The sequence below is a fragment of the Arthrobacter sp. CDRTa11 genome (assembly GCF_026427775.1).
GTDB lineage: Bacteria > Actinomycetota > Actinomycetes > Actinomycetales > Micrococcaceae > Arthrobacter.
In genome coordinates this window covers 4,971,863-5,028,843 of the sequence record NZ_CP044532.1, presented here as the reverse complement: position 1 = coordinate 5,028,843, position 56,981 = coordinate 4,971,863, and the positions used below count along the sequence as shown (strand labels likewise).

Here is a 56,981-nt window from a genome sequence, read left to right as displayed (position 1 = left end):
ACGTTGAGATCCGGCTGGTGCTCCGCGAACATGTGGAGGTACCACTCCCCGGTGGCCTCGTCCTTGGTCCACAGCGACGTTTGCTCGCCGGGAAACACCACTTCGGACGAGGTGTCCGGCGGAGTGTCCTTCCGCCAGACGTAATAGTCCCGGTAGGGGTTGTCCGTGGATTTCCGGGCTTCCTTGAACCAGGGATGCTGGATGGAGGTGTGGTTGACCACAAAGTCGGCGATGACCCGCATGCCCCGGTCCTTGGCCGCGCGGATGAACTCCACGAGATCCCCCATGGTGCCCAGCCGGGGATCCACGGTGAAGAAGTCAGTGACGTCATAGCCGTCGTCCCGGTCCGGGGACGGGTAGAACGGCATCAACCAGATGCACGTGACGCCCAGCGCTGCGAGGTAGTCCACCCGCTGGGTCAGGCCCGCGAAGTCGCCGGTGCCGTCGCCGTCGTCGTCAAAAAAGGTCTCCACGTCCAGGCAGTAGATGACCGAGTTCTTCCACCAGAGATCTGAAGTTTCCGCGATCCTCATGGTGTGGCCGCCTTTGCCATGGTCTCGTTTGCCGGCGTCACTCTGCCCGGAATCCCCCTTGAGACAGTCCCACGGAGTCGGGGCAGGACATCGGCCGCGAAAGCGTCAATGAAAGATCCCTGCTCCTGGCCCACGAAATGCAGGTAGAGCTCCTCGAAGCCGAGTTCTCCGTACCCGGCAAGCCACTCCGCGTGACGGTCCAAGCTGGCCGAGACGTTGACGGCTTTCCGCACCTGGTCCTCGCCCACGTGGGCGCTGACGCCGTCGAAATGCCCGGCCGTGGGGAGGTCCCAGGGGATGGGCGGAGCGAAAGTATTGCTCCGCCACTGGTCAAGCGCTACCGCCGTTGCTTCTCTTTCAGTGGGCGCCCAGGACAAATGCACCTGCAGGACTGCCTTTCCGCGGCCGCCGTTGTCCCGGTACGCGGCCAGCATGTCCTTCAGCTTCGCGGGCGGCTGGTTGACTGTCACCAGGCCGTCGGCCCAAGAGGCGGCGCGGCGTGCGGTGTCCACACTGATCGCCGGCGCGATCAGCGGAGGCGGAGGCTCGGGAACGTCCCAGATTCTTGCCTGTTCAACGGTCACCAGTCCATGGTGCGTCACTTCCTCGCCGCGGTGAAGGCGCCGGATCACGTCCACGCATTCCTCGAGCCGGCGCTGACGGGTCTCCTTCGGCGGCCAGGCATCACCGGTGACGTGCTCGTTCATGTTCTCCCCACTTCCGGGGGCCATCCAGAACCTGCCGGGAAACATGCTGGCAAGCGTGGCTGAGGCGTGCGCGATGATGGCCGGGTGGTAGCGCTGCCCCGGTGCCGTCACCACGCCGAAGCTCAGGTTGGTGGTGGCCAGTGCCGCTCCAAGCCAGGACCAGGCAAAGCCGGAGTGTCCCTGCCTGGCTGACCAGGGCTCGATGTGGTCCGAGCACATGGCGGCGTCAAAACCGGCCTGCTCTGCGTGCTGGACGTCCCTGAGCAGCTGGGCGGGACTGATCTGTTCATGTGAGGCGTGAAAGCCGACGGTGACCATCGTTAAGGTCTACCGTCCGGCAGGGTGCTGTGTCGAGGGCCCGGTTTGAGGTGCCTTAGGCCTACCGCCGGCGCGGTCGGCGGGCAAGAATGGGCACTATGCAACTTCCCGTGATGCCGCCTGTCCCGCCCATGCTCGCCAAATCCGTCAGCGGAATTGGTGGTATCCCGGCGGGGCGTGCCCTGAGTTACGAGCCCAAATGGGACGGTTTCCGGTCCATTATTTTCCGCGACGGGGACGACGTGGAGATCGGCAGCCGGAATGAGAAACCCATGACCCGGTACTTCCCCGAGCTGGTTGAAGCTTTGAAGGAGAACCTTCCGCCGCGGTGTGTGCTGGACGGCGAGATCGTGCTCGTGGGCGCTTCCGGGGACCGGCTGGATTTTGACGCCCTCCAGCAGCGCATCCACCCGGCGGCCAGCCGCGTCAAGCTCCTGGCGGCACAGACCCCGGCCAAGTTCGTGGCGTTCGACCTGCTGGCCCTCGGCGACGACGATTACATGGACCGGCCCTTCGCTGAGCGGCGCACTGCTTTGGAGAAGGCGCTCGCGGCCAGCCGGGCTCCTGTCCATCTCACCGCCGCCACGCAGGACAAAGACCTGGCGGAACAGTGGTTCCGGCAGTTTGAGGGCGCAGGCCTGGACGGGATCGTGGCCAAGCCTCTGGACGGCCGGTACCAGCCGGACAAGCGCGTGATGTTCAAGGTCAAGCATGAACGCACGGCGGACTGTGTGGTGGCTGGCTACCGGGTCCACAAGAATGGGGAGGACGCGATCGGTTCACTCCTGCTGGGCCTGTACAAGGACGACGGCGCCCTGGCCAGTGTGGGCGTTATTGGCGCCTTTCCGATGAAGCGCCGCCAGGAACTGTTCAAGGAGCTTCAGCCGCTGGTGACCGATTTCGACGGGCACCCCTGGGCGTGGGCCAAGCAGGCGGAAGGCGAACGCACGCCGCGGAACGCCGAGGGCAGCCGCTGGAGCGCAGGCAAGGATCTGTCCTTTGTGCCGCTCCGCCCCGAGCTGGTGGTGGAGGTCAGGTACGACCATATGGAGGGCGACCGGTTCCGCCACACCGCGCAGTTCAACCGTTGGCGCCCGGACCGGAATCCCGAGTCATGCACTTACGAGCAGCTTGAAGAGCCGGTCAACTTCGATCTGGAGTCCGTCTTGGAGACCGGCCGGCCATAAGAGTACTGGCCATATTCCACTCAGGCACGGGCGTGCAGGAACCGCTCCAAGCCGTTCTCTCCCAGGGACAGATCGGTGTGGTGGAAGTCCGGGGAGTGACAGGAAGCATTACCCGGAGCTGCGTGCGGCCGGTGCGTGTGTAATTGCAGCTGGGGCCTTAGTTCTTGAGGCCAATGTGGTGCTTCCCAGTCCTGGTGTTCACTTTTGTAGTGGCGCCCGGAGGGTGAGATCCAGCCCGGCGGTTCATTCTTTGTGGCCGGTGTGGGTTTCCAGCCGCTGGTGTGTCTGAGTCGATGGTGTTTGGGACAGGGTTGGCCGAGGTTGCTGATCCCGGTGGTTCCGCCGTGATGCCAGGCGAGGAGGTGGTCTGCTTCATTGTCCAGCGAGTGGTTGCTGCAGCCGGGGAACGGACACTTGCCGTCCCTCATCCGCCGCCAGTTCCGCATCGCTTTGGTGAGCCGGTAACTCGTGCGGCCGATCTCCAGAGGTGCTCCATCCCGCGGATCCACCAGCACACGGTAGAAGGAGTCGGCACCATTTGCGACCAGGTCCCTGGCCATCGAGGCGGGGATGGGGCCATATCCGTCCAGCATGGCCGGCTCGTCCGTGACCCCCAGCAGGGAAAACACCGGCACAGTGACCAACACCTGCGCCCGGGGCGTCGGGACGTGTCCGGGGGCCATTTCTTGGTCATTCCCGCTGCTCTCGCCGTCCCCGCTGCTCCCGCGGTTTCCGCTGCTGAGGAGTGCGGATGCGAGCACGTCGGCCCGCATCTGGGTGAGGGTTCGGGTTTCGGCTGGCCCCTGCAGGCTGCGGGAAATGGCTGTGATCCGGTTCCAGATTCCGCTGGCCTCGGTTGCCGGAAGGTAGGCGGAGAGCCAGGCCATGCCGTTTCTCGATGCTCTCCTTGTGGTGGCGTTAGCGCCAGGTTCGCGCCTTGGCGCGGAACCGGGAGGCGGGCATTTCGCCCACGGGGCAGCCGCGGGCCGCGTCTAGGGCGTCCGGATCCAGGAAGTGCGCTTCCAGCGAGGCGGCGCCGGCGGGATCAAGACAGGCAGATTCATCGACCATTGCCCTGGCGTGCTGCCAGGAAATGGTTCCGAGCTGCAACGCTGTGAGGGTGAGCGGCAACGCCGTAATGAGTTGCTCGGCTTGGGACAACAATGCACCAGCGGCACGGGAACCAACGGTCAGCACGCAGGCGATCTCGGCGGTCACAGCCATCTCCTGCGCTGTGGCATCCTGTGGCGACTCCGCCGGCCCAGCGATCGCCTTGGTGGTATCAGCGAATGTCGCAGCAGCGTGGGCCTTTAGAGCCGCCATTTGCGCCTCTGTCCGCCTCGCCCCGTCAAGGATGTCCAGGCATCCATCGGCCATCAGGCGGAGCGGATCGGCACCCGAGGAAGCAGCGGGATCAGCATCCATTACTAACGCAGTCAGCGTGGCAATGGCGGCGTCGATTGCCGCAAACGCCTTCACCACTGCTCCACTTTCCATGTCTCTATCATCTTGCGAGGGTCTGACATTTTAGGATTTGGGCAAGTGCGGCGCCCGCAGCGGCGTCCCAGCCAGCCGATGGCCGTCGAACGTTCGTGCCCCCTACTGGCCACGCCCCGCCGTTGGGCGCCTGCGCCCTCTTGGCCAGCGACGGGGCCGGACGTTCCAGGCCCGAACCCCTAACGCGCCGAAAGCCCGGCGCGTCATCGGGACACGCCGGGCTTTCGAATACCAAGCGGGCAGCAGCCGTAAAAGCGCCGACGCCGGATGCCTTACTTCAGGCCGAGCTGCTTCGTGGGGACCCTGAAGGTTTCCCTGGCCGTGAGGGCTGAGGTGGCCGCCACCACGCAGATGACTGCGGTGAAGATGCTGATCTGGACCCAGCCGCCGGGCTTGATCCCGCCCATTGCTGCCACGATTGCCGGCGCAAAACCTGCCATCAGGAAGCCAAGCTGGGTGCCGATGGCCAGGCCCGAGAAGCGGACTTTGGTGCTGAACATCTCGGCGTAGAAAGACGGCCAGACAGCGTTGGAAGCAGCATAGCCGCAGGAGAAGAACCCGATGGCAGCGAGGAACATCAGGGGAACGCTGCCGGATTCCAGGCTGAGCAGGAAAACGGGCGTCAGTACGGCACTGGAAAGGGCGCCGTAGATGAAGATTGGCTTGCGGCCAATCCGGTCGGCGAGCATTCCGAACACCGGCTGGGTTCCCAGGGCCACCAGGTTGGCGCCCACCACCAGCCAGAGCGTGGTGGTCCCGTCAACACCGGCGACGGTTTTTGCGTAGCTGATGGCGAGGGTGCCGAACACGGTGGAAACGGCAGCGATGAAGGCGCAGCAGACAACGCGCAGCACGTCGCGCCAGTGGGATTTGAGGAGATCGGCCACAGGAAGCTTGGAGATTTGGGCGGTCTTCTGGGCCTCTTCGAAGGCGGGCGGTTCGTGCAGGGTGCGGCGGATGAAGAATGCCACCAGAACCACCACGGCGCTCAGCCAGAACGGGACGCGCCAGCCGATGCCGTACTTGATCTCATCAGGAAGGGCCAGGACCGGGATAAAGACGAGGGCGGCGAGGATCTGGCCGCCCTGGGTGCCGGTAAGGGTCCAGGAGGTAAAGAACGAGCGGCGGTTGTCCGGCGCGTGTTCCAAGGTCATGGACGAGGCGCCTGCCTGCTCGCCGGCTGCCGAGAGGCCCTGGCAGAGCCGCGCCAGCACCAGCAGCGCCGGTGCCCACCAGCCAACGGTGTTGAAGTCGGGCAGGCAGCCGATCAGGAAAGTGGAGGCGCCCATCAGCACCAGGGTGAACATCAGCACTTTCTGCCGGCCCACCCTGTCACCGAAGTGCCCCAGGATCACCGCGCCCACGGGACGCGCCACGTAGGCAAACCCGAAGGTGGCGAAGGACATGATGGCTGCGTTGGCATCGGCGCTGGGGAAGAAGACCGTGGGAAAAATCAGGGCGGCCGCCGAGCCGAAGATGAAGAAGTCGTAATACTCGACGGCGCTGCCCAGGAAGCTGGCGACGGCGGCCTTCTTCGGTGTCCCGGCCGGGGCGACGGTGCCCGGCTCCGCGGACGGAAGTGTCTGGCTCATGGAGTTCCTTTTGTGTGACGACATTGTCTGGGATGGACCTGGAGGGTCGCAGCCGCCGCTGCCTGGGTGATGGCGCGAGTGCGGGGTGTGGCTGGATCCACTGAAGGACCCGGACTAGTAGCCACATGGTGGGAGCTACTTGTGCGATACAGCAATGATGGCTGTGAGGGTGGTCACCTGTCAAGAAAATAATCACCATCTAGAAATAGTTGCCACGATGTGGGAGCATCGACTTATGAGTGTGAACCAAACCACAGCTGCCTACGGCTCCTCCGCTAATGCCCAGCCCGCTGGCGCGCAACCCGCCGGCGCACAGTCCGCTGATGCACAGTCCGCTGACGCCCAAGCCACTGACGCCAAGGGAGCGGCAGCCAAGGGGCCAGACCGGACAGACATGGTGGGCAAAGCGCTGGGCCTGCTGGTGCTCCTGGGGGATGAGCCCCGCGGGGCCAGTGCCGCAGAGATCTCGCGCCGTGCCGAGCTGCCCTTCAGCACCACGTACCGGTTGCTGGGTTCGTTGACCCGGGACGGTTTTGTGGATTATGAACCGGATGGCCGCCGCTACCACCTGGGCCTGCGGATCTTCCAGCTGGGCCAGCGGGTGTCCAACCACCATGGCTTCGCCGGCACCGCCCTGCCTGTCCTGCGCCGCGTGACGGAACAGACCGGCGAGGCCACCATCCTCAGTGTCAGGGACGGCCACCACCACCTGACCGTCAACAAGGTGGACGGCCCGCAGATGTTCCGCGTTACCAGCGATCCTGGCCACCTCGGTGCCCTGCATACCACCGCTGTGGGCAAGGCGCTGGTGGCTTTTGCCGAAGACTCCGAGCGCGAAAAGCTGCTGCAGGAGCTGGAACTCGAGCCACTCACCGAGCATTCCATTACCGACCGTGCAGCCTTCCGTGCCGAAATCGAGCAGGTCCGGCGCCAGGGCTACGCGGTCATGGATGAGGAGAATGAAATCGGCATGCGGGCTGTGGCTGTTCCCCTCCTGAACGGACAGGGCCATGCTTTCGCATCCCTGGCCACCGCCGTGCCGGTTTTCCGCCTTGAGCTCGGTGCCTTGCTCGCCCACGTGCAGCTGTTACAGGATGCGGCAGCTGAGCTCTCGGCCCGGTTGCCCCAAAGATGAGCGGCAATTCGGCAAGGCCGGAATGCCCGACGACGGACCGCCGCCACAAGCCTTTGTTCGTATGTAGAACAAGCGTGCGAGAAGTGAACAAGTGCTGTACTGTAATCCCTACCTGGTCCGTAGCGTCCGCCTTGAGCCACGCTGCCCGCCCGGTGCCGTATCGAAGGAGCTGCCCGGATGAGTAATCGAACTGAGTCCTACCTTGTGGGACTGGTCGGCGATGGCGTGATGCCATCACTCACTCCCCACATGCACGAACGCGAAGGTGACGTGCAGGGCCTGCGCTACCTTTACCGGCCCATCGATCTCCTCGAAATCAAGGAGCCGGCAGAATCCGTCGGTGACCTGCTGAAGAGCGCCCGCAGCCTGGGTTTCAACGGATTGAACATCACCCACCCATGCAAGCAGCTGGTCCTGCAGCACCTGGACGAGGTTTCCCAGGATGCCCGCAGGCTGGGCGCCGTCAACACCGTGGTGATTGAGGACGGCCGGTTCGTTGGCCACAACACGGACTTCTCCGGCTTCGCCGCCGCCCTTGCCTCCGGCCTGCCCGGCGCCGGGCTGGACCGCGTGGTCCAGCTCGGAGCAGGCGGCGCCGGTTCCGCCGTCGCCTATGCCCTGCTCACCGCCGGAGTGCGGCAGCTGGACCTGGTGGACATGGACCCTGCCCGGGGCGCGGCCCGCGCCGCCCAGCTGGCCGGCTTCTTCCCCGACCGCACCGTGACAGCACGGACGACGGCGGAGCTGCCGCAGCTGATGTTGCTGGCCGACGGCCTGGTGCACTGCACCCCCGTGGGGATGGCAGCCCACCCGGGAGTGCCCCTGGACCTTGACCTGCTGGAACCCCGGCACTGGGTGGCGGACATCGTCTACCGTCCCATCGACACGGAGCTGGTGCTGGCTGCCCGGGCCAAGGGCTGCGAGGTCCTGGACGGCGGGCGCATGGCCGTGGGGCAGGCAGCTGACGCCTTCCGGATCTTCACCGGCCTGGAACCTGACGCCGGGCGGATGCGTTCGCACTTCCTGGAGCTTGTTGCCGCCGAAGAGGTGGCCGCCTGATGCGCACCGGAATTGCCACCGTCTGCCTCTCCGGCACCCTGAAGGAAAAGATGCAGGCCTGCGCCATCGCCGGCTTCGACGGGATCGAAGTCTTTGAGCAGGACCTCGTCACGTCTTCCCTTCCGCCCGAGGACATCCACAAGATGGCAGCGGACCTTGGTCTCACGCTGGACCTCTATCAGCCGTTCCGGGACTTCGACAGCGTTCCTGACGAGCTGCTGGCCGCCAACCTCCGCCGCGCCGAAGCCAAATTCAGGCTCATGTCCAGGCTGGGTATGGACACTATCCTGGTCTGCTCCAACGTGGCCACCGCCAGCATCGACAGCGACGAGCTCCGCGCAGAGCAGCTGGGCCGGCTGGCTGAACTCGCCGGGGAGTACGGGGTCAATGTTGCCTACGAAGCGCTCGCCTGGGGCAAGTACGTCAACGACTACGAGCACGCCCACCGGCTCGTGGAGGCCGTGGACCACCCCAACCTGGGCACGTGCCTGGACTCCTTCCACATCCTGTCCCGCAGCTGGGACACCGCTCCCATCGAGGCCTTCAACCCCGAGAAGATTTTCTTCGTTCAGGTGGCCGATGCCCCCAAGCTGTCCCTGGACGTGCTTTCCTGGAGCCGGCACTACCGCGTGTTCCCCGGTGAAGGCCAGTTCGAGCTCGCCAAGTTCATGGGCCACGTGGTCCGTGCCGGGTACGCGGGCCCGGTTTCCCTGGAAGTCTTTAACGACGTCTTCCGCCAGTCCAGCGTTGACCGCACAGCCGTGGACGCCATGCGCTCGCTGATCTGGCTGGAGGAGCAGAGCGCCACGTGGCTTGCCGGCACCTCCGCCGAAGGCGCGGCGGGCAGTGCTCCTGGCTCCCGCCGTCGTTATCCCATGGAACTGGCCACGCTGCCCAAGGTGAGCGAACCGGCCGGATTCAACTTCGCCGAGGTCAAGGCCGAGGACACCGTCCAGCTGGAGAAGCTCCTGGGGCAGCTCGGCTTCGAATTCAACGGACGGCACCGCACCAAGGACGTCCAGCTCTGGACCATGGGCCAGGCCCGCGTGATCATTAACGAGCAGGCGGCGGCGCACTCGGAACCGGCTATCGCCGCGTTGGGGTTCGACGTCGATTCGCCCCTGATTGCCTCCGCCCGGGCACAGCAACTCAAGGCGCCGGTGGTGGCCCGGAAGGTGCAGGCCGACGAGGAAGTCTTCCAGGGCATCTCCGCGCCGGACTCCACCGAGATCTTCCTCTGCCAGGGCAGCCCGGACGGCACAGCAGCCTGGACTGCTGAATTTGGCCAGGCGAACGAATTTGGCCAGGCGCCCGAGTCTGGAGGCGGCCTGGAACACCCTTCCCTGCCGGACGGCGCCACCGCTCATGCCGTCATTGACCACGTGAACCTTGCCCAGCCGTGGCAGCACTTCGACGAAGCCGTTCTCTTCTACACCAGCGCACTGGCCCTGGAACCGCAGCCCTTCGCCGAAGTTCCGAGCCCCAGCGGGCTGGTCCGCTCGCAGGTCATGCAGACTTCCGACGGCGCCGTGCGGCTCGTGCTGAATCTCGCACCCGTGCAGCAAACCCAGAGCGGGATCCGAAAAACGTACCAGGAACACATCGCCTTCGCCGTGGACGACCTCGTGGCAGCGGCGCGGTCCGCCCGGGACCGGGGCCTTGAGTTCCTGCAGATTCCGGCCAACTATTACGAGGACCTGGACGCCCGGTTCGGCCTTGAACCGACATTCCTGGCCACTCTTCAGGAACTCAACCTCCTGTATGACCGGGACGCCGACGGGGAATTCCTCCATTTCTACACCGCCACCGTAGGCAGTGTGTTCTTCGAAATGGTGGAACGCCGGGGCAACTACGGCGGCTACGGGGCGCCCAACGCTCCGGTGCGGCACGCCGTCCAGTACGACTCACTCCAACGCTTTTGAACCCTCCGCAAGAACCACCCACCCGAAAGGAGCCAGCCGTGCCGCAAGAAGCCAACCAGCTTGGGACCGACGAGCTCGTACCGCACGCAGAACCCCATGCCGCGCACCTGCCCCTGGACCGCGCCATCGAAACCCAGGCCGACCTCAGTGCGGAGATCAACGCCATCAGCGACGCATACGCGCGGAAGCTGAAAGAGGGCACCCCGGCCGAAACGCAGCCACGGCTGGACTACCCGCCGTACCGCAGCAGTATCCTGCGCCATCCCACCAAAAGCCTGCACCACGCGGACCCGGAGACCATCGAGCTGTACTCGCCGGCCTTCGGGCACCAGGACGTACACCAGCTCGAATCGGACCTGACCATCCAGCACAATGGCGAACCCCAGGGCGAGCGGATCATTGTGCAGGGGAAAGTGCTGGACGGCGACGGCCGCCCCGTGGCGGGCCAGCTCGTGGAAATCTGGCAGGCCAACGCATCCGGCCGCTATATCCACAAGCGGGACCAGCACCCCGCGCCCCTGGACCCCAACTTCACCGGCATTGGCCGCTGCATCACGGGTCCGGATGGTTCCTACCGGTTCATCACCATCAAGCCCGGTGCCTATCCCTGGAAGAACCACCTCAACGCGTGGCGCCCGGCCCACATCCACTTCTCGATGTTCGGCACAGAGTTCACCCAGCGCATTGTCACCCAGATGTACTTCCCGGGCGACCAGCTGTTCCCGCTGGACCCCATCTATCAGTCGATTGTGGACCAGGACGCCCGGGACCGCCTGGTGGCCAGCTACGACCACAGCCTCACCGAGCCCGAATGGGCGCTGGGCTACAACTGGGACATCGTCCTGACAGGATCCAAACGGACCTGGACTGAAAACGAGGCGTTCGGCGCGGCCGGAGATGAGGAATAACGTGAACACGACTCCCAAGCTTGTGGCCACCCCCGGCCAGACCGTCGGGCCCTTCTACGGCTACGCCCTGCCCTACGAGAAGGACAACGAACTCCTTGCCCCGGGCTCCCCTGGTTCCATCCGGCTCCAAGGCACGGTGTACGACGGCGCCGGGGAGACTGTCCCGGACGCCATCCTGGAGATCTGGCAACCCGACGCCGACGGCAAAATCGTGCAGCGCACCGGCTCGCTGGTCCGCGACGGCTACACCTTCACCGGCTGGGGCCGCGCTGCCGTGGGCTACTCCGGCGTGTACACCTTCACCACCGTCAACCCCGGTCCCACCGAGGCGGGCGCCGCACCGTTCATCGCGGTGGCAGTTTTCGCCCGCGGCCTGATGAACCGTCTTTTCACGCGCATCTACCTTCCGGAAAACGAGGAAGCCCTGGCCGCCGACCCGCTGCTCAGCTCCCTTGAGCCGCACCGCCGCAAGACCCTCATCGCCCGCCGGGACCCCGACGGCGGGCTCACCTGGGACGTCCGCCTGCAGGGTGAGGGCGAAACAGTGTTCCTGGACTTCCAGTGACAGACCTCCCGGCGACTCACGTTCCAGTGGCCAATTCTCCAGTGGTTAATACTCCGGTGACCGGAGCTGGCCACTTCAGCACCGCTGACGGCGACGTCGGCCTGCTGAGTCCTGTTTCGGCATCGCCACTGGTGGCGGCGCTGACCGGGGACAGGGCGGTGCTGGGCGCCATCCTCGCCGTCGAAGCCGGCTGGGCCGCCGTGCTGGAAAAGGCGGGCCTGGCGCCGGCCGGTTCCGCCGCCGTCGTGGTTTCCGCTGCGGACGCTCGACGGTACGACGTGGCGGACATCGCCCGCCGTGCCCAGGGCGGCGGCAACCCGGTGATCCCGCTGCTGGCAGACCTCCGGAAGAATGTTCAGGCGCTGGACAGCGCCGGTATCGGCGCCACAACGGCAGTGCATACGTCACTGACCAGCCAGGACGTGCTGGACACCGCCCTCATGCTGGTGGCCCGGCACACCGTGCAGGCGGTGCTCGGCGACCTGAAACGCACGGCGGCGGCGCTCGCCGCCCTGGCGGAACAGCATGCGGAAACGCTGTGCGTGGGCAGGAGCCTGACGCAGCACTCCCTTCCTTTTACCTTTGGGCTGCGGGCAGCCCAGTGGTTCCACGGTGTGGCCGCCGCGGGCCGGCACCTGGAGAGCCTGGAGCTGCCTGTGCAGTTCGGGGGAGCGGCGGGAACGCTCGCCGCTGGCACAGCCCTCACCTCCGGTACGGTTTCCACCCCCTTCACGCTGGCGGATCGCCTGGCCACCCAGCTGGGTCTGGCGGCAGCACCCGCGCCCTGGCACACCAACCGGCTGGCCGTCACGTCACTGGGCAACGCACTGGCCTCAGTACTGGACGCGTGCGGCAAGATCGCCGCGGACGTCCTGTTCCTGAGCCGTCCGGAGGTTGCCGAGCTCGCCGAGCCTGTGGCGGCCGGTCGCGGGGTTTCTTCGGCGATGCCGCACAAGCAGAACCCGGTCCTCTCGGTCCTGGTCCGCAGCGCCGCACTCCAGGCTCCCGGTCTCGCCGCTCAACTGCACGTGGCCGCGGCCAACTTCAACGACGAACGCCCTGACGGCGCATGGCACAGCGAATGGCCCGCACTCCGCCAGCTGTTGGCCCTTTCCCTTGGCGCGGCCGGGCAAATCGGCGAGCTGGTCGAAGGCCTCCGCACCTACCCCGACGCCATGCGCCGCAACCTTGACCTCGCCGGCCCCTTGGTGCTGGCCGAAGGAGTGGCCGCCGCCGTGGCACCGCTGCTCAAGGACGCGGACGGGCAGGAGGGCGGCCGTTCCGGCAAGCAGCAACTGCAGACCCTGGTGGACCGCACGCTTGAGGTGCCCGCTGCGGAACAGGGTGCCACCTACCGACGGCTCCTTCGTGAAGCCGTCCCGGCTAACCTGCTCCCGGATGACAAGCTGGCGGAGCTCCTGGATCCTGCGAACTACCTGGGGCAGGCCAGCACGATCTCCGGCCGAATCCTCGCCGCCTTCCCGGACTTTGCTGGCCGGGACAACTCCTTTCTGAAGACCACGTCATCCGCTCACATCGACGCGAACGGAGCCAACCATGGCTAAACCGACTCTGAAAGCAGTCCTGCTTTCACCTCAGCGCCCCCTCGGCGGCCACCCCCTCCTGGTGCTGGGGCCTTCCCTCGGCACCTCCACCGTCCTCTGGAATGAGGCCGCGTCGATCCTGGGTAAAGACTTCGACGTGGTGGCCTGGGACCTGCCCGGCCATGGGGTGTCACCGGCAGTTACGGAAGGGTTCGACATCGCGGGCCTTGCCGATGCCGTGGTGGAGCTCGTTGACTCGATCGCCCCGGGTGAAGCCTTCCACTACGCCGGTGTTTCCCTCGGCGGAGCCACCGGGCTGCAGCTCGGCATCAAACACGGCGAGCGGCTTAAGAGCCTGTCCGTCCTGTGTACCGGTGCCAAGCTGGGCACACCCGACGGGTGGCTGGAACGCGCCGAGACCGTGCGGAAGCAGGGCACGCCCGTCATGATCCAGGGATCCGCGGAACGCTGGTTTGCGCCGGGCTTTATGGATCGCGAACCGGAGCGCAGCAGCAGGCTCCTGCACGCCCTCCGGGATGCCGACCGTTTCAGTTACGCCTTCTGCTGTGAGGCCTTGGCAGAGTACGACGTCCGGGCAGAACTGGGCAGTATTTCCGTCCCCACGCAGGCCGTCGCCGGTGCCCTGGACGGTGTGGCCCCGCCGTCGTTGGTTCAGGAGATCGCCGATGGCATCACCGCCGGCGGCGGAACGGCAAGCGCGGTGACCCTGGAGGGTGTGGCGCACCTGGCCCCCGCCGAGGCGCCCGCCCATGTTGCGGAACTGCTGCGCGGCCTCATGGCCTGGGCCGAAGCCCGCGGAGCAGCAAAATGAGCGGCACGGAAATGAACGGCGTGGAAGTGAACGGCACGGAAAAGGGTGTCCCCGAGCGAAACGGGGCCGTACAACCCGGTGCAACCAGCCAGGAGATTTACGACGCCGGCATGGTAGTCCGGCGCGAAGTCTTAGGTTCCGCGCATGTGGACCGGGCCAACGCGACAAAAGACGAGTTCACCGAAGACTTCCAGGACATGATCACGCGGATCGCGTGGGGTGGCATCTGGACCCGGCCGGGCCTCACCAGGCAGATGCGCTCCGCGGTGACTATCACCGCCATGGTGGCGCACGGGCACTGGGACGAGCTGGCCATGCATATCTGCGCAGCCATCACCAACGGCCTGAGCCGGGATGAGATCAAGGAAATCCTGCTCCAGACCGCGATCTACTGCGGGGTCCCTTCTGCCAACACGGCGTTCAAGACAGCCCAGCAGGTCTTCCATGAAATGGACAGCACCGCAATGGACAGCACCGAAATGGACGCAAAAGAGTCCGACCAACCCACCACCCCCACCCCACCCAACTAGGTCGCGCTAACTGTCGTTTTGAGCCCTCATAACGACACTTAGTGCTACCCAGTTGGGAACCCCAGACAGAATCAGAGGAACATCATGAATCAGGCCTTTGTGTACGACGCCGTGCGCACGCCGTTCGGGAAGTTCGGCTCCGGCCTCGCCGCCGTCCGCCCGGATGACCTTGCTGCCCACGTCATCACCGAATCCGTGAAGCGGGCGCCGAAGCTGGATCCCGAGCGGATCGACGAGGTGGTGTTCGGCAACGCCAACGGCGCCGGCGAGGAAAACCGCAACATCGCGCGGATGGGCACGCTTTTGGCCGGGCTGCCGGTGTCCATCCCCGGCACCACCGTCAACCGGCTCTGCGGGTCCTCCCTGGATGCCGCGATCATCGCCTCCCGCCAGATCAATGCAGGCGACGCGGAACTGATGCTGGTGGGCGGTGCCGAGTCGATGTCCCGGGCGCCCTGGGTGCTGCCCAAGACGGACAAGCCCTACCCGGCCGGCGACATGACCCTGGCCTCCACCACCCTGGGCTGGCGCCTGGTCAACAAGGCGATGCCCAAGGACTGGACCATCTCGCTGGGCGAGGCCACCGAGCGGCTGCGTGAAAAGTACGGTGTGACCCGTGAGCAGCAGGACGAATTTGCCGCGGACTCGCACAACCTCTCCGCCGCGGCCTGGGATGAAGGCTTTTACGACAACCTGGTGGCTCCGGTTCCCGGGACGGACCTGGTCCGGGACGAAGGCATCCGCGCGGGCTCTTCGGCGGAGAAACTTGCCGGGCTGAAGACGGTCTTCCGGGCCGAAAACGGCACCGTCACCGCCGGGAACGCGTCCCCACTGTCCGACGGCGCCTCCGCGGCGTGGATCGGCTCCGAAAGTGCCGCCGGGCTGCTCGGGCTGGAACCGCTGTCCCGGATCGCCGGCCGCGGCGCGCACGCCAACGATCCCCAGTTCTTTGGCTACGCCCCGGTGGAGGCGGCGAACAAGGCCCTCGCGAAGGCGGGCATCGGCTGGGACCAGGTGGGCGCCGTCGAACTTAACGAAGCGTTTGCCGCGCAGTCCCTGGCATGCCTGAACGCCTGGGGGATTGACCACTCAATCGTGAACCGGCACGGCGGCGCGATTGCGATGGGCCACCCGCTGGGAGCCTCGGGCACGCGCATCCTGGGCACGCTCGCGCGCAGCCTGCAGGCCTCGGGGGAGCGCTGGGGTGTGGCGGCCATCTGCATCGGCGTCGGCCAGGGCCTGGCAGTGGTGCTGGAGAACGTGTCAGCCGGAGTGAAGGGTTAGGACAATGCTGAATTTTGTTGATTCCGTGGCCGAGGCCGTTGCCGGCGTCAAGGACGGTTCCACCGTCATGATCGGCGGCTTCGGCAACGCCGGGCAGCCGTTTGAGCTGATCGATGCGCTGCTGGACTGCGGCGCCAAGGACTTGACCGTGGTGAACAACAACGCCGGCCAAGGCGACCAGGGTTTGGCGCTGCTGATCAAGGAAGGCCGGGTGAAAAAGATGATCTGCTCCTTCCCGCGGCAATCCGACTCCTGGCATTTCGACGCCAAGTACAAGGCCGGGGAGATCGAGCTGGAGCTGGTACCGCAGGGCAACCTCGCCGAACGCATCCGCGCCGCCGGCGCGGGCATCGGCGGGTTCTTCACCCCCACCGGATACGGCACCATGCTGGCCGAGGGCAAGGAAACCCGGATCATCGACGGCCGCGGCCAGGTCTTCGAGACACCCATCCACGCCGACGTCGCACTGATCAAGGCGCTCAAGGCCGACGGCAAGGGCAACCTCGTGTACCGCAAGACGGCCCGGAACTTCGGCCCCATCATGGCCGCCGCGGCGAAGCACACCATCGTCCAGGTCGCCGAGATCGTCCCCACCGGAGGATTGGACCCGGAGAACGTGGTGACCCCGGGAATCTACGTCAACACCGTCGTCCGCGTGGCCACAGGCACAACATCCGGCGGCACTTCAGAGAAGGCGGCCTGACATGAGCACCGCAACGTCCCTCCAGACCTCGGCAACGCCCCTGGGCCGTGACGACCTCGCACGGCTCGTGGCCAAGGACATCAAGCCCGGCTCGTTCGTGAACCTTGGCATCGGCCAGCCCACGCTGGTGTCCAACTACCTCACCGAGGACCAGGACATCACCCTGCACACGGAGAACGGCATGCTGGGCATGGGCCCCGAAGCCACAGGGGACCAGATCGACGGCGACCTCATCAACGCCGGCAAGATCCCCGTCACCGAGCTCCCGGGTGCGTCCTACTTCCACCATGCCGACTCGTTCGCGATCATGCGCGGCGGGCACCTGGACATCTGCGTCCTGGGAGCGTTTCAGGTTTCCGCTACCGGGGACCTCGCGAACTGGCACACGGGTGCACCGGACGCCATTCCTGCCGTGGGCGGAGCGATGGACCTGGCCACAGGCGCAAAGGACGTCTTTGTGATGATGACGCTCCTGACCCGCGAGGGGGCATCCAAGATCGTGGAAGCGTGCACCTACCCGCTCACAGGGGTGGGCTGCGTGACCCGTGTCTACACCGACAAGGCCGTATTCCTGACCGGCCCCGAAGGAGTCACCGTCCGCGAAACCTTCGGCTGCACCCTCGAAGAACTCCAGGAACTGGTGCCTGTCCCGCTCAAAGCAGCCCCCGCCGTCGCACCCTAACCCCCCACCCCTGCGCGAACTGGCAGCAGATCCCCTCAAATCCGGCTTTTGAGGGCATTAGCTGCCAGTTCGCGCCAATAGGATTGGTAACCATGACCGAAGCACCAGCCGCCACGCAGGCCGCTCCGCAGGCGAGTGACCAGTACGTGCAGTCGCTGGCGCGCGGGCTGGCCGTGATCCGGGCGTTCGACGGGGACCACCCGGTCATGACCCTCACCGAGGTGGCTGCCCGTACCGACCTCACCAGGGCCACCGCCCGGCGGTTCCTGCACACGCTCGTGGAGCTCGGCTACGTCAGGACCGACGGCAAGACGTTCGCCCTCACGGCCAAGGTCCTCCAGCTCGGCTACGCGTATCTTTCGGGGTTGTCCCTGCCGCAGCTGGCCCAGCCGCACCTGGAGGAGCTGTCGCTCAAGCTGGGGGAGTCCACGTCCGCCGCTGTGCTGGACGGAACGGACATCGCGTACATCGCCCGGGTGACCACACGCCGGATCATGAATGTGGGCATCACCGTTGGCACCCGCTTCCCCGCTTACGCCACGTCAATGGGCAGGGTACTGCTGGCCGCGCTGCCGCCGGCTGAACTGAAGGCCTACCTGGCCGCAGCGGACATTAGGCCGCTCACCCCGCGCGCGCTGGGCACGGCCCGGGAACTCCTGGCTGAGCTGGAAACCGTCCGGGCCCAGGGCTGGTGCCTGCTGGACGAGGAGCTGGAACTGGGGCTCATGTCCGTGGCCGCGCCTGTCTATGACGGCCCCAGCAAGGTAGTAGCGGCGGTCAACGTGTCCCTGCAGGCCCAGTCGGTCGCGGCCAAACCGGACCGGGAGGCGTACCTGGCATCGGTGGCGCAGGAGATTGTGGCCACGGCCAAGCTGATCTCGGCGGACCTGTCAGCGAGGCAGTAGCCTGCCGCGAACTGGCAGCACACGCCCCCAAACGCCGAAACTGAGGGAATTAGCTGCCAGTTCGCGCGGGGGGCCATAGACTCTAGCCAACTACGTGCAGCAGTGCAGCTACGCGGAGCCCGCCTTGAATCACCCGACTCAGCGGCGGGACCAGCCACGCCGCACTGCGCACTCGTCAGTGAGGGGAGTCGGCGGTTGAAACTCGGCATACCGCGGGAAAGCCGCGAAGGTGAGCGGCGGGTGGCCGCCACCCCGGAAACAGTCAAGCAGCTGGCCGGGCTCGGCCTTGAGGTGCTGGTCGAATCGATGGCAGGCGCTTTGGCCGGCTATAGCGACCAGGAGTACCAGCAGGCCGGGGCCCGGATCGTGGATCGCCTCGAAACCCCCGGCTTGGACGTCCTCGCCCACGTCCGCCCGCTGGAGACCGGAACAGCCAAGTCCCTGAAAAGGGGAGCAGTCACCATCGGCCTGGCAGCGCCGTCGTCCGAATTGGCCACGGTCCAGGCACTGGCTGCGGCGGGCGTGACGTCCTTTGCACTGGAACTGGTGCCCCGCATCTCCCGCGCCCAGTCCATGGATGCCCTCAGTTCCCAGGCCCTGGTGGCCGGATACCGCTGCGTGCTGGAGGCCGCCATCCGCCTGCCGCGGTTCTTCCCGCTGTACATGACCGCCGCCGGCACGGTCCCGCCGGCCCGAGTCCTGGTGCTCGGCGCCGGCGTGGCCGGGCTGCAGGCCATCGGCACCGCGAAAAGGCTCGGCGCCCGCGTCTCTGCCAATGACATCCGCCCCGCCTCGGCGGACGAAGTCGCCTCGATGGGCGGCACTTTCATCAAACTGGACCTGGAAACCGCGGAGACCTCAGGCGGCTATGCCCGGGAATTGAGCGCGGACCGGGGTGCGCTCCAGCGCGAACTCCTCGCCCCGCACGTCGCCCAGGCGGACGTCCTGATTACGACGGCGGCCGTCCCCGGCAGGCGCGCGCCCCTCCTGGTCAGCCGCGGGATGGTGCAGGGGATGCGCGCCGGCTCTGTGGTGGTGGACCTCGCCGCGGAATCCGGCGGCAACGTGGAGGGATGCGTTCCCGGCGAGGACATCCTGGTGCCCACCGCGGACGGGCAGGGCCACGTCACCCTGGTGGGACTGAAGGACGCGCCGTCCACCATGGCGTTCGACGCGTCCCGGCTTTACGCCAAGAACGTGGCCAACCTGCTCGCCCTGATGACGCGGGACGGCACAGTCGTACCAGATTTCGACGACGACGTGGTGGCGGGCGCCTGCCTCACGCACGACGGCGTGGTGGTCCACCCGCCGACGGCGGAAGCGCTCGCCGCGCCGGCAGCCGGATCCCAGCCACGCCAGGAAGGACGGCTCTAATGGACGGAATGAGCCTGCTGACGATTACCGTGCTGGCGGTGTTTGTCGGCTTCGAAGTGGTCTCCAAGGTCTCCAGCACCCTGCACACACCACTGATGTCCGGCGCCAACGCCATCCACGGCATCATCCTGGTGGGCGCCATCATCGTCGCCGGGCAGGCGACCGACGGCTGGGTGCTCGCGGTGGCGCTGCTCGCCGTGGTGCTGGCCACCGCCAACCTGGTGGGCGGCTTCGTGGTGACCGACCGGATGCTCCACATGTTCCACGGCAAAAAAGAGGTTGCCCGGACCGCGGCGAAGGCGGACAACAAGTGAACATCCTCGATCCGGTCTGGACCTCGCTCCTGTATCTCGTCGCCGCTGTTTTCTTTATCCTGGCGCTGCGGGGACTCAGTTCTCCGCGCACAGCCCGCCGGGGCAACCTGATCGGCGCGCTGGGTGCCCTGATCGGCGTCATCACGGTGTTCCTGTCCATGCGGCTGGACAACATCCCCTGGATTCTTGGATCCATTGCCGTTGGGACGGTGGTGGCTGCGCCGGTGGCCCGTGGCGTCAAGATGACGCAGATGCCGCAGCTGGTGGCCGCCTTCAACGGTGTGGGCGGCGGCGCCGCTGCGCTGGTTGCCCTGCTGGAACTCAGCCACTCAGAGGACCCGTGGGTACGGCTTGCCATTGTCTTTACGCTGCTGGTCGGGGCGGTCTCCTTTGCCGGGTCCGGAGTCACCTTCGCAAAGCTGCAGGAACTCATGACCACCCGGCCCGTGGTCTTTCCTGGCCTGCCCGTGGTCATGGCGGCGGTGCTGCTCGCCGCGGTGGGCGCCGCCGTCGCCATCGTCCTGACGGGATCGCTGGTGCTTGCCGTGCTGCTTATGCTCCTGGGACTGGTGGCCGGCGTGCTCCTGGTGCTGCCGGTGGGCGGCGCTGACGTGCCGATCGTCATCTCGCTGCTGAACGCCTTCACCGGCCTGGCGGTTGCGGCCTCCGGCATTGTGCTGGGCAACGTGCTCCTGGTAGTGGCGGGCACCCTGGTGGGCGCTTCCGGTACCATCCTGACCCGTGCCATGGCGGCGGCGATGGGCCGCAGCGTGGCCGGAATCCTGTTCGGGGCCTTCAAAGGAGGTTCGACGGCGGGGTCCACCGCCGTGAGCGAACGTCCCGTTCGGTCCTCCAGCCCGGAGGACGTGGCGGTGCTGCTGGGCTACGCACAGCGGGTGATCATTGTTCCGGGTTATGGCCTGGCGGTGGCGCAGGGCCAGCACACGGCCGCCGAACTGGCAACTGCCCTCGAAGCCCGCGGCATTGAAGTGGACTTCGCCATCCACCCCGTGGCCGGCCGGATGCCGGGGCATATGAATGTGCTCCTGGCCGAGGCCAACGTCCCGTACGAGTCGCTCAAGGAGATGGGCGAGATCAATTCCGAGTTCAGGACGGCGGACGTTGCCCTGGTGGTGGGCGCCAACGATGTGGTGAACCCGGCCGCGAAGACTTCCTCCGGCTCGCCCATCTACGGGATGCCCATTTTGGAGGTGGCCGACGCGCGGCAGGTGATTTTCCTGAAGCGTTCCATGCGGCCTGGGTTCGCCGGGATTGAAAACGAGCTGCTGTACGAGCCTCAGACCTCCCTGTTGTTCGGCGACGCCAAGGATTCCCTGGCCAAGGTGCTGGGCGCGGTGAAGGCGCTGTAGCCCGCTGACCGTAGGATCGACCCTGAGACTTGATGCCTTGGGACTTTAGTCCTGGGACTTCATACGCCCACACCTCAGAAGGAGACGTATCCATGAGCGAGCCGCAGGCAGCCCCTGACACTTCCACCACACCCTCTTCCACCACACCCTCTTCCACCACACCCTCGTCCGCCACAGCCCGGCAGGCCCGTCCCGTTTGGCTCTTGCCTGTCATCATGACAATCGCCACCGGGGTGGTGGGCATGATCCTTGTGGCCGGCCAGGGTTTGTACTGGATGATCGCCGTCATCGCGCTGGTTGATGCCCTCGGCGTCTTCACGATTATCCGATCGGCCCGGATCAACGCCCGCCACCAGGAAGCGCGGAAATTGGCTTCGCAGAACCAGGAAATCCAGAACCCGGCAATCCACAACACGGGAGTCCGGAACCAGGAAAACCGCCCGTAGCGGGTTTCCGCAGAGGGATACAGCGGCCTCGATCCCGAAATGGCAAGTATGCTTACTTTCAAGGCGCACATTCCCACGTTCACGGAGGACTTCATGACAGCCAACAGCTCCCCAGCCCTCAAGCGCGCGGCGATCATCGTCAATCCTGCCAAGCCGGTGGACGTTGATGTGCGTGCCCTCGCTGCCAAGCACTGCTCTGGGAACGGCTGGGGCGAGCCCATTTGGCTGGAGACCACCAAGGAGGACCCGGGTGTCGGCCAGGCGCAAGAAGCGCTTGAGCAGGGTGCCGACGTCGTTATTGCCGCCGGCGGCGACGGAACCGTGCGGTGCGTGGCTGAGGTCCTTGCCGGAGGTGACGTGCCCATGGGGTTGCTCCCGTTCGGCACGGGAAACCTCCTGGCCCGCAACCTGGGCATGGACGTAACCGATTTTGACGGTGCCATGGCCGGGGCCCTGGCGGGAACCGAGCGGAAGATCGACGTCGTCCGCGCCCGCCGGAACAACCCCGACAAGGAGCAGCTGTTCCTGGTGATGGCGGGAGTGGGTTACGACGCCACCATCATGGCCGACACCAACGAGGACCTCAAGGACAAGGTGGGCTGGCTGGCCTATGTGGACGCCGGCATTCGGAACCTGCCGGGCAAGCCGGTCAAGGCCACCATCATTGTTGACGGCAAGGACGTGGTGCACCGCCGGGTCCGCAGCGTGATGGTGGGCAACTGTGGCAAGGTCCAGGGCGGTTTGGAGATTTTCCCCGACGCCAAGGTAGACGATGGCCTCCTGGACGTCGTGGTTCTGGCGCCGAGGGGGAGGTTCGGCTGGTTCTCCGTGATCGCCGGCATGATCGTCAAGGGTAAGGGCCGGGACACGTCCGTTGAATATTTCCAGGGCACGTCAGTGGAAATCACGCTGGAACACAACGACGATTACCAGCTTGACGGCGACCACGAGGGGGAGGGCAAGCACGTCCTGATGACCCTGGAGCCGTCCGCCATCACCCTCCGGATGTAATCCAACCAGGTGTAGCAGCAAGTGTCGTTTTGAGGCGGCCTCACAACGACACTGGCTGCTACTTAGACGCGGGGGGCGACTACCGGCCGGTGCGAGAGGATCTCGGCCAGTTCCGCCAGCCGGTGGGCGCGGGCTGACTCCGCCGGCGTAAATGGTTCATCGGGACGGGCGAACGTGATGGGTCCGTGCCACGCTGTGGGGATCTTCAGCCGGGTGCCGCCGTCGTCCGTTTCCTGCAGGGCGGCCTCCGCCGCCGGGACGATCCGTGCCCGCAGCAGCTCGGCCACGGCAAGAGGCAGTTCGTCAGGGGCGTCGGCTATCCTGGCGGCCAGGCTCAATGCCCTGGTCTGCCCGTCCGCCATGGCCAGCGCCGTGGTGGGCCACACGTGGGACCGGGAGCCGCCGCCGTCGTGCAGTGCCTCCAGAAGCTTGCGTTCGCTGAGGTTGCCCGGCGCGGAGAGAACAAACTCATCCAGGACTCCGCCGGGAACGGGGTGCACATGAATGCTCAGGATGTTGGTATCCAGGCGGGCCAGCGCCTGGGTGATTTTCTGCAGCGAACCGGGCTGGTCCCGCAGCACGGTGCGGGCTCGCCAGAGCGCCGGCGCAGCACCCAGCCGCCTCCGGTGCCGCAGTGCGGGGGCGTGCAGCCAGCCCTTCAGAACCCGGGCGGCGGAGGGTTCCGCCACCCAGATCACCAGGACGGTGGCGGTGAGGGTGAGCACCAGAACCTTGGCCAGGTAGGGCAGGTGCGTCTGGACCACCAGGGCGTGGACCAGGAGTTCAATTGGGAGCATAACGGCCACATTGGCCACGGTCAGGCGGGTCTTGGTGGGTTCCGGCATCAGGCCGCAGACTTCGCAGCTCAAATCAGCCGTGGCAGGTTTCCTTGCAGTGGGCTTCATGCCTCCAGCATCACGTGGGGCTGTTTCCGCAGTGTTGCCCCGCCGTTCCGATCGTGGGAACGCTGCGGAGGCAAGACTCGAGGCAAGCTAAGAGCCCGTGGCAGGGCCCTTCCTGAGGACCGTACCTGCAGAAGTCCACCGGCAAGAAGCCTCTTGCAGAAGGCGTGCCGCTCCAGGAGTAATCTGGGCACAAAGACCCATTCAATGGAAGCAGGTGCGGTGGCCAACTCAGTCTCTGGAGACTCGGTGGTGGACCGGGTGGTCCGTGTTATCTCGGCTTTCCCGGAAGGTGCCGGAAGCCTGCAGTTGTCGGATTTGGCAACCCGGGCGGGGCTTCCCCTCACCACTGCCCACCGGCTGGTCCGGCAGCTCGCGGCGCACGGACTGCTGGAGCCCGGGCCGGGCGGGACCGTGCGGTTGGGGCTGCGGCTGTGGGAGCTCGTGAACCGCAATTCCCCCACCCTGGCGCTGCGGCAGGCGGCGCTGCCCTTTATGGAGGACATCCAGGCCGTCCTCAACCAGAACGTCAACCTTGCCGTGCTGGAAGGTTGGGAGGTGCTGTTTGTGGAGCGGCTCTCGCGCAGGGGTTCCGTTGCCAACAGGGCGCGGGTGGCCGGCAGGATGCCGGTCCACGTCTCGTCCGTGGGACTGGCCCTCATGGCCCACCAGCCCAAGGCCCTGCAGCGGGAGTATCTGGACCAGTTCTCGGATCCGGCCGAAAAGATGACACCCCAAGCCCTGCGCGCCCTCCTCAGCGAAACCGCCCGCCAAGGTTTCGCTCAGCTGGCCGGCGCCGTGGATCCGGACACCTGGGGCATTGCCGTTCCCGTGCTCGACGGCAGGCAGCGGGCAGTGGCTGCGCTCGGCGTCGTGGTTCCCCTGCGTGAGATGCGGCTGCAGTCGCTGGTTCCCGCGCTGCAAACAGCAGCGCGCGGCATAGCCCGCCGTCTGAGCGAAGGGTAAGAAATATTCCGTTCAATGGAATTGCCGTGCCGTCAGTAGGGTCTTCCGCCGCACACTGGAAGTCACAAGCACCAACCGGCCCGTCAGCCCCGGGCCCGCAATGAAGCGAGAAGACTCATGGCAGCACGCAAGGTCATCACCACCCAAGTAGCCATCGTTGGCGCCGGTCCGGCGGGACTGATGCTGTCCCACCTCCTGGCTTCGTCAGGCATCAATTCCACAGTGATCGAGGCCCGCAGCCACCAAACGATCTCCGAGACAGTCCGCGCCGGCATCCTGGAGCATGGCACGGTTAACCTGCTTGTGGAGAGCGGGGTTTCGGACCGCGTGCTGCGCGACGGCGACCGGCACGACGGCATTGAGCTCAGGTTCCATGGCGAAAGCCACCGCATTGACTTCAAGGGGCTGGTAGGCGAATCCGTCTGGCTCTACCCCCAAACGGATGTGTTCCTTGACCTCGCCGCCGCAAGGAAGGCCGACGGCGGGGACGTCCGTTACAGCGTCACTGACACCATGGTGCACGACCTGGAGGGCAGGCCGAAGGTCTGGTTCACCGACTCTGACGGGGTGGAGTATGAGATCCAGGCCGAGTTTGTGGTGGGCGCGGACGGTTCACGCAGCCACTGCCGGCTCCAGATCCCGGAGGCCAGCCGGAAATGGTACTTCCACGAGTACCCGTTCGCCTGGTTCGGAATTCTGGCCGAAGCGCCGCGCAGTTCCGATGAACTCATCTACGCAAACTCTGCGAACGGCTTCGCCCTGATCAGCCAGCGGACCGAAACTGTCCAGCGCATGTACTTCCAGTGCGATCCGAAGGAGAGCGTTGCCGACTGGGACGATGACAGGATCTGGGCCGAATTCCGCAGCCGCGTCAACGGTAACGGCTTTGAACTCAAGGAAGGGCCGGTCATCGACAAGATGGTCCTGCCGTTCCGCAGCTTCGTCCACACCCCCATGCGCCACGGGAACCTCTTCCTTGCCGGTGACGCCGCCCACACGGTCCCACCCACCGGTGCCAAGGGCCTGAACCTGGCCATTCAGGATGTCAAAGTGCTCTTCGAGGGACTGGACAGCTACTACCGCTCCGGCTCCAGCCAGCTCCTGGACTCGTTCAGTGACCGCGCCCTGGAGAGGGTCTGGAAGGCCCAGCAGTTCTCCTACTGGATGACCACCATGCTCCACACGTCGGCCGATGCCGACGAGTTCTCCCGTGCCCGCCAGCTCGGCGAACTCAACTCGGTGGTCTCCTCCAAGCACGGCATGGCGTACCTGGCTGAGGCGTACACAGGCTGGCCAGCTTCGTAGAAGGTCCCGTTGAGCCCCGCGGCCACGCAAAACCGGCTAACGTTTTCCGCTCAAGGCAGGAGCCTCCGGCCCTGCCGCCCCGGCGAGCGGTGGGTCCGGGGCTTCAGAGGTCCCCCGATAAGCGCCGGGCCGCTTCCCGCCCGGACGCTTGCCCGCACCGGCACCACTGCTCGAGCCCGAGCCGGCCACGCGCCTGCTGGAGCGGCCGTAGACGAGGTACATGGTCAGCCCCGTGATGACCATCAGCAGCACTGTGTAGACGAACGTGTTGGCCACGCCCTCCACCCCTTCGGCGCCGTCGGTGTTCGCCTTAATCACCAGCCCCAGCGGCTGGACCAGCGGATGCGCCAGGAAGATCGCGGTGTCGTAGTCGTCCAGCAGGTTGTTGAAGTTCAGCGCGGCAATGGCTGCGGCGGCCGGCAGCACCAGCGGCAGCAGGATCCGCCGGAACACGTACAGCGTCTTGGCACCCATGATGGCGGCGGCTTCCTCCATCGAGGTGTTGACCGATGCGAATGATGCCTTGAGCATCCGGAGGGTGAACGGGATCTTGACCGTCACAAACGCGATCAGCAGGATCACTGTGGTTCCGGTCAGGACGGCGCCGCCCACCATCGGATTAGGGTGGTCGTAGCTGATGATGAGCCCCAGGGCGAGCAGGGCCGAGGGCAGGATCCAGGGAATGTGGAGCAGGTATTCGAAGACAGAGGCAACCCAGTTTTTGTACTTCTGAAGCAGCCGGGCCACAAACAGCAGCCCGCCCACCGCAATCACCGTCGCCAACCCGCTGTAGACCACACTGACAATAAAAGGCCGCAGGCCTGAAGGCTGGGTCAGGATCCGCACGTAGTTGTCCAGTGTCAGGCTGCCCGGGGAGAGCTGGCCGGTTTGGATGGCGGCGCCGTCGGCGAACGAGTACAGCACAATCAGCACCACGGGCAGTGTGTACAACGCGAACAGCAGGTAGGCGATGATGTGCACGGCAGCATTGGCGACGGGACTGGTAATTTGCTGTTTCTGCATCGCCGTGGACACTTTGGACAGCGAGTAATAGGTGCCGCGCTTCTCCAGCCGGGACATGACAGCGAGCATCAGGATGGTGGAAACGCCCAGGATGACAGCCAGCAGCGCAGCCAGATCCCGTGAAGTGGGGCTGTTGGCAAAGGTCAGGATCATCGGCGTGATGGTCTGGAATTCCCGGCCGCCCAGCACCTGCGGGGCGCTCAGGGCCCCCAGGCCGGTCAGGAAGGACAGGATGGTGACCGCGAAGAGAGTGGGTTTGAGCATGGGCAGCACCACCCGGCGCAGGATGGTCCAAGTGGATGCGCCCAGGTTCCGGGCCGCCTCAATCGTCTGGTAGTCAACGCCCTTGAGCGCATTGCCCACAAACAGCATGTGGTTGGTGGTGGTGGCAAAGGTCATCACCACCAGCACGGCGAAGAAGCCGGAGAACCACGCCGGATCCATGCCGGGGAACACCGTGAGCAGCCAGGACGTGACAATCCCTTTGTCGCCATAGATGAATTTGTAGCCGGCGGCCAGCACAATGCCGCCGTAGATGAAGGTGGAGGCGTAGCCCAGAAACAGGATCCGGGAGCCGCGGATCCTGAAGTACTGCGTAACCAGCACAATGAAGATGCCTACGACGTTCACCGTGACGGACAGGGCAAGCGCCAGCAGGAAGCTGTTGCCCAGGGATTTCATGGCGCGCTGGGAGGAGAACAGTTTCTCGGCCGCCCGCCCCGAGAAGCTGCCGTCCGGAAAGAACGTTGCTATCAGGACGTTCAGGTTGGGCCAGACCAGGAACGCAGCGATGAACCAGGTGAGCACCGCGCCCACCATCAGGACGAAGGGCGAGCGGAGCATGCTCCTGGCGTCGCCACCATTCCTGCCGCTGTACCTGCCGCTGTTCTGGGCTCTGTTCTTCACAGAGACGGAGACTCTGCTCATGGCAGGGCCACTGCCCGGGGCTTCCTGGCCAGGGCTGCGCCGGTATCGGCGTGGTACTGAAGCACGTGGCCCGGCTGGACATAGAGGGTCGTTTGCGCACCGGCGTCGGGGTGCACGCCGCCGTCTTCCCTGACCAACAGCCGGATATCCGCGCCGTGACTCCGCACCACATAGCGGCTGTGGAGGCCGTGATAGGTGCGTGACACCACCGTTCCGGCCAGCCCGACGGCGGTGCCCCCATGGGCGGGGGCGGTCAGTGACGCCTTTTCCACCCGCAGGTAGGAGTTGGCGTCAGGGCTGAGGCCGGCACCGGAGAGCCGGTTCAGTTCCGTGATGAAGTCAGCGGACAACGGGGAACTGTCCCCAATGAAGGTGCAGACAAACTCAGTGGCCGCCTCATCATAGATCGCCTGCGGAGAGCCCACCTGCTCGATCACGCCCTTGTTGAAAACGGCCACGCGGTCGCTCATGGCCAGTGCCTCATCCTGGTCGTGGGTGACGTACACGGTGGTGATGCCGAACTCGCTCTGCAGGTCCTTGAGCTGCTGCCTCAGCTGATGCCGCAGCTTGGCGTCCAGATTGGAGAGCGGCTCGTCCAGGAGCAGGATCTTGGGCCGCAGCACCAAGGCGCGCGCCACCGCCACACGCTGCTGTTGCCCACCGGAAAGCTCCGCCACATTTTTGTGCAGCTGCTCATCGCTGAGCTCCACCCGGCGCGCAATGTCGCGAACCAGGCGGTCGCTGTCGGCGTGCTTCTCCTTCCGCACACGGAGTCCGAAGGCGATGTTCTCCCACACACTCATGCTGGGGAACAGCGCATAGTTCTGGAACACCATGCCCACCTGCCGCTTGTCGCCGGGAAGCCGGGTCACGTTCTTGCCGTCCACGTGAACACTTCCCGCTGACGGTTCAATGAACCCTGCCAGGGTGCGCAACGCCGTCGTTTTCCCGCAGCCGGACGGACCCAGCAGCGTGAAGAACTCCCCGGGTTTAACGTGAAGGTCCAAGTGGGGGATGGCGACGAAATCGCCGAAGGAAACTTCGATGTTGTCCAAGCGAATCATTGGCAAACCTGTCTGGATGGGTTGGCGGAGCTGGTGAACCTCAAAGCGGACGGCTGCTACGTCATGTATTCGAGCTCGATCTTCTCCACCCATGCGCCCATGTTTTCCTGCACGAAGTTCCAGTCGATGTCCTGCTGCTTGACGTCAGCGAAGAAGTCCACCACCTCCGGATTGGCCTGAGCCGCGGCGCCCTTGTTTACAGGCATCGAGTTGAACTGCTTGGCCCACGCGCCCTGCACATCTGCGCTGCCGAACCAGTCAATGAACTTCTGTGCCTCTTCCTTCTTGTCCGTCCCTTTGACCAGGGCCACCTGTTCCACGGCCAGCGGAACCCCAACGGACGGCGCTACCGTCTCCACGTTGACCTTGAAGGACTTCTCACGTTCGGCGATGATCGAGGACGGCATCTGGCCCATGTCCACGTCGCCGGAGGCGATCCGGGCGAAAAGGTCAGTCTTTGCAACAGCCGGGCTGCCATTCTGGAAGTACTGCTCCACCTGCTTCCAGCCCTCATCCGAGATGCCCAGATCTCCGGAGTCGTCCCTATACCGTGTCAGCAGGCTGGCGAACACCAGCTGGGCGGTGGCGGTGCCCAGCCCCGTCACGCGCTCATACCGTGACTTGAATTCATCCTTGGTCCACAGGTCCGTCCAGTCCTTGGGTGCGGCGTCCGCAGTGATTTTGTCGGAGTTGTAGCCCAGGAGAATAGCCTGCTGGACCAGCGGCCAATAGGCCTTATCGTCTCCGGCATCGCCCAGTGCGCCGTCCACCTCACCAGCCCAGGCGGGTTCGTAGGGCTCGATCGCCTCCGCAGCCTTGATCTGCGCGAAGTACATGTTGTTCAGGCCGAACGCGACATCGGCAATGGGGTTGTTCTTTTCGGCGATAAGTTTGTTCGTGGCATCGGCACCGCCGGCCCCCACTACCTCCACTTTGAAACCGGCCTCGGCCGCCTTGGCCGTCAGCCATTCACCGCGGCCTTCACCGTTGGAATTTGTGTAGATGACCAGTGTTTCGCCCGATCCGCCCGCCGCGGATGACGAGGAATCACCGGACGCTGCGGGGGTGGCGGCACTCCCTCCACAGCCCGAAAGAAGGGTAACGGCGACGGCAGCGGCAACCAAAGTCTGAAATTTTCGCACGGGCAGGACTCATTTCTGGACTGGAATCGAGCATGTCCGGCAAGCCTATAGCGGGGCTCGCCAGTTGTGGACGTTTATAGCTATCGATTCGATAAACGATCAACGCCAGTCGAGTCTGGTCCAGATATGGGAACAGTCAGGGCCTTGTGCCTTAACGCGCCGTGAACGTTCGGCGGGCCCGCGAGGAGTAGGTGCCGACGCGCTCCCGGCTATTTTCCGCCGTCGTCCGCTGGTGACCTATGCCATGGCGGTGTTGGCGGCGCTGTGCGAGTTGATGTTTTTGGCGTAGCAGTAAGAGTGCTCCACCCCGATGTACGGGCCAAAGTTGGGCACGGGCTCGAACCCTGAGTTCTGGTAGAAGTTCCGGCCGTCCGGCTGCGCAGACCCGGCCTCCGCCTTGATCCGGCTGATTCCCTGCCGGAACGCCTCTGCTTCAAGTGCCGCCAGGATGGAGCTGGCAACGCCGGATCCCCGGGTGTACGGGAGGACATACAGCCGCTTGATTTCCGCCGTTGAATCATCCAGCAGCCGCAGGCCGCCGCACCCCACCGGCTGCCCGGAGCCTTTGTCGTAGGCCACCAGGAAAACCGCACAGTCCGCGCCCGACGGCGGGGTCCCGGGTTCGTGGTTCGGCGTACCAAAGCGGGCGTCCAGTTCAGCCTGCTGGGCCCTGCGAAGGTCGGCGCCCACGGGGTTGGACCAGGTGACCTGCCTGATGTTGAGACGGGGATTGGTCTGCATGACTGCCTCGATTCGCCGAAGGGTTATGCCTGATAAGCCTAAGGCGGCACCGTTACCGCGGTGTTTCCTGTGCGTAAGCGCCCAGAGAACTGTCAGAAAACGGCAGCGGGCGGAGGTAGGAGTTCCGGTCAGGCTACTGGGCGCGTCCGCCCATGGGGTCCTCCGCCGTCGGGTCGGCCAGGGCCAACCCGCCCACGGGGCTGCCGTCCCAATGGAGGAGCGTCCAGCCGGCGTCGGGATCACCCTCCAGGGCGACAATGCCAGTGTTGGATAAGACATGGCGGGCGGCGAACTCGTGATCCGTATCCGCGGCCCGCCGCCCGGCCCACGTGCGGATGGCGGCACCGTGGCTGACAGCTGCGGCGGTAGCGTTGTCCCCGTCCTTCATGGCGCGTTCGGCAATCCGGGTGATGGCGGCGTCATACCGTTCAAAAAATGCGTGGCCGTCCGTGCCGGCAGGCATGCGACGGTCAAGGTCTCCTGCGGCCCACGCGAAAACCGTTCCCATGTAGCGCTTATGGGACTCGTGGTCGGTCAGTTTCTCCAGGGCGCCGGCTTCGATTTCGTGCAGGCCGTCCAGCACTTCAACCTCCAGTCCATGTACGCGGGCAAGGGGAGCGGCGGTTACCTGCGTGCGGACCAGGGTGGAGGCATACAGGGCTGCAATGGGCTCATTGGCCAGCGATCGTGCCATGGCTTCCGCTTGCCGCTCACCAAGTTCGGTGAGTCCTGGTCCCGGGTGGGCCGTGTCCAGCTGGCCGAGTACGTTTCCGGGGGTCTGTCCATGGCGGATGAGCAGCAGCTTCATGCTCCCAGTTTCCCACTTACAGTGAACCGGCAGCGGACAATAGCAGTCCACGAGTCCCAAGTAGCCCAAAAGGATGCGCCGGGCCCCTGGGAGCCCGGCGCCGCCGTCGTACTTATTCCGCTGTAGTCCCTATTCTTCGAGCAGGGATTGGAGGCTGGCCTTGGCCTACTTAAGGTGGTCCACCAGCTGGTCCGCCATGCCCGTGTACTTGCCGGGGGTCAGCGCGAGCAGCCGGGCTTCAGCCTCGGAGGAGAGGCCCAGGCCCTGGACGAACTCCTGCATGCGTGCGGCGTCCACGCGCTGTCCACGCGTCAGGTCCTTGAGGCGTTCGTAGGGGTTTTCCATGCCTTCGACGCCGGCGATCGCCTCGGCGCGCATAACCATCTGGATGGCCTCGCCCAGGACTTCCCAGTTGGTGTCCAGGTCCGCGGCCAGCACGTCTTCGGCAACGTCCAGCCGGTCCAGGCCCTTGGCCACATTGGAAATGGCCAGCAGGGAGTGCCCGAACGCCACGCCGATGTTGCGCTGGCTGGAGGAGTCCGTGAGGTCACGCTGCCAGCGGGAGGTCACCAGCGTGGAGCCCAGAACGTCCAGCAGGCCGGAGGAGATCTCCAGGTTTGCTTCGGCATTTTCAAAGCGGATGGGGTTCACCTTGTGCGGCATCGTGGACGAGCCCGTGGCGCCCGCCACCGGAACCTGCGCGAAGTAGCCGATGGAGATGTAGCTCCAGATGTCGGTGCAGACGTTGTGCAGGATGCGGTTGAACCGCGCGACGTCGGCGTACAGCTCTGCCTGCCAGTCGTGGCTTTCGATCTGTGTGGTCAGCGGGTTCCAGGTCAGCCCCAGCCCTTCGATGAAGGACTTGGCTACCTGCTCCCAGTCGGCTCCGGGGACCGACGCCACATGGGCGGCGTAGGTGCCCGTGGCCCCGTTGATCTTGCCCAGGTATTCCGTGGTGTCGATCCGGTCCAGCTGGCGCTTCAGGCGGTGTGCCATCACGGCAAGTTCCTTGCCCAGCGTGGTGGGTGTGGCCGGCTGGCCGTGCGTGCGGGACAGCATGGGAACGGCCCTGTTGTCCTCGGCCATCCTGCTGATTTGGGCAACCAAACCACGGGCGGCCGGCAGCCACACGTCCTCCACAGCGCCCTTCACGCCCAGCGCGTAGGAGAGGTTGTTGATGTCCTCGGACGTGCAGCCAAAGTGCACCATCGCTGTCAGGCTCTCAATGCCGATCGCCGGCAGCCGGCGGCCAATGTAGTACTCGACGGCCTTGACGTCATGCACCGTCACCGCCTCAATTTCGGCCAGCTCGGCCACCGAGGATGAATCGAATTCCGTGACGATCCGGCGTAGCTCGTCCTGCTGTTCACCGGTCAGCGGACCGGCCCCGGGAAGGACGTTGTTGCTGGTCAGGTGGATGAGCCATTCCACCTCGACGGCCACGCGATCGCGGTTGAGGGCTGCCTCGGAAAGGTAGTCCACCAAGGGCGCGACGGCGGACTGGTAGCGGCCGTCCAGCGGGCCGAGCGCAATCTGTTCCGGCGACGCGGCAAGGGCGAGGCGTCCGGAGGGCGTACGGATATCAGCTGTGGCAGCAGTTTCAGGCATGTGCTGATTGTTTCATGAACTTCCGCTGCGCCTTAAGCCGGCCATTCCGTGTGACTTGTCCTGCACACACGACCCCTGCGTCCCGTCCAGATGCTCCTTTGGCTTCTTGTCCACATACGCGACGGCGGCACTTCGCTGACACGTTGTGCGCCCTTAGCGTGGGGGCGGTGAACACGAATCCGCAGGTTCCGCGAGGGGATCAAGAACATGAGCAGTGATACCGCGGCGGCAGACATGGCCTCACGCATGGCCCGAAGCCACGACATCCAGCAGCTGGCCGTCCGGGTGGAGCGCTGTACCCGGCGGGTTGAGGAAGTCCTGGCCGGCTTCTGGAAGATTCAGTTGCTGGACTGGCAGTCTCCTGCGGGCCGCGCTTACCGGGACTCGGTGGCTTTGCAGGCCGCCGCGCTGGGCCGGACGCGCGGCCGTCTTCAGGAAGCCGCTGAAGCCGTCAACCGCCACTCCCGGGCGGTTTTGATCTGCGAAGCGCCGCCGGGCGGCGGCTACTGATGTCAGAAGTGACGCCTTCGGGCAGTGGAGGCCCTCTCGGGCTGGCTGGCCCTGCCCGTGATGGCGGCCTGGTAATTTCCGGCGGAGTCGGGGGGATCAGCTTCCAGCTTGAGGAACTCATGGGTGGGGCAGAGAAGCTCGACGTCCTGGCGAGTGAGCTCAGCGCAGTGGAAGTGGAAATGCACCACATCTGGGAGGACATGTCCCCGTACCAAAATGATTCACGCTACTCGGGTACGGAAGCAATCATTTCAGTGGGCGAGGCCCGGCGCAGCGTCCAGGCAGTCCGTACGGAGCTGCAGCGGATCAGTCGCCAAGTGCGTGCCAGCAAGCAGGACTACGAGTCCGCAGAAGCATTGGCGAACGTCGTTCATGGACTTGGCCTCAGGCTGACAAGCTGGGAGTTGCTGGGGCAGCAGGTTGCCGATCTTGGACTTGGCCCGGTACCCAACAGGGAAGTCGCGGAAATTGTGGCAGGCAACGTCCCTGTCACCATGGGTGCGTTCTTGGCATTCTCGTCGCCGGCACACTTTGTCACGGCTTTGGCGGCGGACCTGGCGGCGGGAAAGCACATCTCGGTTGCAGCTCCCCTGATCAGGGCCCTGGCAAGGCAGTCCGCACCCGTGCTGAAGCCGCGTCCGGTCAGCGTGGACCGGGAAGAGTCCCTGCCCTTGGAACTGGATGCTTCAACCGCCGGTCTCTTGGAACGTGCCCGGGCTGTTGATGAGCGGGGCCAAGGTTACATCGAAGTCATTGAGGTGGACAACGGCGGGCAGAAAGCCTATGTCGTGGTGATTCCTGGCACGCAGACAGAAACCGAGGTGGGCGGGACCAATCCCTTTGATCTGGCAGGAATCGGGGAAGGATTGGGCTATGGGTCGGCCGAGGTGAATGCAGCCGTTCTCCAAGCCCTGCAGGCGGCCGGAGCCGAGAAGGGATCGCCTGTCGTAGCAGTGGGTTACAGCCAGGGCGGTGTCCACGCCATGAACCTGGCAGCCGACGAGCTCTTCCTGGACGAGTACGACGTGAAATATGTGCTGACCGCCGGATCCCCGGTAGGCGGGATCACTCCTGCCGCAGGCATCAGCAGCATGCATCTGGAACACAGGCAGGATTGGGTTCCCGGGAGCGATGGAACCCCCAGTCCTGACACCGTGGACCGTGTCACCGTAACCCTCACCGACCCGGCCCGGATCCCGGAAGGCGAGGAATTTGGCCTGGGCCCGGGGCACCGGCTCAGCGGCTATGTGGAGGGCGCCCGGCAGGTCGAGGCGAGTGAGGATCCTTCGCTCGTGGCGTCCACCGCCATACTGGGCGGCGTGCTCGGAGCAGGAGGGACAGCCACTGCCACCCGATTCTCACTTAACAGGCAGAAACCGCCGGATCCGCAGTCCACGCCGCTGACAGTGCCGAATCCCAAACCTCAATCCCCACCGAGGCCACCCGCTGGTTAGGCTCTCATCGCTTCCGCGCGCCCGGGAGCCTTCCCGCTACAAGGGAAATGACTGTGATGATGATGGCTGCCAGCACAGCTGTCCAAAAGAAGGAGTCAATGGTGAAGTGCACCGGGGTGTAGCTGCTGATCCAGGAGGTCAGGTAGAGCATGGCTGCATTGATGACGATGGTGAACAGGCCCAGCGTGAGGATGGTGATGGGCAGGGACAGGAGACTGACAAGCGGCCTCACAAACGCGTTGACCACTCCGAAGATCACGCCTATGAACAAGTAGGCCCCGATGATCCCGAGGGTGTCCGTTCCTTGGGTCACCCCGGTCTTGGCCACGGCTTCAGTGGCGGCCGACGTAGAAATGTCCATGCCGGGCAGGATCCAGCTGGCAATCCAGAGGGCCAGCCCGTTGATGAGGATCCGAACAATGAAAGAGCGCATGCGCCAATGCTTTCACACTGTCCTGAGTGAGCCCTGTGGGAATCAAAGGCTGCCACCCTGCGACCCAGTCCCAGAGAAGTAGGCTAGTTGGCATGACTTCATCAGAGACCCTGGCTGGGGGAGTACACCCGCGCCCGGTAATAGGCCGGCTTCCCCGCTACGCCGCAGGCAAACCACCCGTCGCCGTTGACGGGCTGGCAAGCTACAAGCTTTCCTCGAATGAGAACCCGCTGCCTCCGCTTCCTGCCGTTGTGGACGCTATTGCGCACCAGACAGACTTCAACCGATACCCGGACCCGCTGAGCAGCAAGCTTCGTGCCGCGCTGGCCGAGTTCCTGGATGTCCCCGCGGAAGACATTGTTACCGGCGCCGGCAGCCTGGGCGCCCTGAATCAACTGCTGGCCACCTTCGCCGGCCAGAACGATGACGGAAAAGCTGATGAAGTTATTTATGCCTGGCGCTCCTTTGAGGCCTATCCGATCAGCGTGGGACTGGTGGGTGCCACTGGCGTTGTCATCCCCGTTACCCCTGACGGCCGGCACGATCTTGAGTCCATGGCGGCGGCCGTTACGGTTCGCACCAAAGTCATCCTGCTCTGCACGCCCAACAACCCCACCGGGCCCATCCTGACCACGGCGGAAACGGAACGGTTCATCCAGGCGGTCCCGTCAGACGTCGTTGTTGTCATCGATGAGGCATACCAGGAGTTTGTCCGGGCCGAAGACGCGGTGGACGGCATCTCGATGTACCGCAAGTATCCCAACGTGGTGGTGCTCCGGACCTTCTCCAAGGCCCATGGCCTGGCCGGGCTTCGGGTGGGCTACAGCATCTCCAACCCGGAACTGACGCAGCACCTGAGAGTGGCAGCCACGCCCTTCGCGGTCTCCCAAATCGCCGAGCGCGCGGCCATCGTTTCCCTCCAGAACTACCCCCAGGTTGTAGAAAGGGTACAAAGCCTGGTGGATGAACGCGACAGGGTGACGGCAGGGCTGAAGGAGCTGGGATGGTTTGTTCCGGAGGCGCAGGGCAACTTTGTCTGGCTGGCAATGGGAGCCAACAGTGGGGAATTTGCCGAACTGGCGGCTACCCAGGCACTCTCGGTGCGCGCGTTCGGAAACGAAGGCGTCCGGGTGAGCATCGGTGAGGTGGAGGCGAACACGCGCTTCCTCCAACTGTGTGCGAACTATACAAAGCCGCCACGCCGTTCCTAGCGCTTAACGTGTTGCGGCTGCGCTACCTACTGAAGATAAAGTAAGGACCAGTAAGCCATATATATGCCCACCATGGAATGCATTCCCATTAAGGCATATATCCCAGCGACATTGCAACGCATCCGCATGCGGCAAGCAAGGAGACGGTATGGGCGCCACACATCTGCCCTCCACCGAGTTCGATGGAACTGCAGTAGACGACCAGCTTGAGGCTGAGGCCGAGGCCGCCATGGGCGAGCCGCCGGCCCCTATGGTCCAGCTTCTTTGCCCGGAGGGGAAGCTTGGCACACATCCCGTCTTCAGTGAATATGCCGAAAAGTTGGACCCTGAAAAGCTGCGCCGACTGTATGCCGATATGGCAGCGATCCGCCGGTTCGACGTGGAAGCCACCGCTCTGCAGCGGCAGGGCCAGCTTGCTTTGTGGGTTCCCCTGACAGGCCAGGAAGCCGCTCAAATCGGCTCCGGACGCGCCAGCCAGCCCCAGGACTACATCTTCCCCACCTACCGCGAGCACGGCGTAGCCCTGACCCGCAATGTGGACCTGGCCGAACTGCTGCGCCAGTTCAGGGGGGTGTCCAATGGCGGCTGGAACCCCAAAGACACCAATTTCCACCTCTACACGCTTGTCCTCGCGGCCCAAACCCTGCACGCAGTGGGTTACGCCATGGGCATCCAGCGCGACCAGAAGCTTGCTGCCACGTCCGATCCGGCGCGCACCGAACCTGCCGCAGCGGTCATGGCCTACTACGGCGACGGTGCCAGCTCAGAGGGTGACGTCCACGAGTCCATGGTGTTCGCCTCATCCTTCAACGCCCCCGTGGTGTTCTTTTGCCAGAACAACCACTGGGCCATTTCAGTGCCGAGCACTGTCCAGACCCGGATCCCGCTGTCCAACCGGGCCAAGGGTTACGGCTTCCCGGGTATCCGGGTGGACGGCAACGACGTCATCGCCGTGCACGCCGTGACCGAGTGGGCGCTGGACCACGCGCGCCAAGGCAAGGGCCCGGTCCTGATCGAGGCCTTTACCTACCGGTTGGGCGCCCACACCACCGCGGATGACCCCACCAAGTACCGCGAATCCGCCGAGGAGGACTCCTGGCGGGCCAAGGATCCACTGATCCGGCTGGAGAAGTACCTGCGCACCCAGCATCTGGCCGACGACGACTTCTTTGCCCAGGTCAAGGCTGACGGCGACGAACTTGCGTCCTATGTCAGGCGCACCACGCATGACCTGGAAACCCCGGACATCCGCAATGCCTTCGCCAATACCTACGTGGAGGCCCACCCGCTGGTCGCTGAGGAACTGGCGTGGTTTGAAGAATATAGTGCAGGCTTTGCCGCTGGTGACTCGGATGAAGGGGCAGACGCCGGCCCCGGCACACAGGCAGACACGGAGGCAGGCAGCCGATGACCACCATGACTATTGCCAAGGCAATCAACGAAGGCCTCCGCGCAGCCCTGGCCAATAATCCGAAATCCCTGCTCATGGGCGAGGACATCGGGCCACTCGGCGGCGTCTACCGCGTTACCGATGGTTTGATCGCTGAGTTTGGCCCCGACAGGGTGGTGGACACACCACTCGCGGAGTCCGGCATCATCGGCACTGCGATCGGGCTGGCACTGCGGGGCTACAGCCCAGTCTGTGAAATCCAGTTTGACGGCTTTGTGTTCCCGGGCTTCAACCAAATCACCACGCAGCTGGCCAAAATGCATGCCCGCAGCAACGGAAACCTCACCGTCCCGGTGGTCATTCGGATCCCTTACGGCGGCGGCATCGGTTCCGTTGAGCACCATTCGGAATCACCTGAGGCGCTCTTCGCCCACACCGCTGGCCTGCGTATCATCACACCGTCCAATCCGCACGACGCCTACTGGATGATCCAGCAGGCTGTCGATTGCCAGGACCCCATCATCATCTTCGAACCCAAGCGCCGCTACTGGCTCAAGGGAGAGGTTGATGTCCAGGAGGCGGGTACGGCTGCTGACCCATTCAAGGCGCACGTTCTCCGCGAGGGCACGGATGCCACCATCGTGGCGTATGGCCCCCTGGTTCCGGTGGCCCTCGCCGCCGCAAACGCCGCGGCCGAGGACGGACGCAATGTGGAAGTGATCGACCTCAGGTCCCTCTCGCCCATCGATTTCGATACCGTCACCGAGTCCGTCACCAAGACCGGACGGCTGATTGTTGCCCACGAGGCACCAACCTTTGGCGGCCTGGGCGGGGAGATCGCCGCCCGAATCAGCGAGCGGGCCTTCCTGTCGCTTGAGGCCCCCGTCATCCGGGTGGGCGGTTTCCACATGCCCTATCCCGTGGCGAAGGTCGAAGAAGACTACCTTCCGGACATCGACCGGATCCTCGAGGCGCTGGACCGCGCCATGGCGTACTAGGACAGAACCTTGCTGAAACAGAGGACACCATGACTCTCAACAAATTCAACCTGCCTGACGTGGGCGAAGGTCTGACCGAGGCTGAAATCGTCTCCTGGAAAGTCAAACCCGGTGACACCGTTGCCATCAATGACGTCCTGTGCGAAATCGAAACCGCTAAATCATTGGTGGAGCTGCCTTCGCCCTTTGCCGGGACGGTAACAGAGCTGCTTGTCCCCGAGGGGGTGACCATCGACGTCGGCACAGCCATTATCAGCGTCTCCGACGCCGTTTCCGGTGATCCGACGCCGGCGGATGTCCCCGCCCCCGCAACGCCGGTCCAGCCGTTGTACGGCAAGCTTCCCGAGCCCGACGGCGGCACGGCGGAGAGTGCCCTGGCGGACAACGCTTTGGCCGGCGGCCCGCTGGTGGGTTCCGGGCCCAAGGCCGACGCCGTCAAACGGCGTCCGCGCAAGGCCTCGCCTACCGCCAACACCGCAGCCGCCAACACCGCAGCATCTGTTTCAGCAGCGGCTGAGCCGGCTCCTGTCCCCGCAGGGTCGGCGGCAGCCACTGCCACAGTCAACACGGCAGCCAACGCGGCAGCGCAAATGACGGCTGCCCCTGAACTGGACGAGCCGCTGGACAACCGCCCCACACTCGGCGGGACCATCACGGGCCTGGTCAACCGGGTGCTGGCGAAGCCGCCGGTGCGGAAAATCGCCCGGGACCTGGGCATTGACCTGGCCGATGTTGTGGCGACGGGCTCCCGGGGTGAAGTCACCCGGGAAGACCTGGTCAGCTACCAGGCCCAGCGCGACGCGGAACTGGACCTGGCCGAAGGATTCTGGGGCAAGGCCGGAAAGCCGCAGGACCAGCGGATCGAAGTCATTCCCGTCAAGGGTGTCCGTAAGGCAACGGCCAAGGCGATGGTGGAGTCTGCCTTCGCGGCACCGCATGTCAGCATCTTCGTGGATGTGGACGCCAGCCGCACCATGGAGTTCGTCAAGCGGCTCAAGGCCTCGCGTGACTTCGAGGGCATCAAAGTCTCCCCGCTGCTGATCCTGGCCAAGGCCGTCATCTGGGCCGCCGCCCGGAACCCCAGCGTCAATGCGACGTGGGTGGACAACGCCGACAACGCCGAGATCCATGTCAAGCACTATATGAACCTGGGTATCGCGGCCGCCACCCCGCGCGGGCTGATGGTGCCGAACATCAAGGACGCGCAGGACCTCTCGCTGAAGGAGCTGGCGCTGGCTCTGAACAACCTCGCCACCACCGCCAGGGCCGGCAAGACCCAGCCGGCGGAAATGCAGGGCGGGACCCTCACCATCACCAATATCGGTGCCCTGGGGATCGATACCGGGACCCCCATCATCAACCCGGGCGAAGTGGCCATCGTTGCTTTTGGAACCATCAAGCAGAAGCCCTGGGTGCTGGATGGCGAAGTCATCCCCCGCTGGATCACTACGCTGGGCGGCTCATTCGACCACCGGGTGGTGGACGGCGATCTGTCCGCCCGCTTTATGGCTGACGTAGCGGCGATCCTGGAGGAGCCGGCGCTCCTGCTGGACTAGGGGTGAACCCGTTCCAACCCTGGGATCGCGGAAGAGTCCCACACGGGCTGGCGCCGGCCCGGCCGGAGGAAGGCGATCGGAACTGCGGTCAGAACGCCGGGTACGTGGTGATCATCTGAGCCATAGTGGGATCGATGACCGTGCCGCTGAAGGACCAGGCTGCAGCAAACACCAGGGCACCCAGGCCGGCGGTAGCTGCTGAAATGGCTGAAAAGACCTTCCAGTCGTCACGGAGGACACCCTGGACGGTCTCCGGCAGGTGAAGGTCGGGGGAGATGAGGTTCGGCGCGCTGTCGGTGGTTCCGTCGTCGAGCAGGGCCACGACGCGCCCGGCGCTGCGGTCCAGCCGCATGGAACAGATGTGGTTGCCGTGGCGGGCAAGGAGGATGTCGTGGCCAACAAGGTGGCGGCGCCGGAAGGCGATCATGGGGACCCCTTGGGTAGGGCGGAAGCTTGCTGTCCGCATCATTGGGGGCTCTTCCATTTTATCGCCGGAGAGGGATGAACATCAGTTCCGGGGAGAGTGAGAACGGACACCATGCACGGTGCCGGTGTGGCAGGGTGCATGGTGTCCGGCAGTCTTAGTCGGCGTCGTAGGTGTTGGCGATGTAGACGTCACAGGGGGCGTTGTGGGCCACGCTGTTTGCCACGCTGCCCAGTACGCGGCCAATTCCACGCATCCTCCGGTTGCCCACCACGATCATGCGTGCGTCCAGGCGGTCCGCTTCCTTGATCAGCGCATCGGCCGGCTTGCCTCGGGCTGCTGAGTAGCTCACCTTGATGTCCTGCCCCAGGGATTCGGCAACCCCGCGGGCCACGGTCTCGGCGCTGTCGGCATCGGACACAATCCACTGGTCGCTGCCGGAGCCAAAGACCTCGGTGCGGTCGCTGTCAAAGGCAGACACCACGTGCAGCGATGCACCCATCGCCGCAGCGAGGTCGCGCGCCGCCTCGGCGGCCTTCCGGGCTGTTCCGCTGCCGTCGACGCCCACAACAATAATTCCGCTCATATTTGCTCCTTTGCTCAATGTCTAACTGGCATAACGTCTAACTGGCTTAACTTTGGTCAGTGAGGCCAACGCTACAGCGCCGCGATGGCTTCGCGCAGCACGGGAGCCAAACGTCTCACGCCTTCGACGATGGCGTCAGGCGGCACGGCGCTGAAGGCGAGCCGCAGCTTATTGGATGATTCCACTGATGGCGTGAAGGCGGCGCCGGGGATGAACACAACGCCGGCATCTATCGCCTTCTTCAGCAGGGGATAGGTGTCCACGCCCTCAGGCAGGGTCACCCACACAAAGAAGCCGCCCTCGGGGGTGGTCCAGCTGAGGCCGGGTGGCATGTACTCCTCCAGGGCGGCCAGCATTGCCTGGCACCTCTGGGCATACAAACCTCGATAGGTTTCAATCTGCCCCTTCCAGTCATAGTCCCGCAGATAGGCGGACACCAGCATCTGGTTGAAGGTGGGCGGGCACAGGGTGACAGATTCCGCTGCAAGGTAGTAGCGCCGCTGGAGGTGCTCGGGAACCAGCGCCCATCCGATGCGCAGGCCCGGGGCGAAAATCTTCGAGAACGAGCCCATGTAGATCACATCACTGGGGTTGGCGGCCCGGAGAGGTTCCAGCGGCTCTCCGTCAAACCGGAGCAAGCCGTACGGGTTGTCCTCCAGCACCAAGATATTCGCCCGGCGGCATATATCCACGATCTCCTGGCGCCGCTCAGGAGCCAGGGTAATTCCGGACGGGTTGTTGAAGCTGGGAATCGTGTAAAGGAACTTGATGTTCTTCCCGGCGGTCTGGAGGGCGGCGATCCTGGCCTCCAGCAGGTCAGGCACCATCCCGGACCCGTCCATTTCCACGGTTTCCACCTGGACCTGATAGGCCTCAAAGGTATTGAGCGCCCCCACATAGGTGGGGTTCTCCACGAGCACCACGTCTCCGGGATTGCAGAAGACTTTGGTGGCAATGTCCTGGGCGGACTGCGACCCGGCCGTGATCACCACGTTCTGCGGAAGCGCGTCCAGGATCCCTTCGGCGGCCATCACCTCGCAGATTTGGGCCCGCAGTTCCTCGGTGCCTTGGCCGCTGCCGTACTGGAGCGCAGTGAGGCCGTTCTCGGCGATGATGCTCCCTGCCGTGGCGGCCAGACGTTCAAGCGGCAGCGACTGGAGGTACGGGCTGCCTCCTGCCAGGGAGACCAGCCCCGGGCGCATCGAGATGTCAAAAACGTCCCGGACGGCGGATTGCTTGATGTTGGCTGCGCGCTCCGAAAACAGGTTCTCGTGGCGGTGGGCGGACGTGGCCGCACGTTCGATTGCGTCAATGGCTTCTGCTGGCAGCAGCCCTGCTGCGTCATCCAGTGTCTCGTTGGTCACATCCACAGGATACAGCTCATAGTTGCTAATAAGGCAACGTTTGTTGATTAGGCATGTCCAACGGCTTTACGTGGAGCCGCTCAAGGGCTGGAATGGAGCAATGACTCCCGCCTCGCACTCCCCGGCCAGCGCCGCCGCGTTCCATACCCTCCATGACGCGGGAGGCGAGCCCCTGGTCCTGGTCAATGTCTGGGATGCGGCTTCTGCCCGGCTGGTTGAGGAGGCCGGAGCCAAGGCACTGGCCACGTCCAGCTCTGCCATTTCCTGGAGCCTGGGATTCCCGGACGGCAACAGGCTGCCCCGGGGGCTCGCCATGGAAGCGCTGAAGCGGATCGTCTCGGCCACCAGTCTTCCGGTGACCGCCGATGTGGAAACCGGCTATGCCGGCAGCGATGGCCACTATGAGGATCCTCTCCTTCGGGAAACCATCCTCGCAGTTCTCGACGCCGGCGCCGTGGGCATCAACTTTGAGGACTCCGGGGACCAGCCGCTCACCAGTGTGGCCGAACAGTGCCGACGGCTGAAGGTAGTACGGGAAACCGCCGACGGAGCCGGGGTTGACCTTTTCATCAATGCCCGCATTGATACCTACCTGTCAGGCAATTTTCCCGAGCACGCTTTTGCCGAGACCCTGTTGCGTGCAGGCGCCTACCTTGACGCCGGGGCCAACGGCATCTTTGTGCCCGGGGTGACGGACCTGCACGTCCTGCACGAACTCTCACGCCGTGTTCCCGCCCCGCTCAACGCCCTCGCCGGGATAGGGGCGCCGTCGGTAGGTGAATTGCACGACGCCGGCGTGCGGCGCATCAGCATTGGCGGCAACACTGCCAAGGCGGCGTATGCAACGGTCTCAAAGGTGGCCCTTGAGGTGCTGGGCGATGGCAACTGGTCCGAACTGGCGGGTGCCCGCAGCCACGCCTCGATGGACGCCCTCTTTGGCGGTTGAACAGTTAGTTGATTGGACCGGACAGTAGGAGCGGGGACGTTTGGGGGACGTTACCGGGGACTGAGGGTCTCGGCCAGGCCCACGCCGTTCACATAGATTTCCGCCCGGATGGCACCCACAGAGGAGACTGCAGTCTGGGTGAGCTGGGCTTCTATCCGGGGGACGTCGCAGCTTCCGCCGGGCCGGAGCGTGCCGGCCAGATAGACCGTTACCGTGGTTCCGTCGAAGCTGCCTGCCAGGAAATTTAGCTCGGAAGCGGACAGTGAGTTGTAGAGACCGCCAACCGGGGCACTGCCATCAAGCAGGGCCCGGATCGCAGCCGGCAGCGGCTCCGTCGAGCCGGTGGTCGCCCGGCGGACGCCCACCAGGCTGTCGTTGCAGCCAAAACGCACGCCGCTGCTGCCGCCGTCGTCAAGGAGCACGTAGTAGGCCGTGACCGTCTGCATCCCGGCAGTGTCGCCTGACGGAGGCGGCGCGGGCTCTCCGGGAGCTGCGGACGGGCTGGTGCCGGGAACAGGAGCAGTGCCCGGCGCAGCCTGTCCATGGCCTGGGCTCCCGGCACCGCCTGCTGAACCGGGCGTGGTACCGCCGCCAGGTTCAGTGGTTGCGGCGCCGCCCGGCGATCCGCTGCCTGGCGAGCCGGGACCCGATGAACCCGGCAGGGTGCCGGAGGACACTGGAGTGTCGGGGGACGTGGTGTTTGCTGGATCGCCATGCGCCGGAGTTCCGGCCGGAGGTGCCACCTGCGGCTGCGGGGCAGGAACCAGCGGAGCGCCCTGGCTGGTTGATTGCCCGTCGGCTGCTGTGTCCGCGGGAGACCCGGATCCGGCAACGCAGGACGCCAGCCAAAGCGGCAGAAGCAGCAGCGTTACTGCCTTCGCCGTGGCACTACGTCGTTTAGCCATGCCTGCACCGCATTCCCGTCCCGGTGGTTCCGTGTATTAACGTTACGGCGGCCCGGTGCCGCGGAGAATGCCGGGGCGGTACCGGTTGGGACAAGACTTGGTCACGCTTTTCGTTGCGGCGCTCCGGGGATGCACGGAGGGATAACAAATGCCCCGGCACCTTGCGGCGGCCGGGGCATTTGCAGCTTGTTGTGAGGAAGCTCTGTTCTGAAGAAGCTGGGTGGTTAGGCGACAGGCTGGGCAGCGGCGAGGGCGTCGAAGACACCCTTGATCTGCTCGATAACCTCGGCGTCGTCCTTCGGGTGCAGTTCAGCGAAACGGACCATGGAGCCCGGAACGGCCAGCTTGGCGTCCTCGAGCACGTTGGCGCCTGCGATGCCCACTGCCTTGCGTGCCTCATCCTGTGCCCAGACTCCACCGAACTGGCCAAACGCGGTACCGACGACGGCGGTGGGCTTTCCGGTGAGGGCGCCTGCACCGTACGGGCGGGACAGCCAGTCGATGGCGTTCTTCAGGGAAGCGGGCACGGTGCCGTTGTGCTCGGGCGTAACCAGCAGCAGGGTGTCGGCTTCGTTGGCGGCGGCGCGGAGAGCGGCGGCTGCGGCAGGCACCTGACCCTCGATGTCGATGTCCTCGTTGTAGAACGGGATGTTGCCGAGGCTTTCGTGGATGATCACGTCCACGTGCTCCGGGGCGTTCAGCTGGATCGCCTCGGCAAGCTTGTGGTTGGTGGACTCGGCACGAAGGCTGCCGACGAGGGTAAGGACGGTGCTCTTGCTCATAGGAACTCCTGAAGGTCGGGCTGCGGCGGGGCCGCGAACCGTTTGACGGGGGAGGCTGTTGGGGCCTACACGTGCTAAACGGACCGCGGTCCGGTTAATATTCCCGGGGTCTAGAATGTGGACTGTGAGCTTCATCCCATTGCGGCCCGGGTCCCTGGCCGGCACCCACGAACGCAGTGATGCCGCGCGGAACCGCGAACGCCTGCTGGGGGCAGCCCGGGAGCTGATTGAGGAGTGCGGCCCTGACGGGCTCACCATGGACGGACTCGCCGAACGGGCAGGTGTGGGCAAGGGGACGGTCTTCCGCCGGTTCGGCAGCCGGGCCGGACTCATGATCACCCTCCTGAGTGACGCCGAGGCGGATTTCCAGGCCCGCTTTATGTTTGGCCCGCCGCCCCTGGGCCCCGGCGCGCCGGGGATGGAGCGGCTCATTGCGTTCGGCGTCGAACGGATATCGTTTGTCCTGCAATACGGCGAGCTGGCGCGCGCGGCCGATAAGTCAGTCCACAACCGCTTTGACGTGCCGGCGGTCGGGCTGTGGCACCGCCACATCGAGCACCTGTTGCGCGAGGAAGGCGTGGAAGCGGACCCGTGGCTGCTGGCTATGTCCCTCAGCGCAAGCCTGGATCCGGAATGGGTGCTGCATGCGGTCCATGTCCACGGCGTCACCACTGAGCGGCTCGCGAATTCATGGCGGGAACTTGTCACACGGGTTGTGCGCGGGGCGTAGATTACGCCCGGATTGGCTGAATCGTCCAGTCAAATCAATTCCACAGAAAAATTCATAACAATCTGATACGGGGCATCGGATTTACGCTCTTCTGTCAACATTTCAACCGCTACTGTGTGGTAGTTTCCTCTGGAATGTGACCCGCAACATAGTCCACCAGGGCCTGGCCTGCAAAGGCCGCGGGAGGCCGGCTACCCGCTGGTGGAATACCCGGAAGTGGCGGAGCACCCCCTGCCTCGCCGGGAAACGGAAGGATCAGCTCGTGATTGTTGTTCAGGCCAAGGCCCCCGCGGCACAGCATCGGCCCCCCGTGGGGTATCCGGACGGTCTGCCGGCGGCGACGATACAGAAGTAGCGGCCACATGCTCAGATACCTTGCCAAGCGTGGCATCACGTATCTTCTGATGATCTTTCTGACCACCTCGGCCGGTTACTTCCTGGCAGTTACCTCACTCAAGCCGGCCCTGCTGGAGCAGGAGCGCATACCGCGCCCAACCCCTGAGCAGGTTGCCAACTCCATGCGCCTCAAGGGCCTGGATCCCGGTCTCAGTCCCTGGGAACGCTATGTGGACTGGCTAACGGGCATCGTGACCCGCTGGGACTGGGGCCGCAGCCCCAACGGTGCCTTTATCAACGCTGAGTTCGGCGACAGGGTGTGGATTTCCACCCGGCTGTTCCTGGCATCCATAGTCCTGACACTGGTCATTGGAGTTGCCCTCGGAGTGTACTCGGCGGCGCGCCAGTACAAATTCCAGGACAGGGTCATCACCTCCTACAGCTATCTCGCGTATATCGTTCCGGCACCCATCGCGTACTTCCTGGTGCAACTGGGGGCCATCAACATCAACGAGACGGTGGGCGAACGGATCTTTTTTGTCACCGGCATCTCCACCCCCGGTATGGAGCCCGGCTGGGCGCAGTTCATTGACATGCTGGCCCATTATGCGGTCCCCACCATCGCCATCACCCTGGTGGGCTGGGGTTCCTACCAGATCGCCCAGCGGCAGTATCTGCTGGACAACGTCAACGCAGACTTTGTCCGTACCGCCCGCGCCAAGGGGCTCACCCGCAACCAGGCCATTACGCGGCACGCCCTGAGGGTGTCATTCATCCCCGTGGCCCAGAGCATCGCCTTCACCATTCCGGCCATCTTCGCCGGCGGCTTCTTCGCCGAGAAAATCTTCGCCTGGCCCGGGGTCGGCTCCTGGAGCATCGATGCCATCTCGCTGCAGGACGTCAACGCGGCAACGGCCACATTGGCCTACGGCTCTGTGATCTTCGCCCTCGGCGCCATCCTGGCTGACTTCGCCACCACGCTTGTTGACCCGAGAGTGAGGGTTCAGTAGCCATGACCAACCTCAATGCAGTGGATCCGGCGGCAGCCGCGGAGGAAGCACACCTGCAAAACGCAGATGTGATGATCGCCAAATCCACCATCATCTTCCGCCGGTTCATGCGGAACAAGACGGCTGTTGCGGGCCTCCTCATCTTCCTCGCGCTGACCGTGTTCTCCTTTGTCGGGGGATACCTGACGCCGTGGGACAAGGAGACCATCGATCCCTTCAACATCGGCATGCCGCCCTCAGCTGACCATTTCCTCGGGACGTCGCAGGCGGGCATCGATCTGTATGCCATGACCGTGGAGGGGACCAGGATCTCCATCCTCATTGGCCTGATCGTTGGTCTTGTCTCCGTCCTCATCGCTGCGGTCTACGGCTGCACCATGGCGTATTTCGGCGGCAAGGTGGACAAGGTGATGCTCTTTGTCCTCGAAGCGCTCATCATGATGCCTGCCCTGCTGGTGGTTGCAGTGGCCACCAGCGGCGGTGGGGAGGGCCTGAAAAAGAGCCTCCCCAGCTGGCTGCTCCTCATCATCGTGCTCCTCGTCTTCAGCTGGATGGGCACCGCCAGGCTGATCCGTTCCCTCTCGATGTCCCTGATGCAGCGTGACTACGTCAAGGCCGCCCAGTACATGGGTGTGCCGCCGCGGCGGATCGTCTGGCGGCACCTCGTTCCCAACATCGGTTCCCTCCTGGTCCTGGACGTCACCCGAGGAGTCACCGGCGCCATCCTTGCCGAAGTTGCTTTCTCCTTTATCGGCATCGGGATAAAGGTGCCGGATGTGAGCCTGGGGGTCCTGATCGGCGGCGCTACGTCCCAGGTCCAAACCTTTCCCTGGATGTTTTGGGTTCCGCTGACAGTGATGTTCCTCCTGACCGGATCGCTGGCCATGATGAACGATGGCCTGCGGGACGCCTTTGATCCCAGCTCCAGTTCCATTGGCAAAGCCAGGAAGAACAGCACAAAGAAGAAGAGCGCATGAGCAGCGAGACGTACATCGAACCGGCGGATTCCACCCCGTCCACAGCTGAACGCCTGCACATTGCCGGGCTGCACATGGCGGGTGACGCCGTCCTGTCCGTCCGGGACCTGAACGTCCGCTTCAACTCCGAGAACGGCGTGGTGCACGCCGTCCGTGGCGTTGACTTCGACCTGATGGCCGGCAAAACGCTGGGAATCGTGGGGGAATCCGGGTCCGGAAAATCCGTCACTTCGCTGGCCATCATGGGCCTTCTACCGCCCACGGCAGAGATCACGGGTTCCGTCCGGCTCAAGGGCATGGAACTGCTGGGCCTCAGTGACAAGGCCATGTGCGCCTACCGCGGAAACGACATTGCGATGGTGTTCCAGGACCCGCTGTCCTCCCTGACGCCGGTCTACACGGTGGGCACCCAAATCACGGAAGCACTGGACATTCACAATCCAGGCATGAGCAAACAGGCGAAAGAAGCCCGCGCCGTCGAACTTTTGGCGATGGTGGGCATTCCCAGTCCGAAGGACAGGCTAAAGGCGTTTCCGCACGAGTTCTCCGGCGGAATGCGGCAGCGGGTGATGATTGCGATTGCCATCGCCAACAATCCCCGCGTGCTGATCGCGGATGAGCCGACGACGGCCCTGGACGTCACCATCCAGGCCCAGGTGCTGGAGGTTCTTCATAAGGCCCAGGAGGAAACTGGTGCCGCCGTAGTGATGATCACCCACGACCTCGGGGTGGTGGCCGGCATGGCGGACGACATCATGGTCATGTACGCGGGCAAGCCGGTGGAAGCGGGCGGCGTCGATGACATCTACTACAACCCGCGGATGCCATACACCATGGGCCTGCTCGGGGCCGTGCCCCGGGTTGATGTAGCGGAGAAGACGTCCTTGGTCCCCATCGAGGGCATCCCGCCGAACCTGATCCACACCCCTACCGGATGCTCCTTTGCGCCCCGCTGCCCGCTGGCAACAGAGGCATGCCTGGACGGTGAACCTCTCCTGGCGCCGGTGGCCGGCGGCCCAGGCCACCGGGCTGCCTGCATCAAGTCCGATTCCCTGGGCGCGGATGCGGACGTCCTTGAGATCTTCTCTGCACCGCCGGTGCCCGTATCCCGGTTCGACCTCATTCCCAGGGAAGAACGCTCCACCGTCCTCCAGCTAAAGGACGTGCGGAAGCATTTCCCGCTGACGAAGGGGGCGCTGCTCAAAAGGCGCATCGGCACCGTGAAAGCGGTGGACGGCCTGAGTTTCGATATACGCGAAGGGGAATGTTTCTCCATTGTGGGGGAATCGGGTTCGGGCAAAACCACCACGCTGCTGGAAATTATGGAGTTCCATAAGGACCAGGACGGCGAAGTGACAATTGGCGGCATCAGCAATAAGGAAGCCGCCGACGCCAAAACCAAAAGCGCCATGCGCAAAGAACTCCAGATGGTTTTCCAGGACCCCACCGGCGCCCTGGATCCGCGGTTTACGGTGTACGAGGTCCTGGCGGAGCCGCTCCAGAATGCAGGCTTCTCAAAATCGGCCATCAAAAAACGCATCATGGAGCTGATGAACCTTGTGGGCCTGCAGCCGGACCACGTCAACCGGTTCCCCAACCAATTCTCCGGAGGGCAGCGGCAGCGCGTGGGCATAGCCCGGGCCCTGGCGGTGAACCCGAAACTGGTGGTACTGGACGAGCCCGTGTCCGCCCTCGACGTCTCCGTCCAGGCCGGGGTCATCAACCTGCTGGACAAACTCCGCGCCGAGCTTGGCCTCAGCTACCTGATGGTGGCCCACGACCTTTCCGTGGTCCGCCACATCTCCAACCGGGTGGCTGTTATGTACCTGGGGAAGATCGTGGAGATCGGTGAGGTGGACCGTGTCTTTGACAATCCGCGCCATCCGTACACCCGGGCCCTGCTGTCCGCCATTCCTGTTCCGGACCCGCAGCTCGAGCGCACGCGGGAACGGATCATTCTGCAGGGAGACCTGCCGTCGCCACTGGATGCACCCAAGGGCTGCAACTTCGCCTCCCGGTGCCCGGTGTTTGCCGCGCTGCCCCAGGTCAAGAAGGAAAAATGCCTCAGCCTGGAGCCCCCGCTGGAATCCGTACGCCACTCTGCCGCTGTCCGGGCCCTTGAGGCAGGTCCGGTACCGCCGCTGGACCAGCAGTTCGCCTGCTTCTTCCCGGACGGTGAACTCGACGAGGACATGCTGGTTGTCCACGATCCGGGGGACCACCGTGCGCCCTAGTTTTTTTCGACCCATCACAAGCACCACCACTCGCACCAATGAAGGGAATACCATGAAGAATCTGACCAGGATTGGCGGGGTGGCAGCCGTAGCTGCGGCTCTGGCGCTGACGGCCTGCGGGGGCGGTGGCACACCTACCGGACCGGAGACGGCCAAGGGGCAGGAGGCCGGCAGTGACCTGTCCAAGCTGATCAGCATCAACGAGAAGCCCGCGGCGGACCTTGAGCCCGGCGGCAAGGTGACACTTCCCCTGGGCAGCATCGGCCCGGACTTCAATGGCTTCTCCAACAACGGCAACAGCTCGGACAACTCGGCCCTGATGGTCCCCATCAACACTGTGGCCGTGAGCAGCGGCGGCATTGGTGGCTGCTGGAAGCTCGACTTCGAGGGCAAGGCCACCCCTAACAAGGACTTCTGCGAGTCAGTGGAGAGCGAAGTCAAGGATGGCAAGCAGACCGTCACCATCAAGGTCAATGACAAGGCCACCTACAACGACGGCACACCGATCGACGTCAAGGCCTTCCAGAACACCTGGAACATCCTGAAAAGCCCCGACGCCGGCTACGACATTGTGACCTCCGGTGCCTACGAGTTCGTTGAATCGGTGGAAGCCGGCAGCAGCGACAAGGAAGTCATCGTCAAGATGAGCCAGCCGGTGTACCCGCTGGAGGACCTCTTCTTCGGCCTGGTCCACCCGGCCGTGAATACACCGGCAATCTTCAACGAAGGCTTTGTGGGTGAAATGCACCCCGAGTGGATGGCCGGCCCCTTCAAGCTGGACCAGTACGACGCCGCAGCCAAAACCGTCACCCTCGTTCCGAACGAGAAGTGGTGGGGCAACAAGCCGGTGCTGGAAAACGTGGTCTTCCGCCAGCTCGAAACCAGTGCACAGATCGCCGCCTTCAAGAATGGTGAAATCGACGCGATGTCCGCCAACACCATCGCGCTCTACAAGCAGCTCGACGGCACCAAGGACTCCGAGGTCCGCCGTGGCCAGCGCCTCTTCGCGGGTGGCATGAACATCAATGCCCAGAAGGTCACGGACGTAGCCGTGCGTGAGGCAATCTTCGCGGCGGTGGACCGTGAGGCCCTCCGCAAGGTGCGTTTCAACGGCCTGAACTGGGAGGAGCCCAGCTCCGGTTCCATGATGCTCCTGCCGTTCTCTGAGTACTACCAGGACAACTACCCCGTGAAGGAGACAGGTCCGGAGGCAGCGAAGAAGGTCCTGACCGACGCCGGCTATACCCCGAACGCGGCCGGAATCATGGAGAAGGGCGGTGTCCCCGCTGCGTTCAAGATCAGCAACTTCGGTGATGACCCCACCACGCTCGCCTTCACGCAGACGCTGCAGAAGCAGCTGCAGGCCGGCGGCATGGATGTTGGAATCGACCAGCGCGCCTCAGCCGATTTCGGCAAGGTCATCGGCGGCCGCGACTTCGACATGAGCGTCTCCGGCTACACCGTGGGGGCGGACGCCACGTCAGCCGTCAAGCAGTACTACGATTCCAAGACCAATGAGAACGGTCTGGGCGACGCAGAGCTGGACAAGAAGATCGCTGATCTGGCGTCCATCGAGGACAACGCTGAGCGAAACAAGGCAGCCATGGAGGTGGAGAAGGAGCACATGGCCAAGTACTTCTCCATGGGTGTGGTGATGAACGGCCCGCAGATCTCCTTCGTCCGCAGCGGTTTGGCCAACTACGGCCCGTCCCTGTTCCAGAGCCTGTCCCAGGTACCGGACTGGACCACCCTGGGCTGGGAAAAGAAGTAGCTCCCCTGCAACGCTCTCTCACTTGTTGCAGGTTTTTCTCCAACGCTCTCTCACTTCCGGCGGGTCACCTGCTGGAAGTGAGAGAGCGTTTGGTTTTAACGCGTAGGGAGTGAGAGAGCGTTTGGTTTTAACACGCAGGAAGTGAGAGAGCGTTTGGTTTTAACACGCAGGGAGTGAGAGAGCATACGGGGGGTAGCGTAGCCCTATGGCCGGGACTGAAGCTGAACGCACTATCCGCACCGCCGTCGTCGGCTACGGGCTTTCCGGGAGTGTCTTCCATGCGCCCCTGATTGCGGCAGACGACCGCTACTCGCTGGCAGTCATCGCCACGTCCGACGCCGGGAGGCAGGCCGCCGCCGGAGAGCGGTACCCGGGCGCCAGGACAGTGCCCGACGGCGACGCCGTGGTTGCGCTGGCCGGGGACCTTGACCTGGTGGTGCTGGGCACTCCGCCCTCAACCCACTATCCGCTGGCCAAGGCTGCGTTGGAGGCGGGCCTGGACGTAGTGGTGGACAAACCTTTCGTCGTGCGAAGCGGCGAAGGGCAGGAGCTGGTTGAACTGGCGGACCGGCTGGGACGCGTGCTGACCGTGTTCCACAACCGGCGCTGGGACGGGGACTTCCTGACCCTGCAAAAGCTGCTCGCGGTCGATGCCCTGGGCGCTGTGACAAGGTTTGAGTCCCGCTTTGAGCGGTGGTCACCGGCAATTTCCAAGGCTTGGAAGGCGCAGGCGTCAGCGGCCGACGGCGGCGGAGTCCTGTTTGACCTCGGCTCGCACCTGATCGACCAGGCCCTGCAGCTCTTCGGGCCGGCTGCCGTTCTCCATGCCGAGCTTCTGGCCCGGCGTCCGGACGAACGGGCGGAGGACGACGTGTTCCTGGCGCTGCGCCATGCCTCAGGCGTCATAAGCCACCTGTCCATGAATGCGCTGTGCGCCCAGCAAGGTCCCCGCTTCCGCGTGCTGGGCTCCGCGGCAGGTTTCACCAAGCATGGGATCGACCCCCAGGAACCGTACATCGTGGCCGGCGGCAGTCCGCTGGCCGCCGAGTACGGGGTTGAGGCTGCCGAGTGGGCCGGATCCCTGGGCCGCGACGGCCACCTGGGCGCCCTCCCCACCGAGCGCGGCGCCTACCCGGAGTTCTACCGCATCCTCGCAGAAAAAATCCTCGACGGCGGCACAGCCTCCCTATTGCCACTCCCAGTAAACGCGGAAGACGCCGTCGAAGTCCTCAAACTAATAGAACAAGCACGGGAACTGGGCTCGGCGCAGTAGGGCAAATAACGTCGGAACGGCAGCCATCCAGAAAGCGTGCGTCAAAGCGACGAAGGAGCAGCACGCGTTGGATGGCTGCCGTTCAGACGGCAACAATGTGGAGTTAGGCAGAGACCAGTTCGTGCCAATCCGCCACGAGGGGCAGGTTGTGCGCCTCGGATACGGAGTGGTGGGCCACGTGGCCGGCGGCGATGTTGAGGCCGGCGGCGAGGGCGGGGTCGCGCTCGAATGCGGCCCGGACGCCCAGGTTGGCCAAGGCGACGCCGTACCGCAGGGTGACGTTGGTCAGCGCATAGGTGGATGTATTTGGCACGGCGCCGGGCATGTTGGCCACGCAGTAGAAGATGGTGTTGTGCACCTTGTAGGTGGGCTCCTGGTGCGTGGTGGGGTGCGTGTCCTCGAAGCAGCCGCCCTGGTCCACGGCGATGTCCACCAGCACCGAGCCGGGCTTCATGCGCGCCACCAGCTCGTTGCTCACCAGCTTGGGGGCACGGGCGCCCGGGATCAGTACGGAGCCGATCACCAGGTCGGCGTCCACCACCGACTTCTCCACTTCGTACTTGTTGGACGCCACGGTCTTCAGCCTGCCCTGGTATTGGGCGTCCAGTTCACGGAGGCGGTTGATGTTGATGTCCAGGATGGTGACGTCGGCGCCCAGGCCCAGCGCCATGGCGGCAGCGTTGGTGCCGGCAACCCCGGCGCCGAGGACCACAACCTTGGCGGGGCGGACTCCCGGGACGCCACCCAGCAGCACGCCCTTGCCGCCGGCCGGGGCCATCAGCGACGTTGCGCCCACCTGCACGGAGAGGCGGCCGGCGACTTCGGACATCGGCGCAAGCAGCGGAAGGGTGCGTCCCTCCTGAACTGTTTCGTACGCGATGGCGGTGACGCCCGAGTTGATGAGTTCGCGGGTCAGTTCCGGTTCCGCGGCGAGGTGCAGATAGGTGAACAGCACCAGGCCCTTGCGGAAGCGGTGGTACTCAGCCTTGATGGGTTCCTTGACCTTCATCACCATGTCTGCGCGGGCCCACACGTCGTCAGCTTCGGCGATGATCTCTGCGCCGGCGATGGCGTATTCCTCGTCGGTGATGCCTGAACCCAGGCCCGCCCCACGCTCCACCAGGATGGTGTGGCCGTGGGTGCGGAACTCGTGAACGCCGGCGGCGGTGATGGCCACGCGGAATTCGTTGTTCTTGATCTCTTTAGGGATACCGATGATCATTGTGGGCTCCAGGTTCGCAGGCGGGGTAGGCCTGAAATTGGGGGTTAGGTTGTGATTCCACAATAAATCCGGATGTGAGCCAGTCGACAGAAAAGGTCAGAAAGCGCGAAGGAAAAACCCCGTGATTCCGGGCTTCCGCTCCGCTGTGGCTCGACATTTGTACAGCGCCGGGGCGTCAGGTGTCGCCTCATGTTCGTTGGCCCATTTCCGTCCAAAAGCAGTAGTGTTGCCCGCATGCAGCAGCAGGATGTGGAACAGCTTGTGGAGCGGGTTGCCCGGAAACTAGGGCGCGGACTTTCCCTGGAGGATCTTGACGGCCTGCTGCTGGCATACAGCTCCAACCAGTCCCACGCCGACCGCGTCCGGGTCAACTTCCTGCTGAGCAAGCGGGTCCCCGCTGACGTCAGCGCCTGGCAGCTTTCGCACGGCATTGCGACGGCGGTCCGGCCGGTGGTGGTCCCCGCGAATCCGGATCTGGGGATGCTGGGCCGGGTCTGCGTTCCGTTGATGGTGCGCGGTTTCCGCGTGGGCTACCTGTGGGTCCAGCAGGACTCAGCGGAGGAAAACCCGACGGCGATTCTTACCCAATTGCCTGATGTGGGCCATGAGCTGGAGCTGCTCTCCGGGCTGCTGCTGGAATCCAATACTGCCGAATCCGAGTTCCGGCGCAGCAGGGAACGGGAATTCCTCGCCGCGTGCTCCGGCGAGGCCAATGCGGTGGCTGCGGTGGCCGGCTGGAAAGAAATCCAGGGCCGGGGACCATGGCAGGTAGTCACCGTGCTGGATGCCGACGGCTGGGCCGGCAGTTCTGATCCGATCGCTTCCACACTGATTCACCGGTCTGCTGCCCTCCAAGCCACCGTGGGTGTGGACGCAGCCCTGTTCAGCGCGGGTACGGAAACCCATTCCGTGGTGCTGTTCCAGGAATCTGTGGGCCGCGCCAACCACGCCCAGGTGCTGGTGCACTACCAGCTGGAACTGGCCAAGCGCTCCGGCCGACCGGTGGACCGCATCATCCTTGGCATCAGCGAAGGGTTTGCCAAGCCGCGCGAACTGGGTGAGGCGTACCGGCAGTCGAAACAGGCGGCCCAGGCCGCGGCGGTGGATCCTCAGCTCGGCGAGCTTGTGGACTCCCGGGCCACAGGGATCTACCAGCTGCTGGCAACGGCTGGCGGCGGAGCCGGTGCCTGGGCGGACACAGCATCCGTCTACTTTCGCATGCTTGAGGAACACGACCGCAACGGCGAGCTCATCCCCGTGCTGGAGCTGTTATGCGACAACGATGGCTCCGTCCAGGATGTGGCCGGCAAACTTCACCTTCACCGCAGCAGCATCTATAACCGGCTGGGCCGCATCCGCCAGCTCCTCGGCGTCGATCCGCTCAAGGGGATGGCCCGCCTTGAACTCCATGCGGCCCTGAAGATGCGGCGCTGGGCAGCCCGTCCCCGGATCTAGCGGCCGGGAGGCGCGCCGGTTTGTCAGGAGCAGCGGTTATCAGGCGCAGTGGCTCTCAGGCATACAGGGTCAGGAACAGGGACCAGGAAATGACGTCAGGCCGCATTGCCCTCGTGTTTTGATTGCCCGCCGCTGGATTCGTCCTGCCCGGCTTGGGGCTGGTGGGAAATATCCTGGTGCGGCGTGGAGGCAGTGTCCCGCCCAGGCTCCAAGGAGGTGGCCTGTTTCAGGGAAGCCGCCTGCTGCAGGGTCAGGGCCTCACGGCGGCGGCGGGTAAGCGCGCTGTCGGTCCACATGGCCACGGCAACAAACACGACGCAGCTGGACATGACTATGGACGTATTGTTCAGCTTCATGGCGGACCCCAGCACGGCAGCAACCATCATGGCGGCGATGCCCGCCACCACGTGCAACCCTCTGAATTTCGCCACGAATAAAGCGTAACCCCGGCCAGTGGCCTGTTTCAGGGCTTGATCAGGATCGTTGCTTGATCCTTATCACTCCGTCACC

53 protein-coding genes and 1 pseudogene (2 of these 54 running past the window's edge) are annotated in these 56,981 nt (G+C 64.6%); 34 read left to right on the top strand and 20 right to left on the bottom strand.

Annotated features, from left to right (window positions below; genetic code table 11):
* A protein-coding gene (locus F8G81_RS22930; RefSeq protein WP_267276909.1) for an alpha-amylase family protein crosses the window boundary here: on the bottom strand, positions 1–533 show its start. The gene continues 1,162 nt to the left of window position 1, outside the view; 533 of the gene's 1,695 nt are visible here — the first part of the coding sequence; the start codon lies at positions 531–533; the stop codon falls past the left edge of the window.
* On the bottom strand, positions 530–1,558 hold the full coding sequence (locus tag F8G81_RS22925; RefSeq protein WP_267276908.1) for a TIGR03885 family FMN-dependent LLM class oxidoreductase: 1,029 nt from the start codon (positions 1,556–1,558) through the stop codon (positions 530–532). The genes F8G81_RS22930 and F8G81_RS22925 overlap by 4 nt, the downstream gene beginning before the upstream one ends.
* Positions 1,559–1,656: 98 nt before the next feature.
* Here F8G81_RS22925 and F8G81_RS22920 point away from each other — a divergent pair, with 98 nt between their 5' ends.
* Positions 1,657–2,745 (top strand): ATP-dependent DNA ligase, encoded by a 1,089-nt coding sequence (locus F8G81_RS22920; protein ID WP_267276907.1) that lies wholly within the window; start codon positions 1,657–1,659, stop codon positions 2,743–2,745.
* 20 nt (positions 2,746–2,765) lie between these two features.
* Here F8G81_RS22920 and F8G81_RS22915 read toward each other — a convergent pair.
* Both F8G81_RS22915 and F8G81_RS22910 read right to left on the bottom strand, forming a co-directional pair.
* Positions 2,766–4,242: pseudogene (locus F8G81_RS22915) on the bottom strand (DUF222 domain-containing protein).
* Positions 4,243–4,514: 272 nt separating this feature from the next.
* A complete protein-coding gene (locus tag F8G81_RS22910) occupies positions 4,515–5,834 on the bottom strand; it encodes an MFS transporter (RefSeq protein ID WP_267276906.1) in 1,320 nt (439 codons plus the stop codon).
* 394 nt (positions 5,835–6,228) lie between these two features.
* Here F8G81_RS22910 and F8G81_RS22905 point away from each other — a divergent pair, with 394 nt between their 5' ends.
* The 17 genes from F8G81_RS22905 to F8G81_RS22825 all read left to right on the top strand — a co-directional run bounded on the left by F8G81_RS22905 (position 6,229) and on the right by F8G81_RS22825 (position 22,418).
* Positions 6,229–6,969, top strand: a complete 741-nt coding sequence (locus F8G81_RS22905; protein ID WP_267279338.1) for an IclR family transcriptional regulator — start codon at positions 6,229–6,231, stop codon at positions 6,967–6,969.
* A gap of 177 nt (positions 6,970–7,146) precedes the next feature.
* Positions 7,147–8,028 carry a shikimate dehydrogenase gene (locus F8G81_RS22900; protein WP_267276905.1) on the top strand — a complete coding sequence of 294 codons (882 nt, stop codon included), beginning with the start codon at positions 7,147–7,149 and terminating at the stop codon, positions 8,026–8,028.
* Positions 8,028–9,950, top strand: coding sequence for a bifunctional sugar phosphate isomerase/epimerase/4-hydroxyphenylpyruvate dioxygenase family protein (locus F8G81_RS22895; RefSeq protein WP_267276904.1), 1,923 nt, complete (start codon positions 8,028–8,030; stop codon positions 9,948–9,950). The genes F8G81_RS22900 and F8G81_RS22895 overlap by 1 nt, the downstream gene beginning before the upstream one ends.
* 38 nt (positions 9,951–9,988) lie before the next feature.
* Entirely contained in the window at positions 9,989–10,858 is an 870-nt protein-coding gene (pcaH, locus tag F8G81_RS22890) for a protocatechuate 3,4-dioxygenase subunit beta (RefSeq protein WP_267276903.1), read from the top strand.
* Between the two features lies 1 nt (position 10,859).
* Positions 10,860–11,423, top strand: a complete 564-nt coding sequence (gene pcaG, locus F8G81_RS22885; RefSeq protein WP_416377079.1) for a protocatechuate 3,4-dioxygenase subunit alpha — start codon at positions 10,860–10,862, stop codon at positions 11,421–11,423.
* 56 nt (positions 11,424–11,479) lie between these two features.
* Complete coding sequence (locus F8G81_RS22880; RefSeq protein ID WP_267279337.1) at positions 11,480–12,988, top strand: lyase family protein; 1,509 nt, start codon at positions 11,480–11,482, stop codon at positions 12,986–12,988.
* Entirely contained in the window at positions 12,981–13,799 is an 819-nt protein-coding gene (locus F8G81_RS22875) for an alpha/beta fold hydrolase (RefSeq protein WP_267276901.1), read from the top strand. The genes F8G81_RS22880 and F8G81_RS22875 overlap by 8 nt, the downstream gene beginning before the upstream one ends.
* On the top strand, positions 13,796–14,329 hold the full coding sequence (pcaC, locus tag F8G81_RS22870; protein WP_267276900.1) for a 4-carboxymuconolactone decarboxylase: 534 nt from the start codon (positions 13,796–13,798) through the stop codon (positions 14,327–14,329). The genes F8G81_RS22875 and pcaC overlap by 4 nt, the downstream gene beginning before the upstream one ends.
* A gap of 84 nt (positions 14,330–14,413) precedes the next feature.
* Positions 14,414–15,613 carry a thiolase family protein gene (locus tag F8G81_RS22865; protein WP_267276899.1) on the top strand — a complete coding sequence of 400 codons (1,200 nt, stop codon included), beginning with the start codon at positions 14,414–14,416 and terminating at the stop codon, positions 15,611–15,613.
* Positions 15,614–15,617: 4 nt separating this feature from the next.
* Positions 15,618–16,316 (top strand): 3-oxoacid CoA-transferase subunit A, encoded by a 699-nt coding sequence (locus tag F8G81_RS22860; RefSeq protein ID WP_267276898.1) that lies wholly within the window; start codon positions 15,618–15,620, stop codon positions 16,314–16,316.
* 1 nt (position 16,317) lies between these two features.
* Positions 16,318–16,998, top strand: coding sequence for a 3-oxoacid CoA-transferase subunit B (locus tag F8G81_RS22855; protein ID WP_267276897.1), 681 nt, complete (start codon positions 16,318–16,320; stop codon positions 16,996–16,998).
* Positions 16,999–17,090: 92 nt separating this feature from the next.
* Complete coding sequence (locus tag F8G81_RS22850; RefSeq protein WP_267276896.1) at positions 17,091–17,903, top strand: IclR family transcriptional regulator domain-containing protein; 813 nt, start codon at positions 17,091–17,093, stop codon at positions 17,901–17,903.
* Positions 17,904–18,098: 195 nt separating this feature from the next.
* Complete coding sequence (locus F8G81_RS22845; RefSeq protein WP_267276895.1) at positions 18,099–19,277, top strand: Re/Si-specific NAD(P)(+) transhydrogenase subunit alpha; 1,179 nt, start codon at positions 18,099–18,101, stop codon at positions 19,275–19,277.
* Entirely contained in the window at positions 19,277–19,591 is a 315-nt protein-coding gene (locus F8G81_RS22840; RefSeq protein WP_267276894.1) for an NAD(P) transhydrogenase subunit alpha, read from the top strand. The genes F8G81_RS22845 and F8G81_RS22840 overlap by 1 nt, the downstream gene beginning before the upstream one ends.
* Positions 19,588–20,961 carry an NAD(P)(+) transhydrogenase (Re/Si-specific) subunit beta gene (locus F8G81_RS22835; RefSeq protein ID WP_267276893.1) on the top strand — a complete coding sequence of 458 codons (1,374 nt, stop codon included), beginning with the start codon at positions 19,588–19,590 and terminating at the stop codon, positions 20,959–20,961. The genes F8G81_RS22840 and F8G81_RS22835 overlap by 4 nt, the downstream gene beginning before the upstream one ends.
* A gap of 92 nt (positions 20,962–21,053) precedes the next feature.
* Positions 21,054–21,407, top strand: a complete 354-nt coding sequence (locus F8G81_RS22830) for a hypothetical protein (RefSeq protein WP_267276892.1) — start codon at positions 21,054–21,056, stop codon at positions 21,405–21,407.
* Between the two features lie 93 nt (positions 21,408–21,500).
* A complete protein-coding gene (locus tag F8G81_RS22825; RefSeq protein ID WP_267279336.1) occupies positions 21,501–22,418 on the top strand; it encodes a diacylglycerol/lipid kinase family protein in 918 nt (305 codons plus the stop codon).
* A 62-nt stretch (positions 22,419–22,480) separates the two neighbouring features.
* Here the strand turns inward: F8G81_RS22825 and F8G81_RS22820 are convergent, their stop codons facing one another.
* A complete protein-coding gene (locus F8G81_RS22820) occupies positions 22,481–23,323 on the bottom strand; it encodes an ACT domain-containing protein (RefSeq protein WP_267276891.1) in 843 nt (280 codons plus the stop codon).
* A gap of 219 nt (positions 23,324–23,542) precedes the next feature.
* Here F8G81_RS22820 and F8G81_RS22815 point away from each other — a divergent pair, with 219 nt between their 5' ends.
* Together F8G81_RS22815 and F8G81_RS22810 are read left to right on the top strand one after the other, a co-directional pair.
* Entirely contained in the window at positions 23,543–24,286 is a 744-nt protein-coding gene (locus F8G81_RS22815) for an IclR family transcriptional regulator (protein WP_267279335.1), read from the top strand.
* Between the two features lie 117 nt (positions 24,287–24,403).
* Positions 24,404–25,591 (top strand): 4-hydroxybenzoate 3-monooxygenase, encoded by a 1,188-nt coding sequence (locus F8G81_RS22810; RefSeq protein WP_267276890.1) that lies wholly within the window; start codon positions 24,404–24,406, stop codon positions 25,589–25,591.
* A 36-nt stretch (positions 25,592–25,627) separates the two neighbouring features.
* On the opposite strand, the gene F8G81_RS22805 is transcribed toward F8G81_RS22810, so the two are convergent.
* From F8G81_RS22805 to purB, 6 genes are all read right to left on the bottom strand, one after another.
* Positions 25,628–27,457: an ABC transporter permease gene (locus tag F8G81_RS22805; protein ID WP_267279334.1), complete on the bottom strand. Its 1,830-nt coding sequence runs from the start codon at positions 27,455–27,457 to the stop codon at positions 25,628–25,630.
* Between the two features lie 80 nt (positions 27,458–27,537).
* Positions 27,538–28,605 (bottom strand): ABC transporter ATP-binding protein, encoded by a 1,068-nt coding sequence (locus tag F8G81_RS22800; RefSeq protein WP_267276889.1) that lies wholly within the window; start codon positions 28,603–28,605, stop codon positions 27,538–27,540.
* A 56-nt stretch (positions 28,606–28,661) separates the two neighbouring features.
* Positions 28,662–29,747, bottom strand: coding sequence for an extracellular solute-binding protein (locus F8G81_RS22795; protein WP_267276888.1), 1,086 nt, complete (start codon positions 29,745–29,747; stop codon positions 28,662–28,664).
* A gap of 237 nt (positions 29,748–29,984) precedes the next feature.
* Complete coding sequence (locus tag F8G81_RS22790; protein ID WP_267276887.1) at positions 29,985–30,488, bottom strand: GNAT family N-acetyltransferase; 504 nt, start codon at positions 30,486–30,488, stop codon at positions 29,985–29,987.
* Positions 30,489–30,621: 133 nt separating this feature from the next.
* Positions 30,622–31,296 (bottom strand): histidine phosphatase family protein, encoded by a 675-nt coding sequence (locus F8G81_RS22785; protein WP_267276886.1) that lies wholly within the window; start codon positions 31,294–31,296, stop codon positions 30,622–30,624.
* Between the two features lie 165 nt (positions 31,297–31,461).
* Positions 31,462–32,904, bottom strand: a complete 1,443-nt coding sequence (gene purB, locus F8G81_RS22780) for an adenylosuccinate lyase (protein WP_267276885.1) — start codon at positions 32,902–32,904, stop codon at positions 31,462–31,464.
* A 207-nt stretch (positions 32,905–33,111) separates the two neighbouring features.
* On the opposite strand from purB, the gene F8G81_RS22775 reads away from it, so the two are divergent.
* Positions 33,112–33,414 (top strand): hypothetical protein, encoded by a 303-nt coding sequence (locus F8G81_RS22775; protein ID WP_267276884.1) that lies wholly within the window; start codon positions 33,112–33,114, stop codon positions 33,412–33,414.
* Complete coding sequence (locus F8G81_RS22770) at positions 33,414–34,868, top strand: hypothetical protein (RefSeq protein ID WP_267276883.1); 1,455 nt, start codon at positions 33,414–33,416, stop codon at positions 34,866–34,868. The genes F8G81_RS22775 and F8G81_RS22770 overlap by 1 nt, the downstream gene beginning before the upstream one ends.
* Positions 34,869–34,872: 4 nt before the next feature.
* Here the strand turns inward: F8G81_RS22770 and F8G81_RS22765 are convergent, their stop codons facing one another.
* Positions 34,873–35,301, bottom strand: coding sequence for a phage holin family protein (locus F8G81_RS22765; protein ID WP_267276882.1), 429 nt, complete (start codon positions 35,299–35,301; stop codon positions 34,873–34,875).
* A 92-nt stretch (positions 35,302–35,393) separates the two neighbouring features.
* On the opposite strand from F8G81_RS22765, the gene F8G81_RS22760 reads away from it, so the two are divergent.
* The 4 genes from F8G81_RS22760 to F8G81_RS22745 all read left to right on the top strand — a co-directional run bounded on the left by F8G81_RS22760 (position 35,394) and on the right by F8G81_RS22745 (position 40,456).
* Complete coding sequence (locus F8G81_RS22760) at positions 35,394–36,512, top strand: histidinol-phosphate transaminase (RefSeq protein ID WP_267276881.1); 1,119 nt, start codon at positions 35,394–35,396, stop codon at positions 36,510–36,512.
* A gap of 148 nt (positions 36,513–36,660) precedes the next feature.
* A complete protein-coding gene (gene pdhA / locus F8G81_RS22755; protein WP_267276880.1) occupies positions 36,661–37,923 on the top strand; it encodes a pyruvate dehydrogenase (acetyl-transferring) E1 component subunit alpha in 1,263 nt (420 codons plus the stop codon).
* Positions 37,920–38,900, top strand: coding sequence for an alpha-ketoacid dehydrogenase subunit beta (locus F8G81_RS22750; RefSeq protein WP_267276879.1), 981 nt, complete (start codon positions 37,920–37,922; stop codon positions 38,898–38,900). Before pdhA ends, F8G81_RS22750 begins: the two co-directional genes overlap by 4 nt.
* Before the next feature lie 29 nt (positions 38,901–38,929).
* Positions 38,930–40,456 carry a dihydrolipoamide acetyltransferase family protein gene (locus tag F8G81_RS22745; protein ID WP_267276878.1) on the top strand — a complete coding sequence of 509 codons (1,527 nt, stop codon included), beginning with the start codon at positions 38,930–38,932 and terminating at the stop codon, positions 40,454–40,456.
* A gap of 88 nt (positions 40,457–40,544) precedes the next feature.
* Here the strand turns inward: F8G81_RS22745 and F8G81_RS22740 are convergent, their stop codons facing one another.
* From F8G81_RS22740 to F8G81_RS22730, 3 genes are all read right to left on the bottom strand, one after another.
* Entirely contained in the window at positions 40,545–40,925 is a 381-nt protein-coding gene (locus F8G81_RS22740) for a hypothetical protein (RefSeq protein ID WP_416377078.1), read from the bottom strand.
* Between the two features lie 112 nt (positions 40,926–41,037).
* Positions 41,038–41,466 carry a universal stress protein gene (locus tag F8G81_RS22735; protein WP_267276877.1) on the bottom strand — a complete coding sequence of 143 codons (429 nt, stop codon included), beginning with the start codon at positions 41,464–41,466 and terminating at the stop codon, positions 41,038–41,040.
* Positions 41,467–41,537: 71 nt separating this feature from the next.
* A complete protein-coding gene (locus tag F8G81_RS22730; protein ID WP_267276876.1) occupies positions 41,538–42,830 on the bottom strand; it encodes a PLP-dependent aminotransferase family protein in 1,293 nt (430 codons plus the stop codon).
* 100 nt (positions 42,831–42,930) lie between these two features.
* Here F8G81_RS22730 and F8G81_RS22725 point away from each other — a divergent pair, with 100 nt between their 5' ends.
* Complete coding sequence (locus tag F8G81_RS22725) at positions 42,931–43,776, top strand: isocitrate lyase/PEP mutase family protein (protein WP_267276875.1); 846 nt, start codon at positions 42,931–42,933, stop codon at positions 43,774–43,776.
* A gap of 50 nt (positions 43,777–43,826) precedes the next feature.
* Here the strand turns inward: F8G81_RS22725 and F8G81_RS22720 are convergent, their stop codons facing one another.
* On the bottom strand, positions 43,827–44,681 hold the full coding sequence (locus F8G81_RS22720; RefSeq protein WP_267276874.1) for a hypothetical protein: 855 nt from the start codon (positions 44,679–44,681) through the stop codon (positions 43,827–43,829).
* Positions 44,682–44,905: 224 nt separating this feature from the next.
* Positions 44,906–45,463 carry an NAD(P)H-dependent oxidoreductase gene (locus tag F8G81_RS22715; protein ID WP_267276873.1) on the bottom strand — a complete coding sequence of 186 codons (558 nt, stop codon included), beginning with the start codon at positions 45,461–45,463 and terminating at the stop codon, positions 44,906–44,908.
* Between the two features lie 124 nt (positions 45,464–45,587).
* Here F8G81_RS22715 and F8G81_RS22710 point away from each other — a divergent pair, with 124 nt between their 5' ends.
* The 6 genes from F8G81_RS22710 (at position 45,588) to F8G81_RS22685 (ending at position 53,794) form a co-directional block, all read left to right on the top strand.
* Complete coding sequence (locus F8G81_RS22710; RefSeq protein ID WP_267276872.1) at positions 45,588–46,193, top strand: TetR/AcrR family transcriptional regulator; 606 nt, start codon at positions 45,588–45,590, stop codon at positions 46,191–46,193.
* Positions 46,194–46,555: 362 nt separating this feature from the next.
* A complete protein-coding gene (locus F8G81_RS22705; protein WP_267276871.1) occupies positions 46,556–47,539 on the top strand; it encodes an ABC transporter permease in 984 nt (327 codons plus the stop codon).
* A gap of 2 nt (positions 47,540–47,541) precedes the next feature.
* On the top strand, positions 47,542–48,516 hold the full coding sequence (locus F8G81_RS22700) for an ABC transporter permease (protein WP_267276870.1): 975 nt from the start codon (positions 47,542–47,544) through the stop codon (positions 48,514–48,516).
* A complete protein-coding gene (locus F8G81_RS22695; protein ID WP_267276869.1) occupies positions 48,513–50,750 on the top strand; it encodes an ABC transporter ATP-binding protein in 2,238 nt (745 codons plus the stop codon). Before F8G81_RS22700 ends, F8G81_RS22695 begins: the two co-directional genes overlap by 4 nt.
* A 52-nt stretch (positions 50,751–50,802) precedes the next feature.
* Positions 50,803–52,521, top strand: coding sequence for an ABC transporter family substrate-binding protein (locus F8G81_RS22690; RefSeq protein WP_267276868.1), 1,719 nt, complete (start codon positions 50,803–50,805; stop codon positions 52,519–52,521).
* A gap of 205 nt (positions 52,522–52,726) precedes the next feature.
* Positions 52,727–53,794: a Gfo/Idh/MocA family oxidoreductase gene (locus F8G81_RS22685; RefSeq protein WP_267276867.1), complete on the top strand. Its 1,068-nt coding sequence runs from the start codon at positions 52,727–52,729 to the stop codon at positions 53,792–53,794.
* Positions 53,795–53,897: 103 nt separating this feature from the next.
* On the opposite strand, the gene ald is transcribed toward F8G81_RS22685, so the two are convergent.
* Positions 53,898–55,016, bottom strand: coding sequence for an alanine dehydrogenase (gene ald / locus F8G81_RS22680; protein ID WP_267276866.1), 1,119 nt, complete (start codon positions 55,014–55,016; stop codon positions 53,898–53,900).
* 234 nt (positions 55,017–55,250) lie between these two features.
* Here ald and F8G81_RS22675 point away from each other — a divergent pair, with 234 nt between their 5' ends.
* Positions 55,251–56,471, top strand: coding sequence for a PucR family transcriptional regulator (locus F8G81_RS22675; RefSeq protein ID WP_267276865.1), 1,221 nt, complete (start codon positions 55,251–55,253; stop codon positions 56,469–56,471).
* A 95-nt stretch (positions 56,472–56,566) separates the two neighbouring features.
* Here the strand turns inward: F8G81_RS22675 and F8G81_RS22670 are convergent, their stop codons facing one another.
* Both F8G81_RS22670 and F8G81_RS22665 read right to left on the bottom strand, forming a co-directional pair.
* On the bottom strand, positions 56,567–56,902 hold the full coding sequence (locus F8G81_RS22670; RefSeq protein ID WP_267276864.1) for a hypothetical protein: 336 nt from the start codon (positions 56,900–56,902) through the stop codon (positions 56,567–56,569).
* Between the two features lie 43 nt (positions 56,903–56,945).
* Positions 56,946–56,981, bottom strand: partial view of a helix-turn-helix domain-containing protein gene (locus F8G81_RS22665; RefSeq protein ID WP_267276863.1) — the 3' end only. 414 nt of this gene lie beyond the right edge of the window; the window shows 36 of its 450 coding nt (coding positions 415–450); its start codon lies off the right edge, out of view — the gene reads right to left on this strand; it ends in the stop codon at positions 56,946–56,948.

Bases quoted from the DNA above. Each gene is read 5' to 3' on its own strand.
- F8G81_RS22720 (WP_267276874.1), bottom strand. From the start codon at position 44,681: ATGGCTAAACGACGTAGTGCCACGGCGAAGGCAGTAACGCTGCTGCTT.
- F8G81_RS22770 (WP_267276883.1), top strand. From the start codon at position 33,414: ATGTCAGAAGTGACGCCTTCGGGCAGTGGAGGCCCTCTCGGGCTGGCT.
- F8G81_RS22725 (WP_267276875.1), top strand. From the start codon at position 42,931: ATGACTCCCGCCTCGCACTCCCCGGCCAGCGCCGCCGCGTTCCATACC.
- ald (WP_267276866.1), bottom strand. From the start codon at position 55,016: ATGATCATCGGTATCCCTAAAGAGATCAAGAACAACGAATTCCGCGTG.
- F8G81_RS22685 (WP_267276867.1), top strand. From the start codon at position 52,727: ATGGCCGGGACTGAAGCTGAACGCACTATCCGCACCGCCGTCGTCGGC.
- purB (WP_267276885.1), bottom strand. From the start codon at position 32,904: ATGCCTGAAACTGCTGCCACAGCTGATATCCGTACGCCCTCCGGACGC.
- F8G81_RS22860 (WP_267276898.1), top strand. From the start codon at position 15,618: ATGCTGAATTTTGTTGATTCCGTGGCCGAGGCCGTTGCCGGCGTCAAG.
- F8G81_RS22690 (WP_267276868.1), top strand. From the start codon at position 50,803: ATGAAGAATCTGACCAGGATTGGCGGGGTGGCAGCCGTAGCTGCGGCT.
- F8G81_RS22715 (WP_267276873.1), bottom strand. From the start codon at position 45,463: ATGAGCAAGAGCACCGTCCTTACCCTCGTCGGCAGCCTTCGTGCCGAG.
- F8G81_RS22895 (WP_267276904.1), top strand. From the start codon at position 8,028: ATGCGCACCGGAATTGCCACCGTCTGCCTCTCCGGCACCCTGAAGGAA.
- F8G81_RS22875 (WP_267276901.1), top strand. From the start codon at position 12,981: ATGGCTAAACCGACTCTGAAAGCAGTCCTGCTTTCACCTCAGCGCCCC.
- F8G81_RS22775 (WP_267276884.1), top strand. From the start codon at position 33,112: ATGAGCAGTGATACCGCGGCGGCAGACATGGCCTCACGCATGGCCCGA.
- F8G81_RS22925 (WP_267276908.1), bottom strand. From the start codon at position 1,558: ATGGTCACCGTCGGCTTTCACGCCTCACATGAACAGATCAGTCCCGCC.
- F8G81_RS22850 (WP_267276896.1), top strand. From the start codon at position 17,091: ATGACCGAAGCACCAGCCGCCACGCAGGCCGCTCCGCAGGCGAGTGAC.
- F8G81_RS22920 (WP_267276907.1), top strand. From the start codon at position 1,657: ATGCAACTTCCCGTGATGCCGCCTGTCCCGCCCATGCTCGCCAAATCC.
- F8G81_RS22705 (WP_267276871.1), top strand. From the start codon at position 46,556: ATGCTCAGATACCTTGCCAAGCGTGGCATCACGTATCTTCTGATGATC.
- F8G81_RS22825 (WP_267279336.1), top strand. From the start codon at position 21,501: ATGACAGCCAACAGCTCCCCAGCCCTCAAGCGCGCGGCGATCATCGTC.
- F8G81_RS22855 (WP_267276897.1), top strand. From the start codon at position 16,318: ATGAGCACCGCAACGTCCCTCCAGACCTCGGCAACGCCCCTGGGCCGT.
- F8G81_RS22805 (WP_267279334.1), bottom strand. From the start codon at position 27,457: ATGCTCCGCTCGCCCTTCGTCCTGATGGTGGGCGCGGTGCTCACCTGG.
- F8G81_RS22760 (WP_267276881.1), top strand. From the start codon at position 35,394: ATGACTTCATCAGAGACCCTGGCTGGGGGAGTACACCCGCGCCCGGTA.
- F8G81_RS22830 (WP_267276892.1), top strand. From the start codon at position 21,054: ATGAGCGAGCCGCAGGCAGCCCCTGACACTTCCACCACACCCTCTTCC.
- F8G81_RS22745 (WP_267276878.1), top strand. From the start codon at position 38,930: ATGACTCTCAACAAATTCAACCTGCCTGACGTGGGCGAAGGTCTGACC.
- F8G81_RS22700 (WP_267276870.1), top strand. From the start codon at position 47,542: ATGACCAACCTCAATGCAGTGGATCCGGCGGCAGCCGCGGAGGAAGCA.
- F8G81_RS22865 (WP_267276899.1), top strand. From the start codon at position 14,414: ATGAATCAGGCCTTTGTGTACGACGCCGTGCGCACGCCGTTCGGGAAG.
- F8G81_RS22810 (WP_267276890.1), top strand. From the start codon at position 24,404: ATGGCAGCACGCAAGGTCATCACCACCCAAGTAGCCATCGTTGGCGCC.
- pcaC (WP_267276900.1), top strand. From the start codon at position 13,796: ATGAGCGGCACGGAAATGAACGGCGTGGAAGTGAACGGCACGGAAAAG.
- F8G81_RS22900 (WP_267276905.1), top strand. From the start codon at position 7,147: ATGAGTAATCGAACTGAGTCCTACCTTGTGGGACTGGTCGGCGATGGC.
- F8G81_RS22750 (WP_267276879.1), top strand. From the start codon at position 37,920: ATGACCACCATGACTATTGCCAAGGCAATCAACGAAGGCCTCCGCGCA.
- F8G81_RS22675 (WP_267276865.1), top strand. From the start codon at position 55,251: ATGCAGCAGCAGGATGTGGAACAGCTTGTGGAGCGGGTTGCCCGGAAA.
- F8G81_RS22735 (WP_267276877.1), bottom strand. From the start codon at position 41,466: ATGAGCGGAATTATTGTTGTGGGCGTCGACGGCAGCGGAACAGCCCGG.
- F8G81_RS22820 (WP_267276891.1), bottom strand. From the start codon at position 23,323: ATGAAGCCCACTGCAAGGAAACCTGCCACGGCTGATTTGAGCTGCGAA.
- F8G81_RS22785 (WP_267276886.1), bottom strand. From the start codon at position 31,296: ATGAAGCTGCTGCTCATCCGCCATGGACAGACCCCCGGAAACGTACTC.
- F8G81_RS22910 (WP_267276906.1), bottom strand. From the start codon at position 5,834: ATGAGCCAGACACTTCCGTCCGCGGAGCCGGGCACCGTCGCCCCGGCC.
- F8G81_RS22800 (WP_267276889.1), bottom strand. From the start codon at position 28,605: ATGATTCGCTTGGACAACATCGAAGTTTCCTTCGGCGATTTCGTCGCC.
- F8G81_RS22740 (WP_416377078.1), bottom strand. From the start codon at position 40,925: ATGATGCGGACAGCAAGCTTCCGCCCTACCCAAGGGGTCCCCATGATC.
- F8G81_RS22695 (WP_267276869.1), top strand. From the start codon at position 48,513: ATGAGCAGCGAGACGTACATCGAACCGGCGGATTCCACCCCGTCCACA.
- F8G81_RS22840 (WP_267276894.1), top strand. From the start codon at position 19,277: ATGGACGGAATGAGCCTGCTGACGATTACCGTGCTGGCGGTGTTTGTC.
- pdhA (WP_267276880.1), top strand. From the start codon at position 36,661: ATGGGCGCCACACATCTGCCCTCCACCGAGTTCGATGGAACTGCAGTA.
- F8G81_RS22790 (WP_267276887.1), bottom strand. From the start codon at position 30,488: ATGCAGACCAATCCCCGTCTCAACATCAGGCAGGTCACCTGGTCCAAC.
- F8G81_RS22905 (WP_267279338.1), top strand. From the start codon at position 6,229: ATGGTGGGCAAAGCGCTGGGCCTGCTGGTGCTCCTGGGGGATGAGCCC.
- F8G81_RS22765 (WP_267276882.1), bottom strand. From the start codon at position 35,301: ATGCGCTCTTTCATTGTTCGGATCCTCATCAACGGGCTGGCCCTCTGG.